General features: G+C 40.4%; 55 protein-coding genes and 1 pseudogene (2 of these 56 running past the window's edge). 27 read left to right on the forward strand and 29 right to left on the reverse strand.

The features are described from left to right. The 5 genes from IRQ78_RS12605 to apbC form a co-directional block, all read right to left on the reverse strand. Positions 1–1,440, reverse strand: partial view of an EAL domain-containing protein gene (locus tag IRQ78_RS12605; RefSeq protein ID WP_194442402.1) — the 5' portion only. It extends 1,056 nt beyond the left edge of the window; 1,440 of the gene's 2,496 nt are visible here — the first part of the coding sequence; the start codon lies at positions 1,438–1,440; its stop codon lies beyond the left edge, outside the window. Between the two features lie 132 nt (positions 1,441–1,572). After that, a complete protein-coding gene (gene dcd / locus IRQ78_RS12610; protein WP_138615771.1) occupies positions 1,573–2,160 on the reverse strand; it encodes a dCTP deaminase in 588 nt (195 codons plus the stop codon). A gap of 228 nt (positions 2,161–2,388) precedes the next feature. Further along, positions 2,389–5,340, reverse strand: a complete 2,952-nt coding sequence (locus IRQ78_RS12615) for a TonB-dependent receptor (protein ID WP_194442403.1) — start codon at positions 5,338–5,340, stop codon at positions 2,389–2,391. A gap of 78 nt (positions 5,341–5,418) precedes the next feature. Then, a complete protein-coding gene (locus tag IRQ78_RS12620; RefSeq protein WP_194442404.1) occupies positions 5,419–7,563 on the reverse strand; it encodes a glycoside hydrolase family 16 protein in 2,145 nt (714 codons plus the stop codon). A gap of 319 nt (positions 7,564–7,882) precedes the next feature. Beyond that, the gene (apbC, locus tag IRQ78_RS12625; RefSeq protein ID WP_194442405.1) at positions 7,883–8,962 is read right to left on the reverse strand and encodes an iron-sulfur cluster carrier protein ApbC; all 1,080 of its coding nucleotides are present in this window, start codon (positions 8,960–8,962) and stop codon (positions 7,883–7,885) included. Between the two features lie 178 nt (positions 8,963–9,140). Here apbC and metG point away from each other — a divergent pair, with 178 nt between their 5' ends. Beyond that, complete coding sequence (gene metG / locus IRQ78_RS12630) at positions 9,141–11,165, forward strand: methionine--tRNA ligase (RefSeq protein ID WP_194442406.1); 2,025 nt, start codon at positions 9,141–9,143, stop codon at positions 11,163–11,165. A 93-nt stretch (positions 11,166–11,258) separates the two neighbouring features. Here metG and IRQ78_RS12635 read toward each other — a convergent pair whose 3' ends face one another. After that, on the reverse strand, positions 11,259–12,074 hold the full coding sequence (locus tag IRQ78_RS12635; RefSeq protein ID WP_228482622.1) for a hypothetical protein: 816 nt from the start codon (positions 12,072–12,074) through the stop codon (positions 11,259–11,261). Between the two features lie 82 nt (positions 12,075–12,156). After that, positions 12,157–12,306: pseudogene (locus tag IRQ78_RS20610) on the reverse strand (signal peptidase I); the annotation flags it as partial. 237 nt (positions 12,307–12,543) lie between these two features. Between IRQ78_RS20610 and IRQ78_RS20755 the strand changes: the two are divergent. From IRQ78_RS20755 to IRQ78_RS12665, 7 genes are all read left to right on the forward strand, one after another. Continuing rightward, a complete protein-coding gene (locus tag IRQ78_RS20755) occupies positions 12,544–12,666 on the forward strand; it encodes a hypothetical protein (protein ID WP_267237901.1) in 123 nt (40 codons plus the stop codon). A 275-nt stretch (positions 12,667–12,941) separates the two neighbouring features. Beyond that, positions 12,942–13,931, forward strand: a complete 990-nt coding sequence (locus IRQ78_RS12640; protein WP_194442407.1) for a HEAT repeat domain-containing protein — start codon at positions 12,942–12,944, stop codon at positions 13,929–13,931. Further along, positions 13,915–14,823, forward strand: coding sequence for a transposase (locus tag IRQ78_RS12645; protein ID WP_194442408.1), 909 nt, complete (start codon positions 13,915–13,917; stop codon positions 14,821–14,823). The genes IRQ78_RS12640 and IRQ78_RS12645 overlap by 17 nt, the downstream gene beginning before the upstream one ends. Continuing rightward, positions 14,820–15,710, forward strand: a complete 891-nt coding sequence (locus IRQ78_RS12650) for an ABC transporter ATP-binding protein (RefSeq protein ID WP_194442409.1) — start codon at positions 14,820–14,822, stop codon at positions 15,708–15,710. The genes IRQ78_RS12645 and IRQ78_RS12650 overlap by 4 nt, the downstream gene beginning before the upstream one ends. Positions 15,711–15,726: 16 nt before the next feature. Next, positions 15,727–16,848, forward strand: coding sequence for an ABC transporter permease (locus tag IRQ78_RS12655; protein ID WP_194442410.1), 1,122 nt, complete (start codon positions 15,727–15,729; stop codon positions 16,846–16,848). Between the two features lie 383 nt (positions 16,849–17,231). Then, on the forward strand, positions 17,232–17,690 hold the full coding sequence (locus IRQ78_RS12660; RefSeq protein ID WP_194442411.1) for a hypothetical protein: 459 nt from the start codon (positions 17,232–17,234) through the stop codon (positions 17,688–17,690). Then, positions 17,691–17,897 carry a helix-turn-helix transcriptional regulator gene (locus IRQ78_RS12665; RefSeq protein WP_054552938.1) on the forward strand — a complete coding sequence of 69 codons (207 nt, stop codon included), beginning with the start codon at positions 17,691–17,693 and terminating at the stop codon, positions 17,895–17,897. It abuts the gene before it with no gap. A gap of 58 nt (positions 17,898–17,955) precedes the next feature. Here the strand turns inward: IRQ78_RS12665 and IRQ78_RS12670 are convergent, their stop codons facing one another. From IRQ78_RS12670 to aceK, 4 genes are read right to left on the reverse strand one after another with little or no spacing between them, the layout of a single operon-like run. Continuing rightward, positions 17,956–18,216 (reverse strand): DUF2999 family protein, encoded by a 261-nt coding sequence (locus tag IRQ78_RS12670; protein ID WP_054561248.1) that lies wholly within the window; start codon positions 18,214–18,216, stop codon positions 17,956–17,958. A gap of 53 nt (positions 18,217–18,269) precedes the next feature. Beyond that, the gene (locus tag IRQ78_RS12675; RefSeq protein WP_054552936.1) at positions 18,270–19,232 is read right to left on the reverse strand and encodes a zinc-binding dehydrogenase; all 963 of its coding nucleotides are present in this window, start codon (positions 19,230–19,232) and stop codon (positions 18,270–18,272) included. An 8-nt stretch (positions 19,233–19,240) separates the two neighbouring features. Next, positions 19,241–19,633 (reverse strand): hypothetical protein, encoded by a 393-nt coding sequence (locus IRQ78_RS12680; protein WP_054552935.1) that lies wholly within the window; start codon positions 19,631–19,633, stop codon positions 19,241–19,243. A 50-nt stretch (positions 19,634–19,683) separates the two neighbouring features. Continuing rightward, the gene (gene aceK / locus IRQ78_RS12685; RefSeq protein WP_194442412.1) at positions 19,684–21,513 is read right to left on the reverse strand and encodes a bifunctional isocitrate dehydrogenase kinase/phosphatase; all 1,830 of its coding nucleotides are present in this window, start codon (positions 21,511–21,513) and stop codon (positions 19,684–19,686) included. A 105-nt stretch (positions 21,514–21,618) separates the two neighbouring features. On the opposite strand from aceK, the gene IRQ78_RS12690 reads away from it, so the two are divergent. Continuing rightward, complete coding sequence (locus IRQ78_RS12690) at positions 21,619–22,566, forward strand: LysR family transcriptional regulator (RefSeq protein WP_194442413.1); 948 nt, start codon at positions 21,619–21,621, stop codon at positions 22,564–22,566. A 111-nt stretch (positions 22,567–22,677) separates the two neighbouring features. Further along, positions 22,678–23,121, forward strand: coding sequence for a hypothetical protein (locus IRQ78_RS12695; RefSeq protein WP_138602318.1), 444 nt, complete (start codon positions 22,678–22,680; stop codon positions 23,119–23,121). On the opposite strand, the gene icd is transcribed toward IRQ78_RS12695, so the two are convergent. From icd to IRQ78_RS12730, 7 genes are all read right to left on the reverse strand, one after another. Then, on the reverse strand, positions 23,118–24,392 hold the full coding sequence (icd, locus tag IRQ78_RS12700; protein ID WP_194442440.1) for an NADP-dependent isocitrate dehydrogenase: 1,275 nt from the start codon (positions 24,390–24,392) through the stop codon (positions 23,118–23,120). The genes IRQ78_RS12695 and icd overlap by 4 nt on opposite strands. 92 nt (positions 24,393–24,484) lie before the next feature. Beyond that, a complete protein-coding gene (locus tag IRQ78_RS12705) occupies positions 24,485–27,166 on the reverse strand; it encodes a 7TM diverse intracellular signaling domain-containing protein (RefSeq protein ID WP_194442414.1) in 2,682 nt (893 codons plus the stop codon). 37 nt (positions 27,167–27,203) lie between these two features. Beyond that, entirely contained in the window at positions 27,204–29,468 is a 2,265-nt protein-coding gene (locus tag IRQ78_RS12710; protein ID WP_194442415.1) for a TonB-dependent receptor, read from the reverse strand. Positions 29,469–29,610: 142 nt separating this feature from the next. Further along, positions 29,611–31,842: an NAD(P)-binding protein gene (locus IRQ78_RS12715; RefSeq protein ID WP_194442416.1), complete on the reverse strand. Its 2,232-nt coding sequence runs from the start codon at positions 31,840–31,842 to the stop codon at positions 29,611–29,613. A gap of 2 nt (positions 31,843–31,844) precedes the next feature. Next, positions 31,845–32,792, reverse strand: coding sequence for an acetoacetate decarboxylase (locus IRQ78_RS12720; protein ID WP_194442417.1), 948 nt, complete (start codon positions 32,790–32,792; stop codon positions 31,845–31,847). Positions 32,793–32,837: 45 nt separating this feature from the next. Further along, positions 32,838–33,413, reverse strand: coding sequence for an alpha/beta hydrolase family protein (locus tag IRQ78_RS12725; RefSeq protein WP_194442418.1), 576 nt, complete (start codon positions 33,411–33,413; stop codon positions 32,838–32,840). 445 nt (positions 33,414–33,858) lie between these two features. Further along, positions 33,859–34,005, reverse strand: a complete 147-nt coding sequence (locus IRQ78_RS12730; protein WP_171043800.1) for a hypothetical protein — start codon at positions 34,003–34,005, stop codon at positions 33,859–33,861. A 53-nt stretch (positions 34,006–34,058) separates the two neighbouring features. On the opposite strand from IRQ78_RS12730, the gene IRQ78_RS12735 reads away from it, so the two are divergent. Further along, positions 34,059–34,922: a TIGR02285 family protein gene (locus tag IRQ78_RS12735; RefSeq protein WP_194442419.1), complete on the forward strand. Its 864-nt coding sequence runs from the start codon at positions 34,059–34,061 to the stop codon at positions 34,920–34,922. Positions 34,923–34,983: 61 nt separating this feature from the next. On the opposite strand, the gene IRQ78_RS12740 is transcribed toward IRQ78_RS12735, so the two are convergent. The 6 genes from IRQ78_RS12740 to rnm all read right to left on the reverse strand — a co-directional run bounded on the left by IRQ78_RS12740 (position 34,984) and on the right by rnm (position 39,678). Next, on the reverse strand, positions 34,984–35,562 hold the full coding sequence (locus tag IRQ78_RS12740; RefSeq protein WP_054552925.1) for a YceI family protein: 579 nt from the start codon (positions 35,560–35,562) through the stop codon (positions 34,984–34,986). Position 35,563: 1 nt separating this feature from the next. Further along, positions 35,564–36,118, reverse strand: a complete 555-nt coding sequence (locus IRQ78_RS12745) for a cytochrome b (protein WP_138602332.1) — start codon at positions 36,116–36,118, stop codon at positions 35,564–35,566. A 319-nt stretch (positions 36,119–36,437) separates the two neighbouring features. Further along, complete coding sequence (locus IRQ78_RS12750) at positions 36,438–37,289, reverse strand: GNAT family N-acetyltransferase (protein ID WP_138619904.1); 852 nt, start codon at positions 37,287–37,289, stop codon at positions 36,438–36,440. A 74-nt stretch (positions 37,290–37,363) separates the two neighbouring features. Next, complete coding sequence (locus IRQ78_RS12755; protein WP_054552922.1) at positions 37,364–38,200, reverse strand: segregation and condensation protein A; 837 nt, start codon at positions 38,198–38,200, stop codon at positions 37,364–37,366. An 8-nt stretch (positions 38,201–38,208) separates the two neighbouring features. Further along, positions 38,209–38,829, reverse strand: coding sequence for an L-threonylcarbamoyladenylate synthase (locus IRQ78_RS12760; RefSeq protein ID WP_194442420.1), 621 nt, complete (start codon positions 38,827–38,829; stop codon positions 38,209–38,211). Between the two features lie 9 nt (positions 38,830–38,838). Continuing rightward, positions 38,839–39,678: an RNase RNM gene (gene rnm, locus IRQ78_RS12765; protein WP_194442421.1), complete on the reverse strand. Its 840-nt coding sequence runs from the start codon at positions 39,676–39,678 to the stop codon at positions 38,839–38,841. A 524-nt stretch (positions 39,679–40,202) separates the two neighbouring features. Between rnm and IRQ78_RS12770 the strand changes: the two genes are divergently transcribed. From IRQ78_RS12770 to trpA, 6 genes are read left to right on the forward strand one after another with little or no spacing between them, the layout of a single operon-like run. Continuing rightward, positions 40,203–41,771, forward strand: coding sequence for an anthranilate synthase component 1 (locus IRQ78_RS12770; protein WP_194442422.1), 1,569 nt, complete (start codon positions 40,203–40,205; stop codon positions 41,769–41,771). After that, positions 41,771–42,376 carry an aminodeoxychorismate/anthranilate synthase component II gene (locus IRQ78_RS12775; protein WP_194442423.1) on the forward strand — a complete coding sequence of 202 codons (606 nt, stop codon included), beginning with the start codon at positions 41,771–41,773 and terminating at the stop codon, positions 42,374–42,376. The genes IRQ78_RS12770 and IRQ78_RS12775 overlap by 1 nt, the downstream gene beginning before the upstream one ends. 9 nt (positions 42,377–42,385) lie before the next feature. Beyond that, entirely contained in the window at positions 42,386–43,405 is a 1,020-nt protein-coding gene (trpD, locus tag IRQ78_RS12780) for an anthranilate phosphoribosyltransferase (protein ID WP_194442424.1), read from the forward strand. Further along, positions 43,398–44,762: a bifunctional indole-3-glycerol-phosphate synthase TrpC/phosphoribosylanthranilate isomerase TrpF gene (gene trpCF / locus IRQ78_RS12785; RefSeq protein WP_138602344.1), complete on the forward strand. Its 1,365-nt coding sequence runs from the start codon at positions 43,398–43,400 to the stop codon at positions 44,760–44,762. Before trpD ends, trpCF begins: the two co-directional genes overlap by 8 nt. A gap of 7 nt (positions 44,763–44,769) precedes the next feature. Continuing rightward, positions 44,770–45,954, forward strand: coding sequence for a tryptophan synthase subunit beta (gene trpB, locus IRQ78_RS12790; RefSeq protein WP_194442425.1), 1,185 nt, complete (start codon positions 44,770–44,772; stop codon positions 45,952–45,954). Beyond that, positions 45,951–46,763 (forward strand): tryptophan synthase subunit alpha, encoded by an 813-nt coding sequence (gene trpA / locus IRQ78_RS12795; RefSeq protein WP_055021153.1) that lies wholly within the window; start codon positions 45,951–45,953, stop codon positions 46,761–46,763. The genes trpB and trpA overlap by 4 nt, the downstream gene beginning before the upstream one ends. A gap of 61 nt (positions 46,764–46,824) precedes the next feature. On the opposite strand, the gene IRQ78_RS12800 is transcribed toward trpA, so the two are convergent. Beyond that, positions 46,825–47,397 (reverse strand): type 1 glutamine amidotransferase domain-containing protein, encoded by a 573-nt coding sequence (locus tag IRQ78_RS12800; protein WP_194442426.1) that lies wholly within the window; start codon positions 47,395–47,397, stop codon positions 46,825–46,827. A gap of 137 nt (positions 47,398–47,534) precedes the next feature. Continuing rightward, complete coding sequence (locus tag IRQ78_RS12805; RefSeq protein ID WP_194442427.1) at positions 47,535–47,804, reverse strand: HU family DNA-binding protein; 270 nt, start codon at positions 47,802–47,804, stop codon at positions 47,535–47,537. A gap of 194 nt (positions 47,805–47,998) precedes the next feature. Between IRQ78_RS12805 and IRQ78_RS12810 the strand changes: the two genes are divergently transcribed. Together IRQ78_RS12810 and IRQ78_RS12815 are read left to right on the forward strand one after the other, a co-directional pair. Next, positions 47,999–48,586 carry an inner membrane-spanning protein YciB gene (locus IRQ78_RS12810; protein ID WP_054552912.1) on the forward strand — a complete coding sequence of 196 codons (588 nt, stop codon included), beginning with the start codon at positions 47,999–48,001 and terminating at the stop codon, positions 48,584–48,586. A gap of 58 nt (positions 48,587–48,644) precedes the next feature. Then, a complete protein-coding gene (locus IRQ78_RS12815; RefSeq protein WP_054552911.1) occupies positions 48,645–49,283 on the forward strand; it encodes a CPBP family glutamic-type intramembrane protease in 639 nt (212 codons plus the stop codon). A 55-nt stretch (positions 49,284–49,338) separates the two neighbouring features. Here IRQ78_RS12815 and IRQ78_RS12820 read toward each other — a convergent pair whose 3' ends face one another. Then, positions 49,339–50,763 carry a sodium-dependent transporter gene (locus IRQ78_RS12820; protein ID WP_054552910.1) on the reverse strand — a complete coding sequence of 475 codons (1,425 nt, stop codon included), beginning with the start codon at positions 50,761–50,763 and terminating at the stop codon, positions 49,339–49,341. A gap of 176 nt (positions 50,764–50,939) precedes the next feature. Here IRQ78_RS12820 and IRQ78_RS12825 point away from each other — a divergent pair, with 176 nt between their 5' ends. The 5 genes from IRQ78_RS12825 to IRQ78_RS12845 all read left to right on the forward strand — a co-directional run bounded on the left by IRQ78_RS12825 (position 50,940) and on the right by IRQ78_RS12845 (position 54,053). After that, on the forward strand, positions 50,940–51,239 hold the full coding sequence (locus IRQ78_RS12825) for a YciI family protein (RefSeq protein WP_054552909.1): 300 nt from the start codon (positions 50,940–50,942) through the stop codon (positions 51,237–51,239). A 151-nt stretch (positions 51,240–51,390) separates the two neighbouring features. Further along, the gene (locus IRQ78_RS12830) at positions 51,391–51,642 is read left to right on the forward strand and encodes a PepSY domain-containing protein (protein ID WP_054552908.1); all 252 of its coding nucleotides are present in this window, start codon (positions 51,391–51,393) and stop codon (positions 51,640–51,642) included. Between the two features lie 2 nt (positions 51,643–51,644). Beyond that, on the forward strand, positions 51,645–52,319 hold the full coding sequence (locus IRQ78_RS12835; RefSeq protein ID WP_054552907.1) for a response regulator transcription factor: 675 nt from the start codon (positions 51,645–51,647) through the stop codon (positions 52,317–52,319). Then, the gene (locus IRQ78_RS12840; protein ID WP_054552906.1) at positions 52,313–53,650 is read left to right on the forward strand and encodes an ATP-binding protein; all 1,338 of its coding nucleotides are present in this window, start codon (positions 52,313–52,315) and stop codon (positions 53,648–53,650) included. The genes IRQ78_RS12835 and IRQ78_RS12840 overlap by 7 nt, the downstream gene beginning before the upstream one ends. Then, the gene (locus IRQ78_RS12845; protein ID WP_054552905.1) at positions 53,637–54,053 is read left to right on the forward strand and encodes a hypothetical protein; all 417 of its coding nucleotides are present in this window, start codon (positions 53,637–53,639) and stop codon (positions 54,051–54,053) included. The genes IRQ78_RS12840 and IRQ78_RS12845 overlap by 14 nt, the downstream gene beginning before the upstream one ends. Before the next feature lie 210 nt (positions 54,054–54,263). Here IRQ78_RS12845 and IRQ78_RS12850 read toward each other — a convergent pair whose 3' ends face one another. Further along, positions 54,264–55,301 carry an AI-2E family transporter gene (locus tag IRQ78_RS12850; RefSeq protein ID WP_054553083.1) on the reverse strand — a complete coding sequence of 346 codons (1,038 nt, stop codon included), beginning with the start codon at positions 55,299–55,301 and terminating at the stop codon, positions 54,264–54,266. Between the two features lie 152 nt (positions 55,302–55,453). Here IRQ78_RS12850 and IRQ78_RS12855 point away from each other — a divergent pair, with 152 nt between their 5' ends. The 3 genes from IRQ78_RS12855 (at position 55,454) to IRQ78_RS12865 (ending at position 57,615) form a co-directional block, all read left to right on the forward strand. Beyond that, positions 55,454–56,044 (forward strand): hypothetical protein, encoded by a 591-nt coding sequence (locus IRQ78_RS12855; RefSeq protein WP_194442428.1) that lies wholly within the window; start codon positions 55,454–55,456, stop codon positions 56,042–56,044. A 63-nt stretch (positions 56,045–56,107) separates the two neighbouring features. Further along, positions 56,108–57,013 (forward strand): M14 family metallopeptidase, encoded by a 906-nt coding sequence (locus IRQ78_RS12860; protein WP_194442429.1) that lies wholly within the window; start codon positions 56,108–56,110, stop codon positions 57,011–57,013. Positions 57,014–57,198: 185 nt separating this feature from the next. Next, positions 57,199–57,615 carry a hypothetical protein gene (locus IRQ78_RS12865; RefSeq protein WP_054552903.1) on the forward strand — a complete coding sequence of 139 codons (417 nt, stop codon included), beginning with the start codon at positions 57,199–57,201 and terminating at the stop codon, positions 57,613–57,615. 37 nt (positions 57,616–57,652) lie between these two features. Here the strand turns inward: IRQ78_RS12865 and ccoG are convergent, their stop codons facing one another. After that, positions 57,653–57,671, reverse strand: partial view of a cytochrome c oxidase accessory protein CcoG gene (gene ccoG, locus IRQ78_RS12870; protein WP_194442430.1) — the 3' end only. The gene runs 1,364 nt beyond the window's last position; the window shows 19 of its 1,383 coding nt (coding positions 1,365–1,383); its start codon lies beyond the right edge, outside the window — the gene reads right to left on this strand; it ends in the stop codon at positions 57,653–57,655.

Consider the following 57,671-nt stretch of genomic DNA (forward strand, 5'->3'; position numbering starts at 1 on the left):
GATCAAACACCCAAATGTACTATCGTCAATATGAGCAAGCCATGTGCTTCTGGTGGCTTGAACTTCCAACTTTAATGTATTCATGGTCTGCATCTGAATGTTTAATATACTTAGTTTTTCATTGATACAAATATTAGCTTGCTCAAACCCAAAGGTAGAACGTGCATTTGAGAGTACATGAGGTTTAAATAATAAAACTGAAAAATGTTGCTTTTGCGACACTTTTTTCATCATTTGAGCGAGTAAAAATTGTTTATTTGGTAGCTTCGTATCCGCATCGTGCAGCATCGAATAACTAAATGCTGAAATTTGCTGACGGTCTTTTAATAACAGTACGGAGCAGATCGCCAATGATGTGAGCAATAAAATGGTGTTATGAATTCCATGGTAGCCAATACCAAATCCATTCCATAAAAACAGACTTAACACCTGAATAACAATAATTAGAAGCATAAAAATACGCAGATGAGTACGATTACCCTTACGCTTAATCAAACTATAAAATATTACAGAGGCAAAGCACAAAAAGCCCAAACAGCTGACTATAAATAACCACTGACGATTAAAATGAGGCAATAGTGATGACAATAAAGCTGCATTGAATAAACACAGCATCATTGCTTGCCAGGCCTTTTTAAACTTTGCTGTATAGGTATGGATCGCTAAAAAATGATATAAAAAATAGCTCACAAAACATAATGCGAACTCATTAACAGGCCATTTAGATTCCCAATTAAAACCACCAATTAGATAATTTATTAATCCGTTATCGATTAAAAACCCAATGGTGACCAATATAAAATAGGCATTTAGGACTAAGTATTTTGTTCGCTGGGATACAAAAAAGTAAACACCACAAACAAACATACACAAAATCAGCCCCCCTAAAATCGCACCGTAACTCAAAATAGTTTGATGTAAGTCAACTTCAAAACTTTTTGCTGTTTCGACACCTAGTTCTAATGTTAGAGATCTTTTGTGCACGAAGTTAACTAGCGCCCAGCGAGCTCCTTGGCTGTGCTCTATTAACCAATGAGGTCGCACATTCGATAAACTTTCTAGAGAAGCAAGCCGCTGATCATTGGTGGACTGATAATTTTCATCTAACAGATAAAACTTTGCCCACGTTAAGTTAGGCTCACTAAGATAAACAACATAGTTTTTATTTTCAGGCAATTGCTGTAAATCGATAATTAACCAATAAGAGGTTTGTGCTGCGAGGCGAACCGTATTGTTTTCTAAAGCATTTAAAAGCTCAGCATTTTGCAGTGATACTTCGAGTGTCTGACTAAGTTTGGCTAAAGGCTGTTCTGAATCAAGTACCCATACCGGTAAGTTATTGCTTGCAGCATTAATACTGGCACTATGAAGCAATACGCAGCCCAGTAAAACGAGCAAATTTTTTATAACCTGATGGATCAGCTTGCCAATAAAGTGCATTTTAGCTCCGTGCTTTAAACACCAGCTAAAAGTATGGGATGAATACGCTTAAATTGCCAATTTATGAGAATGCAAATAAGTAAAAAGTTTAACAAATAATGATATGTGGCCCAAAGACCACATGTTGAAGGATTATTTATTATCGTCACTAATGCGGCTTGCTACTGCCGTATTTTGATCTTTATATTTAGCATCTTTACGCGTGTTATAAGGGTTCTGTGCTGGGCTTGTCATGGTTTCAAAACTCATGGCACCAATTTTCATCATTGGACGAAGCGCAAGTGGCAGCTTGCCTGAGTTATAAAACTCTAAAACGATATTACCCGACCAACCTGGATCAATACGATGCGCTGTTACATGTACCATCAAACCAAGGCGTGCTAACGACGAGCGACCATCTAACCAACCAACAATATCTGCTGGTAAAGTAACTTTTTCATGAGTAATAGCCAATGCTAATTCACCTGGATGAAGGAAAAAAGCTTCTTCTTCATCAAGCACAATTTCATCACTCATGATTGATTCCATTGCCTTATTAAGCTGATCTTTAGGGCCACTTAAATCAACATACGCAGCAGTATGATCTTGGAAAACACGAAACTTATTGCCCAAACGCAGGTCAACCGTGACACCCGAGATCATTTCATTACTTGGTGCTGGCTCTATAACAATGCGGCCTTCGTCAATATATTGCTGAATATGGGTATCTGATAATCTCATTTATTATTCTACCTAAACAACTTAAACATTTGATTTAAAGTTGGAAAAAACGATAACTTTAACAAAAAACACAAACCTTTTGCGTCTACGAAAAGCTAATTATAGTGGACTTAGTGAGGCATATATTACACAAATCAACTGTGCGTTGCTTCAATAATTATTAATTAATTAAAATAGATAATAAAAAGCCGCTCAACGAGCGGCTTTTGTTCCTTTTGAGATCACATATTAAAAGCTATAACGGGCACCGATTGTGTAACGTGGTCCATATTGACGAGCAAATAAGAACTGCTCTTCGTAACGGCCATAGCCACGCTCAGTTTCGTTGTTAAGGTTTATACCTTCAAAGAAAACAGTCATGTTTTCGTTAATGTCGTAGTTAACACTCAAGTCCCACTGACCATATGTATCGCCAAATTGTGGCGGCGCATCAGATGAGCCTTGTGCTTGACCAACACCAATTAAGTAAGAGTCACGCCATGCGTAAGTCACTTTCACAGATAAACCATCTTTATCGTAAAAAGCTTGGAAGTTAGCTGAGTCACTTAAGCCAGATAAAGGAGCTTGTTGAGTCAAACTTGCTACATCAAATTCAACATCACCATCAACAAACGTAGCATTAACCCCTAAACCAAAGCCGCTTTCACCAAATAAGTGTTGAACAGCTAGTTCAAAGCCATCAACTGATTTACTATCCGTGTTTTGTGGTTGAGAAATATTCCATACCATCAGTGGATCAGAACTCGTTGGTTCAATAGCACCATCCGCATTACCATAACCTAATGCCAGCATTTCATTGAACACAGCGTCACTTGTAGCTTGCTCACCACGAGCTTCTACAGATGCCACAGCTTCAAGGTAACGAGGACCATTTAAGATATCGTATAAACCATCAATGGTTGTTTCAGTTATTTGCGTTTGAATAAAGTTATCTACGTCTTTTTTGAAGTAACCAACCGACGCGTAGCTACCTTCGCCGTAGTAGTACTCAAGTGATAAATCGAGGTTAGTTGATTCAAATGGCAATAGATCAGTATTACCTTGGCTACCTGTACGCGAACCTGGTTTCGGGCTACCCGTTAAGCTACGGCCACCAGCCAAATTACCCAGCGGCGCACGTGCCATGGTTTTACCCCATGAAACACGACCAACAAGCTCGTCTGTAATTTCAACTTTTACGTCGATGTTCGGCAACCAGATATCATAGTTACCTTCTTCTTGATAAAAGTTATCTGTACCGCCAGTTTCGTACTGCATGATCCACTCAGATGCACTCACCCAGTTAACTTGGCTTTCAACACGTTGACGAACCGTACTGGTCACATCCGTTTCTTCATAACGAAGACCTGCGTTAATCTGTACGAAGTAATCAGATAATTCAAACTCCCATAAGCTGTTCACATAGAAGCTTTGCGTTTTCTCTTCTGCGTAGCTTTCACTGTCGATACCATCAAAGAATGGATCAATTGAGTATTGATTATCACCCAATAAGTCTTCATTCAAATAAGCAAGTTGACGCGCTAACGCTTCTTCAAAGCTATAGGTGTAATAGTAATTTGGTTCAAGGGCACTACCACCACCAGAGAATTGATCTAGCATGTCGCCTGTATCATTATAAGTGAACATGCCATCAGGGAAGATTTCGGTGAATGATGGGTTAAAACCAGGGCCGCCACGTAAGCCACTCCATGCAGTAAAACCGCCCATAGTTTGCTTAGTATTGGCAGCACCGAATTTCACTTTAACAAGTGGAATTTCAAAGCTTTCATTAAACCAGGTTGCATGAAGCTGAGCTTGCTCAACATTAGACTCACCAGGCGAGTAAATAAACTGACTGAAGTTTGAATCAATCTCACTTGGATCAAGCACCGTAGTGCCATTGTTCCAATTAACGTAGGCATGCGGAACTTCACCAGTGCGATAATCATATACTTTGCTCTGTAACTGATCTGAGCCAAGAATGATTTGACCATCAGAACCTAAGCCATCATCTGCGCCGTTATCTGTTTCGTTTTTCGAATCGTGATAATCGAACTCAACTTCCCACTCATCGTTAATTTGCCACTCTAGGTTTAAACCAATTGAACGTGCTTTAACTTCAGTAGTGCCACGGCTTGCTGTGAATGAACCATCATTACCACTGATATCGGCATAAATCGCTGTACCATTTTCATCAAGCTCATAGCTGTTAATGTTACTGCCAAACTCATTCCAAATACCCCAACCCACGGTATTCACACCGGTGATTGCACGACTCGCCGTGTAATCAACCGTTGCAGTGAAGCTTTCAATTGGCGAGTACTGTAAAGTTAATTGGCCATTAGTGCGCTCACGTTCAACATCAGCAATGCTGTAGTTCATGTCTTTCGGAAAGAAATGATTACCGACACGGTTGCCTTCGCTATCGACTGCACGAGGGTCAATGTAGTCAGCTTCATCAAGGGTCGGTAAATCAACATTGGCTTGCCAACCTTGAATATTGGCGTTTTGCTGTTGAAAATCACGTTCTTGATGTGAGAATGATGCCGCAAAACCAAATGTATCATCAACATAAGTATTGCTGTACATTGCAGAAAACTCTGGGGTTACATCATCACCGGCCTCATTAGATGAATCGTGAATAGCCTTAATAGACGAGCTAAATTTCTCGCCAGGGCTATTTAATGGGCGCGTAGTAATAATATTTACCGTAGCACCTAGACCACCACTTGGTACATCTGCTTGCCCTGATTTCGCTACTTCAAGTGCACTGACACCGTCAGCGGCAATATTCTCAAGGGCGTAAGAACGGGTGTAACCCGTACCTGGCATTTGACGGCCATTCAGCATTACGAGGTTAAACTCAGGACCAAAACCACGTACCGTAATTTCGCTACCTTCGCCGTTAGAACGACTCACTGATACACCGGTAATACGTTGTAATGATTCAGCTAAGTTAGTATCTGGGAATTTACCCATCTCTTCTGCTGAAATCGCATCTACAACACCTGTTGCATCACGTTTCATATCCATGGCGCGGATCATACTGCCACGAATACCTTTAATTTCGATAACTTCAATATCGTTATCAGCTTTCTCTTGTTCATCTTGTGCATAAGCAGACATAGTGCCCAGCCCTGCAGTTAAGATCATCGCAACTGACGCTGCAAGAGGTGTTTTAATAAATTTTGTGCTTTTCATGATTTACCTGCTTTTGCAATATGTTGTCATGGATACTGAGTGCCGTATTCAGCACCCATCACTTGTTGCCAATGTTAATTACGGGTTTGAAATAACTGCATTATCAATACGGAACACAGCTCCCTCACCTTGACTCCACGCAGGAAATACCATGATGACATCAATTGAACTTATGTCTAAACCGGCTTGTAACAATGAATTGACCGTAAAAGTATAGGTTTGCCACTCACCTGCAACAGGGTCAACACCTTCTATGCTGGTATTAAGGTTAACTTCAACTGCAGTACCACCATTATCAGGGCCACCACTAGATTCTACTTTAACAAACCAAGCTGCATCCGGTGTTGATGATAAAGAGGTGATCTTCATCTCAAATTGCAATACACCCTCATCAATTAAAGATGATGCATCAAATTGACTGCCACTGCCGCCTGATGTAGTACGGTTGTTAAAGCCAACAACGGTTGGTTTTGGTCCAATCGAAAATTCAGCAGTCAAACCATGTTGCTCATCATCGACGGCCTCAATAGGTGCTAAATCACCACAACAGTTCCAAAGTGGCCAATCAAGATTCATCTCGTCAGCAAAAAGAGTTAATGTTGCAGGAGGTGCATCATTTGTGATCTCTACATTATCCACACGATAAACAGCACCATCACCTTGACCCCACGCAGGGAAAATCATGATCACATCAATCAGCGATACATTTAAACCCGCATCAGCTAATGTTTGCAGTGGGAAAGTATAAGTTTGCCATTCACCAGCAACTGGGCTAACACCTTCAGTGCTAGCACTTAGGTTTAGTTCAACGGCTGTCTTGCCTTCATCACTTTCAATTTTGAAAAGCCAAGGTGCATCTGGAGTAGAAGGTAATGAAGTCACTTGCATATCAAAACGCACAAAACCATCTTCTAACATAGCGCTGGCGTCATAAGGAGACGCTTCACCATTTTCATCGGTAATAAAGAGATCACGGCTAATAAAGCCATTTACTGTAGGCTTTGCACCTACAACAAACTCAACTACATTACCACGCTCTGCATCTTCAACAAGCGCAGGTGTTGATTCACCGCAACAATCCCATGCAGGCCAGTTAGGGTTAAAGCTACTATCAAAAATAGTAAGCGGCGTTACCGTGCCATCACTTGGTGGTGTTGGAGCCGGAGCTTTGCCTTGCACAAGTGCATCGTCTAAGTTGTCGTAACCCGGGCGCACGGTTTCACAACCTTTACCTGTATCAGGGTCTTGCGCACACTCATAAACACGAACATAATCCACTTCAAAAGTTTGACCATTTTCGAATACAGTTGCATCAATACCGGTTGCATTAACGTTTTCAGGCCAATCACCACCCACTGCGAAGTTCAGGATTAAATAAAATTCTTGATCGTAAGGAGATGCATCCCAGAAAGTTGTTAACTCTCCGGTTGTTTGATCAAAGTACTCTGAATACCAGCCTCTGTGCTTAAGTGCAATCTCATTGCCCTCCGCATCATAAAGCACTTCTGATTGGCGCTGTGTAGCATATAAATAATCATCTACGTACCAACGAATTTCCCCCTCTTGCCACTCGATAGCATAAGTATGAAAGTCATCAGCAGGATTAGAATCTTGCGCGAAGGTATAAGCTTTGCCACTGCTATCATTATTTGGCCACTCTTGGCCGTAATGTAACGTGCCGTAGATATTTGACTCTACACCGTCATCGGTTGGTACTTTTAAATTAACCGACTCAACAATGTCGATTTCTCCTGAACGAGGCCATCCACCATAAACTTCATCGGTAGGCATCATCCAAAACGCAGGCCAAGAACCTTGCCCACTAGGCAGCTTTGCTCGTACTTCAAAGCGACCATATTTAAAATCAGCTTTGTAACGAGTATTAATACGCGCAGAGGTATAAGGCTTATCAGCACCGTCTTCTGCAGGCAATGCAACGATATTAAGAATACCGTCTGCAATAAAGGCGTTTTCTTCACTGTCGGTATAACATTGTTTTTCGTTATTACCGCCACCCACACAGTTTATTTCGAAACTCCATTTTTTGTCATCGATAGCATCGCCATCAAAATTATCTTCCCAAACCATCACCCAGTCTGAAACAGGCTCAGTTGGGTTGACAGTATCAATTTTCGTATCTGTGGCAGAGCCGCCGCAGCCAGCTAATGTCGCTACTGAAAGCGCCATTGTAAGTTGTGTTAAGTGTGTTTTGAATCTGTTCATTGCATTGAACCCTAACATTATGTGTTTGTTAGTACTCAACTGATTTATATGAATATTATTCTAACCAGTCAATTGTAAGCGCTTACATTTAAAGGCAAATAAAAAGCCCCGTAAATGTAAGCGCTTTCATTAGACTATGACAAGGTTATTAAAACGTCAATAAAATATTAACACTTGTGGCGATTTTGTTTTTAGATATATTTAACGAAAATGTAGGCTACATAAGGCTAAAAGAGGGGTTTAAGAGCAAAGTTAATGATAAAGAACCACCCAAGATTTTGTTAATAAGAAAAATCCATTAACAAAATCTTTGCAACAATCAATCTTCAGTAATGACTATTTCAACTGCGCTTGTGTGCGCCTGTTGATAATACAAGCTACTGGCAAGTACACGGGCAGCGGTTTTGTAGGTTTCGCTTATTTGAGCCGCGTTGTCTTTGGCAATTAAATCGCCCTGCTCCGAGCTTTCACGAATTTCAATGGCCAGTGGAATATTTGCCAGCACAGGCACACCATGACGATGTGCTAATTTTACGGCACCATCTTTACCGAATACATGATTAGGCTCACCACAATGACCACATAAGAAGTAGCTCATGTTTTCAATTAAGCCAAGCACAGGCACGTTCACTTTATTGAACATGGCAATGCCCTTTTGTGCATCGGCTAGGGCTAAATCTTGAGGCGTGGTGATGATCACCGCACCACTGGCTGGCACTTTTTGGCTCATGGTTAATTGAATATCACCCGTGCCTGGAGGCATATCAACGATGAGATAATCAAGCTCTCCCCAAGCGGTTTCGTTCATTAATTGATTAAGTGCACCTGATGCCATTGGTCCGCGCCAAACGGTTGCATCATCGCTTGGTACTAAAAAGCCAATCGATTGCGCTTTGAGGTTATGCGCCTCAAAAGGAAGTAAGTTTTTATTATCGGCTGTTTTCGGCTCAGCCCCTTGTAGGCCAAGAAGCAGTGGAATAGATGGGCCATAAATATCGGCATCGAGAATACCCACTATGGCACCCTCTTGCTCTAAAGCCGAGGCAAGATTCACTGCTGTGGTTGACTTTCCAACGCCCCCCTTTCCTGAAGCAACGAGCACAATATGTTTGATTTGCTTAAAACTAAATGTGCTTGGTAATTTCACTTTAGCGCTAATTGACACAGGCACTGATAGTTTATCGGCGACAAATTTTTCAATGTCGTTGATTTCGCCCAAGCCTGCAAAAGGGAGGTTTAATTTGACTTGCCAGCTTTTATCGCTGTTTTGATTAAGCTCTTCGAGCCAATCTTGCTCAATACCAATGGCAAATGCGCTACTACGATAAGCGGCTAAGGCAGCAATGATAGGTGCTTTTTCAGCCGATTTACTTGAGAATAGTTTTGACAGTCCAAACATAGCAATAAATTAGCGTTTCTTTGATGAAAAGTGCTGCGGAATTATGTAACATTCAAGGCATTAAAACCAGACAATTAGATAATATCATTGCTTTAGGTTGCATATAAGCAACTCACAATGAATTAAATAATGATATTCGAGCATATTTGCATCGAACTAATCTCAACTCGGAATGATTATGGCACAGCGAAAGATCCTGATTACTAGCGCATTACCTTATGCCAATGGCCCGACTCACTTAGGTCATTTACTAGAATATATCCAAACTGATATTTGGGCGCGTTTCCAAAAACAACAAGGTCATGAAACTTATTACGTTTGCGCGGATGATGCTCACGGCACACCAATTATGCTTAATGCGCAAAAGCAAGGGATCTCGCCAGAAGAGATGGTTAAAAACGTGAGTGTTGAACGTCAACGTGACTTTGCTGATTTCAACATTGAGTTTGATAACTATCACAGCACGCACAGTGAAGAAAACCGTCATTTCAGCGAGTTAATCTACAACCGTTTAAATGAAGCAGGTCACATTAAAAAGCATACTATTTCTCAACTTTTCGACCCAGAGAAAGGTATCTTCTTACCAGATCGTTTTGTAACAGGTACTTGCCCAACGTGTAAGTCAGAAGATCAAAACGGTGACAGCTGTGATTCTTGTGGTGCAACTTACAGCCCAACTGAGCTTATTAACCCACGCTCTGTAATGTCGGGTGCTGAGCCAATTTTAAAAGATTCTGAGCATTACTTCTTCGACCTACCTGCTTTTGAAGACATGCTTAAAGAGTGGTTACACTCAGGCACGATTCAACAAGAAATGGCGAACAAGCTTGATGAATGGTTTGCAGATGGCCTACAGCAGTGGGATATCAGCCGTGACGCACCTTACTTTGGTTTTGAAATCCCTGGTGCACCGGGTAAATATTTCTACGTGTGGCTCGATGCACCAATCGGCTACATGGCAAGCTTTAAAAACCTGTGTGATAAAAAAGGGATTGATTTTGATACATTCTGGCGCGAAGACTCAGATGCAGAGCTTTACCACTTCATTGGTAAAGATATCATCTATTTCCACAGCTTATTCTGGCCTGCAATGTTAGATGGCGCAAAATTCAGAAAGCCAACAAATGTATTTGCCCATGGTTTTGTAACTGTGAATGGCGCGAAGATGTCTAAATCAAAAGGCACTTTTGTTAAGGCGCGCACTTACCTTGATAACCTAGATCCTGAGTATCTTCGTTATTACTACGCAGCAAAACTAAACAACGGCATCACTGACCTTGATTTAAACCTTGAAGACTTTGCACTACGTGTAAACTCAGACTTAGTAGGTAAAGTGGTTAATATCGCAAGTCGTTGTGCAAGCTTCATCACCAAGAAGTTTGACGGCAAGCTTAGCGACACCGTAATGGACGAAGCGCTATTAGGTGAGTTCCAAGCGGCTTCTGCAAGCATTGCAAATCACTACGAAAACCGTGATTACAGCCGTGCAATTCGTGAAATCATGGCCCTTGCTGATAAAGCAAACCAATTCATCGACGCTAAAGCGCCATGGGTGTTAATTAAAGACGAAACAAAACAACAAGAAGCACACGATGTATGCTCACTTGGTTTAAATATGTTCCGTGTACTTATCACCTACTTAAAACCTGTTCTACCTGGTATGGCTGCAAACGTTGAAGCCTTCTTAAACGACGGTTTAACATGGCAAGGCGCGCAAACAGCGCTGGTTGGTCACGCAATTAATAAGTTCAAACCGTTAATGCAACGTGTTGAAATGGATAAAGTAAACAAAATGATTGAAGAGTCAAAAGAAAGTCTAGTTGCTGAAAAAGACAAGATTGATCCAAATAGCCCACTAGCAAAAGAACCTATCAGCCCAGAAATCGAATTTGATGATTTTGCGAAAGTTGATTTACGCGTAGCAAAAATTGCTAAAGCAGAACACGTTGAAGGCGCAGATAAGTTATTAAAACTAACTTTAGATTTAGGTGGCGAAACGCGCCAAGTATTCGCAGGTATTAAATCGGCGTATGCACCAGAAGACATCGAAGGCAAGCTAACGGTAATGGTAGCAAACCTTAAGCCTCGTAAGATGCGTTTTGGTATGTCTGAGGGCATGGTATTAGCAGCAGGCCCTGGCGGTAAAGAAATTTATATTCTTAACCCTGATGAAGGCTCAGAGCCTGGCATGCGTGTAATGTAATTACACAATTGCTAGTTAATATAAAGAACCGTTGTGTTTCAGACACAACGGTTTTTTTGTATTTAATGAATGCTTTAGATTAATGTTGTTAGCTTAATAGCTGGGGCATGCAGGATATTCAGTCAGTACTTGAGTAATTATTTGCCCAAACTGCTGGTGTTGTTGTTCGGTAATCGCAAAAGCAGCGTTGTAAGCTAGGGTATCTGCAAGCTCACCTGTTATAACTTCATAAAAAGTCATCGCGGTCAGTAAGTGCCCTGCATCTGAAGCATGATTTCCATCTGCGCTGTAAAAATTAAGCTCGGGTAATGCGGCGATTGCTTTGTCCCAAACTAAGCCGATTGGTGCAACACAGCTTGCCTCTTTTTCGCTAATCGACAAATGCAATTGATAAACAAGCTCCCCTTCTTTGCTATCACCTCTTTGCGGATGCTCAGGAAACAAAATAGGTGTAATTTCCAGCTCTTTTGCACTGGCAATTAATCGCTCAGCCTCATTTGTAGAATAATTAACAGAGCCAGACTGAGAATACTTTTGACCTTGAAAAATAGCATGGCTCCAATTGGCTTGCTGTAGCTTTTCAACATTGCCCGATGTGTTCACTATTTCATCTAAAAAACGACCACTGACGGTAAGCGTTGAAACTTGAGCGTTGGTTAACTCACTGGAAATAAGCTGTTCAAGCAAATCCCCTAATCTAGCACTATGGCTATTGCCATAAATAATAATTTTATAGTCAGCACTACCACTGTTATCGACAAGCTCAACACCTGTATCCGGTGTTGAGCTGTTAGTGTCATCAACTTTTGTAGATTCGTTTTTTGAGCTCGAACCACATGCAACTAGGCTAATTGAAAAGACGAGTAATAAATAGCATCTAATTAATCTCGCAAACTTATCATTTATCATACTTTACCTTTTGGCTTATTATTTTTATGTCGTTAATATTGAAACATAAAATTATAAATTGCCAATTTTGTACGATTTTTATCTAGGGTTCTAAGTACAAATCATGCAGGAGTCGCTCTTTTCGAGGTAAGTAATAATCATCATAATCAAATGACACTATGACTCTTTTAGCTTTGCCTAATAACTCACTGCGAGGCACTAGCCCAATCACTCGTGAGTCAGTTTTACCCTCCATATCAAAGTTTTACTCCTGAATACCAAGATAATAAAAACATAAGTTAATAAAATAAAAACAAACCAATTAAAAAGTTTTACACTATTTAAAAACAAGAAATAAGTATGGTTTTATTATTTAAATTTGACAAACACAAAAACAGGAACTTAAATAAAATTGCTGAATAATTATTTTATAAAAATAAAATAATGTCAGTTTATAATTTAAACCAAAAGAAGAGTATAAGGAGTTACCATGAAAAAAGAATTATTATTACTTAATAACGAGCCCTCAAATGCGACTAAAATTGACGGCGTTTTAGAGCCAGTAACGATCATAGTAGCGATCGTTGTGGGTGCAGGGCCAAAAATAAAATAAGTGATTTTATAGACTAAAAAGGAGATTAAAATGTTTAGCATACCTACTTTAAGAGAAGAAGCCGGACTATCGCATTGCACTGGCTATACTGAAGTTGGAGGAGTACCATGTGCAGGCCTTGGAATAGCTATTGGAGTTTGGATAAATAAAGTCTAAACAGAAATTGCTCTACTAAAATTGAATGAAGTAAAATTTAGTAGAGCAATAAACATTTAATAAAGTTAATGATAATAAATTTCAAATAAAAATAAATAATATAATTTCAAGGATAGAAAATGAAAAATCTATATAAATACAGAGATTTAATTTCTGACCCTAACAACAGGGAAGTGTTAATTTCATTCTTAAATGAATACAGCCATTTCTCCGATGAAGTAAGAGCTTCAACACTTTTACCCTCTTTAAGAGACCTTGACAAAGAAATTAAAAAAACAAATAAAAATTTTAGATATATATATACTCATTACATCGAAAAAATTAAAAAAAATGAACTTCATAAACTGGTTAGCAGAATAAACATTGAGATTTCATCACTAACTAAAATCGAAGCATTTTCTCCACCTTTACGTTCAAATCATGATGGAACAACGACAGGGTTCATGCTATTCAACGGAGATGAAATAGAGGTAATAATTTTTTCATTAGATAAGTTCAACCTTAAAGCGCATAAACTTAAAAAAGGAGTTAAAGGAATATCAATCCATCCAACTGACAGTGTAATATTATGTTTAAAAGGAAGTGGAAAATATAAAAAGTATACACTAAATGAAAAGTTTAATGATGAAGTTGGTGCTCCTGAAAAATTTGAAGGTAAAGTAATTGAAAGGGAGTACAAAACCGGGGAGGTAATTGAAATAAATAAAGGTAAAGATGGTTTAACATTCTCTAATTGTAACACTTCCTCATTATTTATGAGCATCACCAACAAGAAAAAAACCATGCTAGTTAAACCACAATACTGCGTTAAAACTAATGAAATTTTAGGTGTTGTGCATGCTGACAATAATACTTCGCGAATTCAAGTAGCTTCAATAATATTAAGAATGCTAAAATTTAAAAATACCACAAAAATATTAACCCCCCTCCTTGATAGTGAAAATCTTTATATTAGATGGCAGGCTGCAAGAGAGATATTTTTAATAAATAAAGAAGAGGCAGAAGAAATATTTAAAGAATTCCTCAATGATCCAAGCCCACAAATAAGAGATGCAGCAACTAAGTGTTTATCTGAATTTTATGGAGATGATTATGCCTATAAAAATTAAGTGCGATGATAATGAGAAAATAGACTTGAGTGATTTCATTGAGTGCCTGAGCAAAAAAAAATTAGATGCATCAAATGAAAACTCATTAATATCTATAGCTCCAGATTTAAAAAAACTTTCTAATAATAAATTGTTTTTAGCTGAATTTATTGCTGAAGGTTTAAAAAACTATAAGCATTATCAAGAAGAAAATACATATTCATCTCAAGTAATAATGCTACATCCACCAACGCCTGGTACTAACTATTTTGTAAGGGCAAACATATGGCCATCGAAGGATGACTATCTTACACAAATAAATGGTGAAGATGCATTTTTCTATCATAAGCCGCATGATCACAACTTCAATTTTTTAACAATTGGTTACTTAGGTAGTGGGTATTGGAGTGATTATTATGAATATGAATATTCGGATGTGATTGGATACCCTGGTGAGAATGTTGAACTTAAGTTTACAGAGCGTACAAACTTAAGCGAAGGGAAAATCATGCTATATCGAGCACACAAAGATGTTCACAATCAACTTCCTGCAGATGAATATTCCATTTCCATAAACGTAATGGAGAACTCTTTAATAAACCCATTACTTGATCAATATTCATTTGATATAGAAAAAGGAACAATAAAATCCATAATAAACAATAATGGAACAAAATCATTGTTTGACATTTCTGTACTTATGGGTGATGAGAATAGTATCGATATTATTGAGCACATCGCAAAAAACCACATTGTAGACAGAGTTAGATTAAATGCCATACATGCTATCGGAAAATCATTTAACTCAATTAATGAACTATTATCTTACTATAAAAAAAACCTCAACACCCCTTCAAAATTCATACAAAAAAATATAGCTATAAAAATAAAAGAACTGGAGAAGTTATTATGAAAAAGTCAAGACTTGAGTTAAAAAATTTAAGAAAAAGTTATAATAAAAAAAATGTTTTAAACAATATAAATTTAAAAATAGAAAATGAGGAAGGGGCAATAATTGGAATAGTTGGGGTTAATGGTGCTGGAAAGTCAACTTTATTAAGAGTAATCGCTAAAATTGATGGTGAATACGATGGTCATTTAATGCTATCTATAAATGGACAACAAGTAAAATCAAAATTTGAGGTTGGTTTTTTACCTGAAGAAAGAAGTTTACCATCAGTTGGTAAGGTCTATGAAGTAATTAAGCTTTGGACTGAGTTAAGAGGTAATAAAGGCATTGAAAGTAAAGAGTTGATAGAAAAATGGTTAGTTAAAGTAAAACTTCTAGATTACAAAAATACCAGAATAAAGGAACTGTCTAAAGGCAATAAACAAAAATTGCAGCTTGCGTGTTGTTTATTACATGAACCTTCATTGATTGTTTTTGATGAGCCATTTTCAGGGCTTGATCCAAGTAACCAGGAGTTGGTAATAAACTTAATAGAAGAAAGGCGTAAAAACGGCGCACTTATAATTATAAGTGCCCATCAGTTAGAGCTAGTAGAGAGAATATGTAGTGAAATTTACCTTATGAAAGAAGGAGAGTTAGAGTTTTTCAATATTACTAATGATACTAATGAGCAGCGTTTATCAGTTCGATTACGTGAAGATACTACTGAGTTAAGTTTTTTACAGCGCTTTCCAATGAGGAATAATGTTTATAATTTAATTGAGAGTAAATTAAGTTATGAAGAAAAGTCCCAACTATTCGACTCTTGGTGTAAGCAAAAAATTCAGGTCTATTATGGTGATTTCATGAATTTAAGAGAGCAATATATTAACGCCACTTCAAACTCTTAAAATAAGGACTTTAGTCATGGATAGAGCAATAGCATTAGCAAAGTTTGAGTTTATGTCAAACCTTAATATTAAGGCGGATATTATTAGTGTTTTCATAATTGCTATAGTACTATTTTTAAGGGTATGGACTGTAGATTCAATTCAAGATAAAACACCTATAAGGGTTGGAATTCTTATAAAAAACCAAAATCAAGCAGAGTTGTTGTTAGTTTCGAAATCGCATCAAATAAGAGACTTAGTACATTCAAGCAATGAAAGTTACTTAAAAGAGCTTTTGAAATCAAAAAAAATAGATGCCTACATCACACAGTGCATAGATTGTGAAGAGCTAACATTAAACGTATTCTCACTCTCTGAAGTTGATGCAAAAAACTTCATTACACATATTGCTTCGCTTTTATCAGATCATTTCATCCCCAATCAATTTTCACTATCCAGTGAAGAATATAAGCAAATAAAGTCTGGTTTCAAAATAGAGTACTTCAATGATTTAGGTCGCGATTTTTCAAACATGAAAGTAATGACTACGGTGTTTATGTTTCTTGTTTGTATAAGCGTTTTGAGTGCATTCTCCCTGCTACTACAAGCTATAACTATGGAGAAAGAAGAAAAAATTACTGAAATGTATATGTCTACATTAAAAGTAAATGAATGGATAGATGGAAAAGTCCTAGCTGCTTTGGGGATTGCAGTTAAAGGTCTAATACTCTATTTTAGCTTTGCAGTAATAGCCCTTGATTTTACTGAAACAATTAAGTTTACTCAAGAAGAGCTTCTTATATTTATTACTGACAAGGCTCTTCCTTTATTTATATCATTTTCATTGGGCTTTATATTCTGGTGCTACATGTATGCATTAATTAGTGTTTTAATTGATAAGTCGTCAATTTCAATAAAAAATGCAGCGGTCTTATTTCCAATGGCAGCTTTCGGTATCATTTACTCGATTTCAGACTATGTAGCAAGTGTTTATTATATCATTTTTACCTTTTTTCCTCTAACTTACATATTTGCTCTACCAAGTAAAATCATGTCCAGTGACTTTAATTGGTACTATTTACTTGCAGCTAGTACTGTACAGTTAATATCGATTTTTTGGGTAAGAAAGATAACTTACAGGAGATTAAAGTTTATTTGATTTAAGTTCGAGTGTTCCGCGACATTTCAGCTGAACACTCTTTTTAAATAACTTCCATAATTAAATACTAGTTAGTTAAAATTACTTATTCAGTTTAACTCACTGACTCTCATAGGACATATACCAAGTATTATCATTTCCTTATATATTATATGATTAAGTGAATAATTTTGTCAGAGACCATGTCTCAAGTTCATATTCGTTCCTTATTTATTGTTTGTGTCATTAGGAGTCTGAGCGGTACAAATTAGTTCTTAACTAAATGTAACGAAATGCGTCAATGATAAAAATACCATACATTATGTTAAAAATATTTGACACAGCAAGTAATGAGTAGTTTACTTAACACCAAGTCAAATATTTTTTACATAGGGTGGAAGAAAATGAGCTACAAAGAAATGACAATTTGGGGCACCTTGGTGGTAACCATAGGCCTTTTAAGCTATTACCTGTTAGGTATTAATTCACTACAAGCCGTGGGGGCTCTAAGCCAAGAGACCATGGTGTCTTATTTGTATAAGGTTGTTGTAGTTGCGGTGATCTTAGAGATCATTATGCAATCTGTGCTTGCTGGTATTAAACACAAAGAAGCAGACTTAGGAGATGATGAGCGCGACAAGCTCATTGAGCTAAAAAGCACCAAGCTTGGTCACTGGTTTTGCTCTGCAACTATCTTAATATGTGTATTTTTAGCGACGCAAATTGAGCGCGTATCTGGACGCATGCTGTTACCTGAGGTCTCAGATCTATATAATATTATGCACTTTCTTATTATTGGTTTTTTAGTCAGTGAAATTATTACTATTGCCAGCAAAGCGTATTTATATCGAAGAGACAGCTAGATGACAAAACAGCTCAGTAATACCATTCGGGAACTTCGATTTCATCACAATGAAATGACTCAGCAAGCATTGGCAGAGGCTGTTGGAGTTTCAAGGCAAACCATAGTAGCGATTGAAAAAGGTAAATACTCACCGTCGCTCGAGGTGGCTTTTAAGATTGCTCAATTGTTTGATAAAAAACTGGACGATGTGTTTTCGTATCAATAGGACCAACAAAAAAGGTTAGCCAAAGAGCTAACCTTTTTTAAATTCGTATCATTTAATTTTATGACTGCTGATTTTTGAACTGCGCTTTGGCTTGTTCAACTTCATCATCACTGATACCCACTGATTCAGCCGCTTCTTTAATAAGGTGTGGCTGTGTCATCACTAATGCCATCAATTGTTGAAGCTTTTCTGGTGGGATACCTAACTGTTGGACCAGACCCATTGCCATCATTGGGTTTTCCATAAACGCTTGAAACAGCTCACGCACTTTCTCGTCACTTACATTGTGCTCTTTGAGCATTGCAATAATAGGGTTCATATTAACCTTTACTTTTAACTACTAATAAAACCAATAATATGGGCAAATTGATGTTATTCAACTAACATCACCACTTTTCCCGAGTTTTCGTTGTTATCTAAAATACGGTGAGCCTCATTCGCTTCTTGCCAATTTAAGGTTTTATAGATATTGCAATCGAACAACCCGTTGGCCAAGTCATCATAAAAACGCGAAATAAACTGCTCTTTTAAATCACGTTTAAATTCAATTGAACGGTTACGCAAAGTTGATGCATGAAAGGAAATACGTTTGCTAAGCAGCCTTGCAAAGTCAACCTCAGCAAAGCGCGCATCTAAAAAGGCTAACATCACAATTTGGCAATCTATTGCTGCAACGGCAGCATTTTTATTTAAATAGCGTCCTGAGACAGGATCAACAATGGTATTGGCCTGTAAATTATTGGCTTTGAAGTACTCTACAAAATCAGTGGTTTTATAATTAATGGTGTGGTCTGCGCCAAGCTGTTTGGCATGTTCGCACTTTTCATCGCTACCTGCAGTTATCACTACTTGAGCACCCGCGCGTTTTGCCATTTGAATTGCCGCCCCACCGACACCACTGGCTCCCGCATGGATCAGTGCCGTTTGCCCCGCTTTGAGCTGACCAAATTGAAATAAGGCAGAAAAAGCCGTTAAATAAACTTCGCTGATAGCAGCGCCCTCTGCCATTGTCATTTCATCTGGTAACGGCATCACTTGTGCAGCATCAACGGCAACATACTCGCTGTAAGCACCGCCCGCGCATAAGGTAAAAACACGTTTATTCAGCCAGTCACCGGATACTGCACTACCTTGCTCAACAATGGTACCAGCGCATTCTAGCCCTAAAATTTCACTGTCACCTTTGGGCGCAGGATATTTACCTTGTCGCTGTAAACAATCTGCCCGATTAACGCCAATTGCTGCAACAGCAATAAGAACTTCGTTATCTTTTAGTACTGGTTTTTCTGTTTGCGCAAAATGTAACTGTGAATCTTCGTGCTTAATATAACGCATATCACCTTCTATTTAATTCGTTGCCAGATCTCAGCTTCGACTAATTTGCCATTTTCATACAAGGTGTGATGCCACAAGTCACCTTCTAGTTTGTAATCAAATGCCATGGTCTTACCAAGTAGTGAAGGTACATTACCATAGGAAAAAGTTTCGATAAATTGCTGGTCTTGCAAAACATATTTGCCGCCACCAGCATAATGAAAGTTGCCTTGCTTTTGAGTGATATAGCTAAAATGACTAGGTGTAATCAGTTTAACTGAGGATATTTCTGGCGCTTTTGCCGTCACATAGCCGTCATTGGTTGCATATTTGCCTTCAACAAATTGCCAGCTACCTAATAACGGATTGGCGCTTACCATAGAAGAAATAAATAAACTCGATAATAACAGTGTGTTTTTCATAGTGCGTTCCTTAGCTTTTTTGAACAGCATACGCTAACACTATGTTCCTATTAAACAGTTATAGATTGAGATTTTTTCATTTGAGCTCTCATCGACGAAAAGCGCCAAGACTGCTTATAAGGATAAACATCAAGCAATTGCCCATCGTTTATCGCAGTTTGTAATTGCTGCCACATCGTGGCAGTGAAAATATCTTGATGCGCAGCATTGAAATGATCAAACGCCCGCTTATTGGCGCTAAAAAATACTTTAAACTGGCTCGGAAATACGTCATTTTCTGCGATATCAAAGTAACTTTCGCTACTGAGTTCATCTAATGAATCCTCGGTTTTGGGCAGCTCTCGAAATTGGCACTCTGTCATCGGGCAAATTTCATCGTAGTCGTAGAACACCACTCTTCCCCAACGAGTTACACCAAAGTTTTTCATCAGCATATCACCGGGGAAGATATTGGCCCCCGCAAGCTCTTTTATTGCTTTACCGTAATCAACCATCACTTGCTGCAGTTTACGCTCATCACAGTCGTTGATGTACAAATTAAGCGGTGTCATTTTGCGCTCTACATACACATGGCGCAAAATAAGTGCATTACCCGAAATCACAAGGCTGTCACCAATTTGCTGCTGCATTATTTGTATAAGCTCATCACTAAATCGGCTTAAATCAAACGCTAAATAACGAAATTCATGGGTATCGACTAGCCGGCCTACTCGGTCGGCTTGTTTCACAAAGTCGTACTTGGCCATTACTTGTTGTTTGGTGGCCGTTTTTGGCGCACTAAATTTATCCTTTATTACCTTGTAGACATAATCTGAGCCTGGGGTGGTAAATACCAGCATCACCATGCCCGGCGTCCCCGGCGCAAGTGTGTATTTATCGTCAACGGGGCTATTACGGGTGGTATCAACTTTATAACGATAAAACTCGGTTTTTGCGTGTTTGATAAAGCCTATAGCATTAAACAGCTCAAAACGTTGCTTATGAGGCATTAAGACACTGAGGTAATCTACGTAACGAGCGGGTTGGTCAGTGTCGACCATAAAATAAGTACGCGCAAAGCCAAACAACAAGCTGAGTTGATCAGCTCCCATCATCACAGCATCAATGTGAAGACCTTTTTCACTGTTTAATAGCGCAATCGCAAATGGCATGTTATCGCCATTTTTAGCAATACAACGACCTATGATGTAGCATGCTTTATTTCTAAAAAACAATGAATTAGCGTATTCAATATAGCCATCGTTGAGAGCAAGCAGCTCATAAACTTGTGGGCATTGTTGTTTCGCTCCAGCAATCAAGGTACGCTGTAACATGGCAACATCATCTGTAAAATCAGCGTATTGTGAGCGAAACACATGGCGTTTAATCAAGCTACTAATCGCACTTTCAAAGCCATTTTGCAGGGAAATGCGGCTAACCAATGAATCAAAGGGTCTTGGCCCCAGTTGATATCGTGCTTTTAGTACAAACAAGTGTACATTGCGGATTTTTCGTGAGTCCCAAATTGCACCGAAGGTTGAGTTAAAAAAGGTATGAGCAATGGGCTGGTTTTCATGGCTTTGCACCATTTCTGCGTATATTTGTTTGGCTAATAACCAAAGCGCTGGGTCGTCTACTTCGCTATAAGCAATAATTTTTACCGCTTGGCTTACCTTTTTTACTTGCCCTTCGTAAACTTGCAATCGCGATTTCATAGCCCCTTGAACTTGATGCCACTGGCGCTGCTCAAAACGACTTTGTGCACCGAGAGTTATATTTAAAAACTCTGCAAACATAGCCTCAAAGCCAGCATACACCGCACGGGCAAGCTTAGTCGCTACGACCTGATTTAACTGTTCGCTGTGTGATTTAACAGCCAAATGTGAACTTTGCTGTGGCATTATTTTTATCGCTTATGCTGATTATTTTAGTCGCCTTGTTTACACACAATAGCAAGCGCGCTTTAATTTAGGTAATTAATAAAGATAATAAATAAGATTGATCAAATGAATATTAGGCACGTCGACCTCAACCTATTAGTGTATTTAAATGTTCTCATTGACGAACAAAGTGTGTCTAAAGCCGCCAATAAGCTAGCTTTGACTCAACCTGCAATGAGTAATGCCCTTAAGCGTTTGCGAGATTTGTTTGATGATCCATTGTTAGTGAGAGCCGCTGGCACAATGACGCCAACAGCAAAAGCGCTCAGCCTTAAACCAGAGATAGAATCACTGTTAAAAATGGCCGAAGAAATTACTCAGCCAAGTGAAGTATTCGACCCGAGTACCGCGAATATAACGTTTCGGATCATGGCAAACGACTACCTTGAATCAACGCTTATTGCGCCGTTTATCACCCAGCAGCTAGCAAAGAACCCGGGGCTTAATTTTGATATTTTGAGCCCAAGTGATGTTAACCTTCAAGATATGGAAAAAGGCACCATCGACCTTGCCATTAACCGCTTTAACGGCCTGCCCCGCTCATTCCACCAAGCCAGTGTGTGGCGAGACAATTACTGCTGCTTAACACACCTAGGCAACCCTTACTTACAACAGCAAAACCTCGAAGGCTACCTTGCACAAGAGCACATTTGGGTAAATCGGGCTGGTTGGGGCGTAGAAGCCGCAGTAACGAATAAATCAGGCAGCCAAAAACTCGGCTGGGTCGATGAGGCATTATGGCAATTAGAACAAACCCGCAATATTCGCGTATTTACCCGCCATTACATGGTGGCAAGTTTGCTGTGCCAATCACCAAAACTTATCGCTACATTACCTCGTCGCCAAGCTATGTTATTAGCAAAACACACAGATTTGGTAATAAGTCCAGTGCCATTTCAAATCGTGCCTATTGAAGTAAAAATGTTATGGAGCCCTTTGCTACATCACGCAAACCCGCACCAATGGCTGCGCAGAGAGCTACTCGCCTTTGCCAGTACTGTGGCTGATCGCTAAAAACACCATAATATTGATAAAATCAATATCAGTTATTGAAAACAACAATTTCATTAATAATGAGTGAAGGGCTAGAGTGAAGTTAAGCACATAAACAAAGAGAAAATGATTATGGAAACTTCAGCGCAATTCACTCAACAGGACGGCCTTTACATCAATGGTCAATTACATTCATTCATCGAGCAGCAGCTTTGTAAAAAAAGCGATTTAGCTTGCGAAGAAATTTACCAAACACTGGCAACCATGGTTGATGAGTTTGGTTGCCAATGTCGTAAAACCAAACATCAAGATGATGATGTTTTACAAGCAGACACACTGTTAAAAGCATATAGCACAGTACGTACTCACCCTCATTGCCATGTTGATGCACAAACAACAACTGCGGTGCTCGATGAATACTGCTGCCAAGTACCAGCTATTTTAGTGGTTGCGTTAATGGATACATTAACAGGCATGACAAGCAATGAGCCAGGTGCAGAGCACATTTATCAACGTGCAGCACAGTTAACAGGTAAACCATGTGTCTACGCAGTTAAAAGCGCCAATGCCGCTTAATATGGTTCATTATTTGAGTTACTTATTCGCGCGATGATGCTTGTTGCAAAATCACTGCAACTAAGCATCGTCGCATCGGCTACTAAGTTAGCCAAATCAAACGTCATTTCATTTGCTGTAAGCGTCTCTTCTAGGGCTTTCTCTATTTTATTCGCCGCTTCGTGCCAACCCATAAAACGTAGCATCATGACCGCGCTTAAAATACTGCTTGTTGGATTTGCACTGTCTTCCCCGGCGATGCGATTAAATGTACCATGAGTCGGTTCAAAAAAGGCCACTTCATTATTTAAGTTTGCCGCAGGCATAATACCTACCCCACCAACTTGTGCGGTTAGCATATCAGCTAAGTAATCGCCGTTTTGATTGGTTGTTACCACCACATCAAATTGCTCTGGGGTGAGCAGCGCTTGTTGTAGCATGTTATCAGCAATCACTTCTTTAATGATTAAATCATCTTGTTCGTCTCGTTTGATCACCAACCAACGACCATTTTCATGCGCTTCAGCGTTGAACTCTTGCTCTGCAAGGGCAAATGCCCAACGTTTAAAGGCTCCATCGGTAAATTTAAGTACATTGCCTTTGTGCACCACCGTCAGTGATTCACTGTGCTCTTTAAGGGCAAAGTTAAGGGCGTAACGCATTAGTCGCTCTGCCGCCTCTTTCGAGCTATTTTTAATACCAATGCCACATTGGTTATCAAAACGAAGTCGGGTGACACCCATTTCTTGGCATAAGAAATCAAGCATACGTTCGTTGTCAATACTGCCAGCCTGCCACTCAATGCCCGAGTAAACGTCTTCAGAGCTGTCGCGTATTACTGTGATTTGGGTTTTTTCAGGCTCTTTTAAAGGAGAAGGTAAATGCGGGTAACTGCGAATGGGCCGCATGTTAACGAATAAGTCCATCTCATGACGAAGAGCCACATTTAAAGAGCGAAAACCACCGCCAAGGGGGGTTGTTAGCGGCCCTTTTATGGCAATTTTATACTGTCTAACGGCATGTAGGGTTTCTTGCGGGAACCAGTCGCCGTCGTATAATGCTGCCGCTTTTTCGCCATTGAACACTTCCATCCAATGTATTTGTTTATCACCTTGATAAGCATGACTCACCGCAGCATCGACAATATCTCGCATCACCGGGCTAATATCTTGACCCACACCATCGCCTTCAATATAAGCAATAACCGGGTTATCAGGAATATGCCATTGGCCCTTACTATCAATCGTAATTTGCGCGCCGCTCGAGGGAACTGAAATATGTTGATACTGCATCATGCCTTCTCAGCAAAGAGTTTTAACAATATTAATATCAAGAAATAGCTAATTTGTCTGTGCTTACAAATAAATAGCCGCTATTCAAACAATCAATGGGTTACCTTGGTAAATTCATTTTCCATCGCATTAAATAATGAGCCAATTAACTGGGTATCCAAGGTTACAGTATCCTCTTTTAAGGCCGTATCGACAGCCACTGCTTTTACATACAGCATTTCACACTCAAACATATTAGCTGCACCTTTGAGCATATGCACATTTTTGCTGAACCCTTCTAAATCCATTTTTTTATATTGTTCTAGCATTTCTTTGTACTGTGTCTCTAACCCTTTTATATAATCATTTTTTAATGCCTGAAACTCTTTTTCAGGCAACTTTATATCTGCTAACTCATCGCATTCTAAATAACTGGCAATTTTATGACTAAAGGCATTTCTATCGATTGGTTTTGCAATCAAATCATTAAAGCCCTGCTTCATATAACGCGTCACTTCATGCTTCATAGTATTCGCTGTTAGCGCAATGATAGGCACGCTTACTCCGGTTGCTTGCATCATTTTTAAAGCTTCTTGGCCGTCCATAATCGGCATTTGAATATCGAGCAAAATAAGGTCAAAGCTGTCTTCGAGGGTTGCTTGTACTGCGTCTTTACCATTTTCAACGGTGGTCACTGTCAGCCCCATACGCTCTAATATTCGCGCAATTAAACGTCGGTTGTCTGGGTGGTCTTCGGCAAGTAATACCCTGCCCTTTAGGTTCTCTGGCGCATCAAGCTTACTAAACGGTGAGGTTTCAACAAGTTTAACTTCGCTCATATCATTGAGCCAACGAGTGTTGTCTGTGGTGTACACCGACATAGTGAAAATAAACTCACTGCCAGAGCCGACATTACTTTTAACGCTGATATCCCCATCCAATTTCTGCGCAAGGCTCTTTGAAATATTAAGACCAAGACCCGTGCCACCATACTGCCTAGAAATACTCGAATCAGCTTGATAAAAAGCACTAAATAACAACTGCTGCTCTTTTTCAGTCATACCAATGCCAGTATCTTTTACACTAATTGACAACTTATCGTTGTGACAGCTCACAGTTAAGGTTATACGCCCCACTTGCGTGAACTTAAGGGCATTGGTTGTTAAGTTTAATAAGATTTGCCTTAATCGACTCGGATCGGTAATCAAGTAGTCTGGTAATGGGAACTGATAATCGACACTGAACTTTAAGCCCTTATCGCGAATTTGCTTGCCAATGAGCGACTCTATATTGGCAATCGTGGCAAACAAGTCCGTTTCGACTAAATCAATTTCGAGCTTGTTAGCTTCAATCTTCGACATATCGAGGATATCGTTAATTAATCCAAGAACATGACGACTATTTTGCAAAATAACCCCAATTCCATGGTTGCGCTCATGGGGCTTAATATCCCCGAGCATAATGCCATCTGCATAACCAATGATTGACGTCATTGGGGTGCGAATTTCATGACTGATATTCGCTAAGAAACGGCTTTTAGCCTCATTTGCATCGCGAAGCTCTGAGGCGAGTTCTTCAAGCTCCAACGTTCTTAAATGGACTTTTTCTTCTAGATTTTTGTTGAGCTCTACGTTGTCATCGTGAAGCAGTCTAAACTTATCGGCCACAGCAAACGCAAGCAACATAGCGTCCATAGCGGTGCCTATCAAACCCAATAAATATAAATTAATGGAGGTTGCTGGCAGCAAGCCTAAATTAGTTAAATTACCTACCATATTCGGTAGCATCATGGCTATGTAAGCAAGCACAAAATATCGCGCTGGCTTAAAGCCAATAAGCATACAGCGAATACCTATATATAAGCCTAAACATAAAGCAATGCCCGTCACTAACGTTGACCAATAAAAACCAAAGCTTGGCCATAAAATACAAAACGGTATACCCAAGGTCGCGATCACACCCACCATCAATGATAATTGCGCCAGTTTTGGAAATGTCTCTTTGAGTTTAAGCAAGTTGTTGTAAAACAGAATATTGGTTAATGGCGTGAGCGCAAAGCCAAGCCAATGAAGGTGAGGATTATAGTAACCAAATAGCTGATCCGAAATATGGAAAAAGTGGCTCCAAGCAAACACCCAAGATGCAGTAAATAATGCATAGTAAAGATGTGTCACATCACGGGAAACCAAATAAATTAATAAGTTATATAAGCCAAGCGCAATACCCACCCCAAAGCAGAGCATCATGACCATATTTTCAACGGTTATATTCTGAAAATAATCTTGGTATGGCGTTAATACTAGCTTTGCAGGGGTATAAAAGTAGTCACTTTCAAAATAAGTAATAAGCGTATAGCGCTTGCCTTTCTCAAGAGACAAACGATTACCATAGTGGAATGCAAACTGATTTGGCTCTTTACCACCCGTTACAAAGTGCTGTATGGGGGCTGTTGGATCAGTGATATCGTAAATGCGGCTTTCTATTTTTGAAACCAAGGTGTTATACGGATAAAGCACTAAATCTTCGATATCACTTTGATTTTCAATTTCAACAATTAACCAATAACTACCACCAACCGAGCTTATTCGAGATTGTGGCTTTTTGCTGGCTCGCCAAGTATCAATTTCAGCCACCGATTGCGGGAACATATTATCGTTCGCCGTAAACACATCACCGACATCATGAAGATTTTGATCAGCCACAGCATCGGTGTAGACAAACGTCTCTTGTGCATTAGCCGAAACACTTAATAACAACAAAAACAGCAGAGTACTAAAATACAGCTTAAACCGCATTCACAAAACCCCTGTACCAGTGTGGAGATGGCAACGACTAGAATTGCAGTGAAACATCAAAGCCATAGCGACGCCCTTCCCCTTTAAAGTCTTCAAGCATGCCTAGGAACGAGCTTAAATCGAACTTTAACTGACTGTATTCAGTATCAAATAAATTTTTGCCCCATAAAGTAAATGACCAATTTTCAACATCGTATTTTAGATGCGCATTAACAATGCTAAAACCGTCTTGGCGGGCATATGGGTTCATGTTCTGGTCAAAATAAAACTCAGACTGATAATCGTAAATAATGTTGGCCGATAACGGATACGACGCCAAGCTGGTGTCGTATTTTAACCCCGCTGATACATTCCATTTAGAAGTAAATGGTAGTTGGTTATCGGTAATACTATTACCAAGTGGATCAACGTATTCTTCAAATTCAGCATGAGGGATATAGCCTACTGAAAGTAGCATAGCTAGTTGTTTAGTTGCTTGGTAATTAATTTCAGTTTCAAGGCCGTAAATAGTTGAATCAGCCACATTTTCAAGTAATTGCACTGGGGGCATTTGCGGTGTTTCTGACGCTTGGTTCATAAACACTTGTTGGTCGTTATAATCATAATAAAACGCCGCCCAATTCATTCTAAGTTGCTTCCCAGGCCAGAACGACTTTAAGCCAATTTCATGGGCATTTAAGCGCTCTTTGCCATAGTTTGCCAAGATTGCTTGTTCTTCGGATGACAAAAAGCCGCCATTGTAGCCACCACTTTTACTACCATTAGCAAAACGATAAAAAAGATTGCTTGTATCTGAATAGCGATAATTAACGGCAAATTGCCCGGTAAAACCGTTATCCGATTGCTCATCGGTAACGCGATAAAATGGTACCACTACCCCATCTAAGTCGTTTACATCAACCACCGCATTTAAGGTGGCGATTGAGTCATACTCAAGTGACTCATAGTCATATCTAAGACCGGCTGTAATCATCCATTTATCTGCGACAGGCACTTCAATTTGGCTAAATACAGCCAAATTTTGCATCTTGATTTCGTTATCGTAGATAAAGGTCGCGGTTAAATTTGTCGGTAAAACACCCCGGAAATCACGCAAAATATCATTTAAATTATCTTGCTCAATTGTCTCATCGGCAAAATAAATACCACTGGTGAGTGTGTAATCAGCAAGTTCGTTTAATAACCTGAATTCTTGGCTGAATAGTTGGGTATCTAACCCTAATACCCCTTCGCACAAACGAGCTGGGGAGCCATCGCAGTTAAAAGCGTGGCTTCTTTCTAAATCGTTAAAGCTCGACAGTGAAGTAAATGTACTTTGCTCGTTTAAATGCCAATTCAGTTCAGCAATAAAACCGTAGCCATCGGATTTATGAGGTGAGTCGTTATTGACGCTCACCGCAAAGAAGTCATCACTGCCATCATTAAAACCAAAGTTATCAAAACAGCGTGTTGAGCCCGCATCTGCTGGTGAACACAGCTCACCCGTTAAAGGGTTTGCGACAATACCAATACTACCAACTGGCTGGGCAATACCATCCCAATCTTCAATATGCGCTTGCAGGTAAAGATCAACCTCATCCCACTCAGACAAAAAAGACACACGGGCATTTTTTTGCTCCATGCCTGCTGTTGGCGAGTCTGCATAAGTGTTTTTTGTTGAGTATTCGTAGTCTTGATAGTTAACCGCAATTCGTAATGCACTGGAACCTGATAGTTGCTGGTTCCACATACCATCAACGCTGGTGGCATTATTGTTGGCAACACCTAATGTCAACGAGCCATAGCTATCAAACTCAGGGCGATTTGAGCGTATAAGTATTGCACCACCGGTAGAATTACGACCAAACAAGGTACCCTGCGGGCCGCGTAAAATATCGAGCTGTTCAATATCGTACAAGTTAACGATTTGATTATTAGCAGACCCCACCGCAACGCCATCAAGATACATAGCAACAGGTGAAGTATTCGCCGTATTGTAATCAAGTAACCCCACCCCACGGATACTCACAGCGGGAGGCGTCCCTTCTGCGGCGTTTTGGGTGATTTTAACATTTGGCGCAAACAAGCCAATTTCAGTTGAATCTTTAAAATGCTGAGCTTTTAAAATTTCGCCATCCACTTGGCTTACCGCTACACTCACATCTTCAATTGCTTGCGGACGCTTTTGTGCATAAACGCTAATAACTTCCATGTCTTTTTCAGTCTCAGCTCCTTGTGCAACAGCGCTTGCCATTACACATGCTGCCAAGCAGGTGCTCGACATCATCATAAATTTAGGATCATTCAGAAAGGGTCGCTTCATTGGCTTTTAGACCTTAAAAGAGGGAAACTTGTTAAATTGTTGTAATTTAGTGGTAAGTATAGACCAAACAATAGATTAAAGTCGCATATAAATCATGAAAATTCATGACTTATACGCATACTTATTTATAACTTTGCTCACCCTAACTTTTTTCGAATGCATGCTCTCCGCTAATTTCGCTTGGCCAACCACATATTGCCCGCGCTGTTTGCATACCGGCCATTACAGCAGCCTCAACACAGCCAGCATTAACACCGGTTTTTATCCAATCGCCAGTGATGCGCAAATTGACAAACTGACTGCCATCAGTAGCTAGGCGGTATTTACTTGTATCAACCACAGATAAGACGTAGCGCTCACTGGGATCAACATTAACGCGCCAGTATTGTTGCTCGAGAGCAGGTAAAATGCTGTGCGGATCACTGTAAAAAACCTGCCAATCAAATTTGTTATCAATATAGGCTTGAGGCCAAAGTGGCCGCATATCTGCACTAAACAAATTATGCATATTTGATTTTACTTCGGCTTTCATTTGCTCTGGGAATTGATAAGCACTGGCAGGTGGATAGTTTTCGCAGCTAAATGCACTGCAAAAATAGGCAATGTTCACGGGCGCATTTTCACTTGGCCAATCTTCTTTATCGAGCAAGTTGCCCATTGCCGCCCAGGTATCAAACGGCTCAACAAAGCCACTTAAAATAGGTCCTTCATGAGCGGCATTGGTTTGCGTAAAGCCAAGTTGTTGGTCGGTTTTATTCAACCATACTTGGCAAGCCTGAGTCGCTACACTTTGTACTTTTGTAGCTTGTTGAGAGAGCGCGTAATCTACAGCTAAAAGTTCAGGGGCCACGTGTTCAAGTGAGGCAACCGATACACCTAAAATAAGTGTGTCAAAATCAATACCATGGCGAAGTGTCACTGTTGGCAATGGGGTACCAAAGTGCTCTTGATACACCTCAGGCCAATTACTCCAAAATGACTCTAAATTGATTTGATATTCTTGTATTAAGTGCGCTTGTTCAGAGCTGATTTGCTCATACAGAGGCTCACTTGGCCAGCATGGTAGCTGCTTAACATCGATGAGCGGATCATAGTCTTGGCCAACTAAACTCACCTGTTGACAAAGCTCAATTTCACTTACCAGCTGTTCACCTTGGTCAGTTTGCCCTGCAGCTAAGTTAGTTAACTGATGAAAAAACTTAAACTTAACGCCGCGCTGCTTTAAAAGTTCATAAATTGGCCCAAAAATGACATCGCCCATCCCAGCTTGCATTTTCCACATCACGCCGCCTTTATAGCAAAGACCTATACGTAACATGGCAAGGGCGGCAACGCCTGCTTCAACATTGGGTTTATTAAAGTCACCTTTAGGGTATGCGAACACCAAATCATAAAAGCCACGCACTGGCGCAGAATCGACACTGTAAGTTTTGTTAGCACCATTTTTTTCGAGCCACTGACGAAAGTCGTAGCAATTAATGACACCAAAACCGTCGCGATATACTTTGTCTTTAATCAACCCGGTGAGCATTGCAATCGCAAGATCGGCACAAATATAAAGTCTGCGCAGCTCTGGGTTGTCATCGAGCAAATCAATAACTTGGTCTTTAAACCAACGTTTTAACTTTCTGACGATATACCAAATCACCAGTCGATCGGCCTGTTTATCTGTATGAGTGGCCTGCTTTTCGGTGAACTGCAGCAAATGAGTTATCAATGTTCGTGGGTTCGAGGCAATTTCAGTTGCGCCTGCTTCAATATCATCAATAAACTGCTTTGCGCCATTTAAATGGGTATCAATGTCTGCTTTGATTTCTTGGTACATGTGGTTGAGTAACGATTGATCCCGTGACTTTTTTGTCACTAAAGTGGTTTTAGCATCTTGCTGCTGACAAACATGCTCAATGCCTTCGGTCCATTTTTTTAGCCATGCTAATGTTATGGTGACAAAGTCCCACACTGTTATATCTAGGCTGCCATCAGCGGGGTTCCCTTCAACGGTAGGAAAATCTATCGGCCAAGTTTGCCATTCGTTATCAATAAACTCTTGTAAAGCAATAAAACTGTGTGGTTTTAATGCCTGCTGCCAAGTAGCCAATGAACAACTAGCTGGTCGATTGAGTGCGTTATACACCCCTTCTAAGGTGCGAAAGCTATTTACGTAGGCACCAAACCAAACATGTAAACCATGTTCTTCAATTCGCTGTCCAAAATGGGCGTTTCGGCCACTCGCCCCTTTACCACCAAGGCGCCACCCCTGTTGATAAATGGTAATCTCGCGCTGGCTTTGCCAATTAGCTTGCTCGGTTAAATACACTGCCGCGGTCATCGCTGCAACACCGCCACCGACAATGGTAATTTTTTCTTTTTCCATGGTTACCCCTGTACCGGTAACAGTTGTGTTGCGCCAAGCTGGTCAAAGTCCATATTGACGTAAAAGGGTAAATGAACCGCTTGTTTGCCAAGTGCAATGCCAAACATGTCATTCAGAGGAAAGCTCGCAAGGGCTTTTACATCCAAACTAAAATCATTGTGTAAAAGTTTTAATTGGTGAATTTTTTTGATTAACGATGGTGAGTGAACCACGCTTTGATAAACGGCTTTATTTCCTTGACCATCGGGAAATTGTTTAAACAAAATCTGATCCATCTGCGGATGAATAAACCCGTCTAATAATTGTTTAAGAAGTGATAAATCAATGCCTTGAATTTGCGCATCAAATAAATCTGTCACGTGTTTAGAAAAATGCGATAAGTTATCGAGTAGGTTTTCCTTGGTGCTTGCCTGCGTTTGCTCAATGGTTAATAGCTCATGCATCGCTAATTTAGAGTCTGGGTTAAACACATCAAAACATTCTAAAGAAATGCTAAAGGCGCCCGCATCACTCACAGTCGCAGGCATTTGATATTCACAGAGGTATTTATTATAACCCCAGGCTTCTCGGCCATTAATTAAAGCATAAATGTTATTGACGCTAATAAATGCCGGATACCAATATAAATGACTAATGTCACCACCTTGCATTTTTGCGACTGGGAGCCAAATAATAATATCGGTTTCTTGCATCCAGCCATGATCTGAAAAAGGTGGCGTTAACGAAGAGATTTTTTCGATATCAGTGAAGGTAAGTAAACACGTGCTCCCTAACACATTAAACGAGGTTGATTCGGTTGCTAGTAAATTTAAAGTTGCATCAACATACTGCTGCATTTTTTGCTCACACCCTGCAACAAAAAATCCGTACATTTGCGCATTGATCATTCGACAAGGTGGTTTAGCAACCGGGTTAGATAAGAAATGGCTGTAATTTGCTTGGTCCGTCATAGTTATTACTTATATTATTGTTTAGTAATGACTATAGACTAGTTTTTAATGGTTGGTGGTAACTTCTAGATGACAACTTTCTTTTAACAGTTGTTCTGTAAATTGCTGATAGCCAAACTGATTAAAATTTTCAGATAACGGATTCATAAAACCATGACCAAAGTCGGCTATTTCACAGCTCACCTTTGCTTTGCTTTTTAATGAAACAACCACAGGCTTAATATCAAAATGCTCTTCACTGTGAGGAAAAATAAATCGACAAGGGACGTTAGCCTCAAGCTCAAGATGATATCTGACTTGGGATGGATAAAAGGCAATAATTTTTTTAATGAATGAATTTTTTAACTCTGCTTGAGCTCGCCAAACGGCAGCCGCGCCTGCACTAAATGCAATAATCGTGGTTGGCTGACGAATAGCAGCCATTTTTAAATGTACTTTTTCAAAATAACTATCATGGCCGCATTGTGTTAAGAAATGCTGGTATTGAAACTGCTCATTTATAGGGAGCTGAATTTCTCCTTGGTAAGGGTCGCAAAGACTCACCTTACCGCGAAGCTGCTGGGCAAGCAGCGATAAATGCGCTGTTTTACCAAATATATCTGACACCAAAAGGTAATTCATATGCATACTTCTTATTGTTATTTTGTGCCTAATCACAATACGCCCGTTTCTATTAAACATCCAGAAATTATTTTTGATGTTTAAAAAATAAACCTTGCGCTTAGTTAATTCTTACAGTAATCTACTTGTCTGGTTTTTAGAAACCACGCGGTTAACCCCTTACCTTGATCCAGTAATTCCCGCATATTCGTATAAATACTTGCAACTCGTTTGCTAAATGACATTTTGATGAATTTTCAAATCATCACCAAACTGTCACAAACTTAGTCAACACTGTTAGCAAGACAACAAATGTCGGTCTGTATTTTTTAAATGCCTATTAAAGCTCTACAGACACAGACAAAAGAAAGAGTGAGTTTTATTATGTCATATAAATACAACGGATCTTTGATCCAGATCGCACACCCAGTGCAATCAATCTCGGTAAATAAACAGCGTGTAATTTTTAGTGACACGCAAGGCTTAAAAAACGCCATCTTCCAAAAGGCCAGTGATGCACGCCAATTTGTGAAGTGGCTAAAAGCCAACTAAACCCTACCGATAAACGCCAGCCAATACGCTGGCGTTTTAGTTTTTCATCACCAGCCTGCATATAGCTAAATTCCTGCTACACTTATATTTTAAGCCCACAAATAGGTAGTAAAAATGCGTTTTACGTGCTCTATTTTACTATTACTTTTCTGCCTCCCCGTTGCTGCAACTAAGCAACCGAAGTCAATCGAATGGATCATGGTTGATTTTGCTCCCTACTACATCATGAATGACAAATATGAAGGAACTGGTCGTGACGAAAGTGTGATCAAATTACTAGAGCAATTTCTGCCAGAGGTTTCATTTAAACGCACCCTATTGCCAGCCAGTCGCGCCGTGCATGAACTATCAAACCCACACAACAATTACTGTATGCTGTCGTTATATCAAAGCGAGCACCGTAAGCAGCATATTCAGTTTACAGAGCACACTTCAACAGTGGGTTTATCACCCTCCATTGCCATACGTAAAGAGTTAGCCACAAAACTTAAGTTAGACGTCACAAAACCCGTGTCTTTAAAATCGTTATTAAACGAAAAACACTTGGCATTAGGGGTATCAATGAGCCGCTCGTTTGGCGCCGATATAGATAGAGTGATTAACGAAAGCCATGACGCTAATATTATCTCACGCCCCGGCAGAGATACACTCGCAAGCTTAACTTATATGCTGCATAAGAAGCGCATTGATATATTACTTGGCTACCCTAGCGAACATTACTATTTGGCGCACTCAATGGGCTTTAAAGATGAATTGACCCAACTGACACTCACCGAAGCACCGGCATTAAGCGTTGGTTATATAGGTTGTACAAATAACAAACAAGGCAAAGAAACGGTAAAACTACTAGATGAAACCCTTGAAAAAATAGCTCACACAAACGCTTTTCATGATGTTTTAGTTCGCTGGCTACCTGATAATTTACAGCCCATTTTAGAAAAAAGGTTAAAAGATAGAAACGAAAGTGCCGCTCATTGAGCGGCACTTTTAATTTCCTAATCCACATAGTTATGCGAATTGGCAGTCGTATTAATGGTGCTTACTTACGCACACCTTCAATGAATAAACCGATATCAACATGCGTAGAAGCAGGGCCTAGATTGTAGTCGATACCATAGTCAGCTAGTTTAAGGCTTGTTTCACCTTCAAAACCAACACGGTATCCACCCCATGGATCTTTACCTTCACCAATTTTATCAATTTCAAAAGTAATGGTTTTAGTCACACCATTTAAGGTGAATTCACCTGTTACATCTGCTTCATCACCGTCTTCATCAAACTTGATTGAGGTGCTTTTGAATGTTGCCGTTGGGTATTTATCAACATTTAAGAAGTCTTTTCCGCGTAAGTGCTTGTCACGCTCAGCATGATTTGAGTCGATGCTTTTAGTATCAATCGTTACATTGATTTTAGATGCATTAGGCGCTTTATCGTCATAACTAAAGTCACCTGAAAAAGTATTAAAACGACCATGTAACCAGCTGTAACCTAAATGCTTAATTTTAAAAGTGACAAATGCGTGCGCACCATCTGTATCAATAACGTAGTCAGCTGCATTTGCGTTTGCTGTTGAGAAAAGTGCAGCACTTAGTGCTGTGCCTAATAGTAATTTTTTCATTTTAATCATCCTTCAATGGTTTGATCATTCTAATTAAGGTTTTATCTTTATCGATAAAATGATGTTTTAGTGCCCCTAAAGCATGTAAAACAACCACAGCTATTAGCCCATACGCGGCATAAAAGTGAATTTTACCTGCAATATCTTCTTGGTTCGCGACCGACTCTGGTAATGCCGGTACAGCAAATAAATTAAATACTTCAATTGCACGACCATCAGCCGTAGAAATTAAATAGCCTGATGTCACAATGACGACTAAAGCTAAATAAATTAGTTTATGGGCTGAGTGTGCAACTCGATTCATTGCTTTTGAACTGCCTGCAACAGGCTCAGGTTGGGTGCCTAACAAGCGCCAACCAAATCGAAACAGCAATAATGCCGCTAAGGTAATACCAACGCTTTTATGCAAGTCCAAAGAGCCTTTGTACCAAGCGTCGTAATAGGTTAGCTCAACCATATATACGCCTAAGCCAAACAAACCAAACACCCCAAGTGCCATTAACCAGTGCACTAAGATGGCCACCCAGCCATAACTTGACTTTGAATTCTTTAACATACTCATTTCCCATGAGAATCGTGAAACTAGGTACAGCTTAGCTTAGGATTTATATAATGAAAATAGCGTAAAACGAACAGCTTCTGTGCGTATATGCACACCTAGGCAAAGGAGAAAGGTGAAAGTAGTAAGGGGAAAGTGGAAAGGAAAAAGACAGAAGGTGCTAGGTGCTAGGTGCTAGGTGCTAGGTGCTAGGTGCTAGGTGCTAGGTGCTAGGTGCTAGCAATATTATGAATACTCGTTGATAAAAGCATCTAATTCTTAACGTAATAAATTTTGAGTTTTACGCACAACCGTTTAATCACTCAACCCAATAAACTCAGCCTATTTCAAAAGAAGTGACGCCAAAAATACGGTTTAATGGCAAGTTCGGACATTCACCGGTGTACATTCTGGCGGTTTCAAATGACACTTGCATGTTGTATTTCTGTGCTAAAGCAACAGCAGCTTGATTGATTTCTGGTGTATCAAGGAAAATAGCGTCAGAGGCACCCACTTTAGATTTTAAAGCGAGGAACAAAGATTCAGCCAATTCTGGTGAGTCGGCAAATAGAGGGCCGACTTTAAAGCCGTTCTGGCACTTGCGAATTACGCCGTATCCTGCCAGTTCCCCATTGTTCATTACGCCCAAAGCGTCGCATTGGGGTTGACTTAACCATGCTTTAGTAAAGTTTGCTCTATTTACCGGGAAAAAAGCCTGTTCGTATGCGTCAATAATTTCGAATGGCACAGTATTAAGATCAACAATGTCAGCATTTTGCGGTAAATTACCACCGCCTACTCCTGCAAAACGGATATTGCGATAAGCCAGATTAAAACCAGATTTTTTGTAGTTCTCTTGCTGCTCCACCACACCATCAAGGCCAATATTCAACCCTTCAAGGCGCTTTAACGCGACATTCCAAATTTGCATTCCGTAGCCTTTGCCTCGGTAATCAGGTTTAACAATGTAAAAGCCGATAAAGCCAAATGCATCGTGATAATTAATGGCAGAAATTGTAGCAATAGGTTCATCATCTAGAAAACCGACAAGAAATCCTTCAGGATCAGCAGCAAAATAACACTCTGCATCATTAAGGCCCGGATTCCAGCCTTCTGCTGCAGCCCAATCAATCATGAGTTCGACTTCCTTCTTGGTCATGGTTTTGATTGTAAAATGTTTACTTTGCATCTGCTTTCCTTATATTTTTCAGTCTACTCTGACAGCTAACTTAAAACTTACTGCTTAAAACCATTAACTTCTAGCTATTCGCTTTCTTCCACCAAACCAACATAAATCTGGCTATTGGCATCTACCTGAAAGCAGCTGATCAGGTTTTCTTTCACCAGCTCTAACATGGCGATAAAGCTTACTACAACACCACTTCTGCCCTCTTCTACCGTAAAAAGAGTGCTAAAAGGCAGCTGTGATTGAGCCTCTGAGAGTTTATCTAAGATTAAGCTCATCCGTTCACGGGTTGATAAAGCCTCTGCGGTAATATGATGGTGTTCAAATGTTTTAGCTCGGGCCATAACGTCGCTTAGCGCAACTAACAAGTCTTTCATGTCAACGTCAGGTAACAGTACCTCACGCTCACTGAATTCTGGCACCAGTGCTTCGGCAACAAAAATATCGCGGCCTTCGCGAGGGATCTCATCAAGATTTTCTGCGGCTTTTTTAAATTGTTCGTATTCTTGTAAACGTCTTACAAGCTCAGCTCGTGGGTCTTCTTCCTCTTCAAGCTCTTCATGTTTTGGTAATAATAATCGTGATTTAATTTGTGCTAATAGCGCCGCCATCACAAGGTATTCACCTGCCAGCTCAAGCTGAAACTCGCTCATCATTTCAACATAACTCACGTATTGCTCAGTAATACTAAAAATAGAGAGCTCTAGCACATCGAGTTTATGTTTTTTGATTAAGTACAGAAGTAAATCGAGAGGACCTTCAAAGGTTTCTAAAATGATCTCTAATGCATCGGGGGGAATATATAAATCTTCAGGTTTATCAACCACCGCTTTACCATGCAAAAAAGCCAGTGGCAGCTTTTGCTGTACTGGCTCTTGTAAATTATCTGGCGCGTCAAGCTCTGGGCTAGTCAATGAAGTCTCTACTCAAATGGTTTAGTATCACCACAACCCACACGTAAGATTTCGATATCATCATCCGACAAGTCAATTACTGTGGTTGCCTGTTCAGGAAGATAACCACCATGAATAATTAAATCAACTTGCTTTTCAATGCGATCGCGAATTTCATCAGGATCTGCCTCGGTATATGGCTCACCCGGTAAAATTAAAGAGCACGACATTAACGGCTCACCTAATTCAGCCAATAAAGCACAGGTGATTGGGTGTTCGATAACACGAATACCAATGGTTTTTTTCTTTTCGTTTAATAAACGCTTTGGTACTTCTTTAGTGCCTTTAAAGATGAACGTATAAGGCCCAGGGGTGTTATTTTTAATCAATCTGAATAACTGATTATCAACGCGAGCATAGGTAGATAGCTCAGATAAGTCGCGGCAGACCAAAGTAAAGTTATGGTGTTTTTCAATGCCACGAATACGTTCGATACGCTCTTTTGCTTGCTTATTACCAATGCTACAGCCAAGTGCGTAACCCGAATCGGTTGGGTATACAATAACACCGCCTTGCTTAATAATATCAACCGCTTGGCTGATTAAGCGTGGTTGCGGATTATCTGGATGAATATGAAAAAACTGACTCATTACACGCTCCTATTGCCCTTCCCATGCATGCCAAACCCCTTGGCAATCTTTTGGTAAGTATAAATTTTTACCTAACTCCAACCAACTTGTCGGAAAATGAAAATCTGACCCTTGCGACGCAAGTAAACCATATTCACGGCAAAGTTCACCTAAAAACTGGCGCTCACTGGGTGCTTGCTGTGGTTGTGCAACTTCCATCGCATCGCCACCGGCATCTTTAAATTCAATAATTAATTTCCGTAGCCACTTATTCGACATTTGATAACGCCCAGGGTGTGCTAGAACGGCAACCCCACCGGCTTGATGAATGGCAGCAATTGCAGTTTGCATATCGCACCAACTACTTGGTACATAACCTGTTTTTCCTCGCCCTAAGTACTTTTTAAATACCCCAGGAAAGTTTTTAGCTACACCACGTTCAATCAGTGCACGGGCAAAATGCGCCCGTGTGATCTGGGCGTTTTCAGCAAATGTCCTTGCTTGGTCATAAATGCCTTCAAAACCATTTTTCGCAAGGCGACGACCTATCTCTAAAGCGCGCTCTTCACGCTTGGCTTGTTGAGATTGTAATAATGACAACAGTGCGTCATTTTCGTCATCAACATTTAAGCCAACAATATGAATTTCAAAGCTTTCCCATTTTGTTGATACTTCAACGCCAGCAATTAATTTAAGCGGTAAATTATCATTTGTAATGACTTGGCGAGCAGGTTTTATCGCACTTAACGTGTCGTGATCGGTAATTGCAAACACATCTATGTTTTTCTCAACCGCGCGGTGTAACAATTGCTCGACTGATAGCTGACCATCTGAGTATGTGGTGTGGCTATGTAAATCGTATTTTATCAAAGGGAAAGACTGCTTTACGTAAGTTCTTGAATCAATGATGTGAGTATAACAAAAATTTACTGCGAGGGCGTGATTATCTTTTTAGGTTAGACATATATACCCACATAAATGGGCAATTGCGATGGGTAAATGCCGAACACGTATTAATATGTAAATTAATGCTTGACAGTATCGGCTCAGGTACGCTTTACTGTATGCACTTTCAGACACGTTAAATAAGCAATAACAATGAACAAAACAATTCAAATCACAATTTGGTGGTGGCACTCGTAACTAGCGGGTGACGAATTGTTGTGTCTAACGATTTCAAAACCCGCTCAAGTAGCGGGTTTTTTTATATCTAAATTTTAAGGTTTTATAATGAATTACATAGCAACTCTTACACATCATTGGTGGTGGCGCCTGGCTTAGCGGGACGGTAAGGGTCTATCTAATTTATAGGCATCTTTATACGAACCCCGCCAAGCATCGCTTCGCGGGGTTTTGTTTTTTAAAGAGTTTTTGGGAATGAGGGAGAATGAGGTTTGATTTTTAGTCATATAACAACGACACCGGGTGAAGTAACCAGTATCACTCAAGTGCGCGACTACATCAGTAGCCCACTTGCGTTATACAGTTTACTCGATAAGCCTAATTCACTGCTGTTAGAGTCTGCTGAAATTGATTCTAAAGACAGTGTAAAAAGTCTAATTTTGGTTGACTCAGCGCTACGTATTGTTTGCCAAGGCAAACAGGTCACACTCACTGCACAGTCAAATAATGGCAAGCAATTACTGCCTTATTTACAAGCTCATGTGCAAAACTGCTCTGCAGAGCTTGTAGAAGATACATTAACGTTAACCTACAACGAGGTCGCAAGCGATATTGATGAAGCCAGTAAATTAGTAGCAGATAATGCATTTAGTGCGCTACGTAGCTGCATTAACAGTATTAAAAGCACCACAGACAACCCATTCTCTGTGTTCTTAGGCGGTGTGTTTGCCTACGACATGGTTGCTAATTTCGAAACCCTTTCTGATGTGCCTGACGGCGAAAACAGCTGCCCTGATTATGTTTTCTACCTCGCCGAAACGTTAGTTGTCATCGACCATCAAGCAAAAACAACCGAGCTAATTGGCAATGTATTTAACGGCCCTGAAGTTCATGCTAATTGCTTTGAGGTTGGTCAACAGTTAGAGCGTTTAAATGCCGTATGTGACAATGCACAAAGCTACCAAGGGCAAAAGCAAACAGGCTCAAACCCAATTTCTGTTGATGTTAGCGACGAGCAATACTGCGAACATGTCATCAAGTTAAAAAATAACATCGTTGATGGCGATATATTCCAAGTTGTGCCATCACGTACTTTTTCTCTCGCCTGCCCTGACTCACTTCATGCTTACAGCCAATTAAAACTACAAAACCCAAGCCCATATATGTTTTACATGCGCGATGAAGAGTTCGTGTTATTCGGCGCATCACCCGAGTCAGCCCTCAAATATTGCGCAGAGAGTAAACAAGTTGAGGTATACCCTATTGCCGGCACTCGCCCTCGTGGCAAGTTTGCTAATGGGCAAATTAATCCAGACCTAGACAGCCGCATTGAGCTTGAACTTCGCAACGACCAAAAAGAACGTGCCGAGCACCTTATGTTAGTTGATTTAGCAAGAAATGATGTAGCCCGTATTAGCGTACCAGGCACACGTCACGCTAAAGAGTTATTAAAAGTAGACCGCTACTCACAAGTGATGCATTTAGTTTCACGCGTGGTGGGTACTTTAAAACCTGAACTCGATGCGCTACATGCTTACCAAGCTTGTATGAACATGGGCACCTTAGTGGGTGCACCTAAAGTACGCGCTGCTGAGTTAGTTCGTCAAACCGAACAAAAACGCCGCGGCAGCTATGGAGGTGCAGTGGGTTATTTAACGGGCGATGGCGCCATGGATAGCTGCATTGTTATTCGCTCTGCCTTTGTTAAAAACGGCACGGCCTACGTGCAAGCAGGTGCAGGTGTGGTGTTTGATTCAGATCCACAATCAGAGGCCAATGAAACCCGCGCAAAAGCACAAGCTGTGATCACTGCGATTCAATCGACTTACGAGGCACAATAATGACGACAACATCAGCCTATAAAATCTACTTTTTAGATAACTTTGATTCATTTAGTTATAACTTAGTCGATGAACTTTCTATGTTAGGGTGCCAGTTAGTGGTATACCGTAATAACATCAGTGCACAAAGCATCTTTGACAAAATGAGCCAAGAGACAGTGCCTGTATTATTAGTACTTTCACCTGGCCCTGGCGCACCATCTGATGCGGGTTGTTTAATGGAGCTCATTGAACTGTGTAAAGGTCGCTTCCCTATGCTGGGTATCTGTTTAGGGCAGCAAGCACTAACACAAAGCTACGGTGGGGTTATTGGTCATGCAGGCGAAACTGTGCACGGCAAGTCATCAATTATTTCGTTGACTGAGCACCCAGTATTCGCGGGTATGGGCGATAAAATGCCGGTTGCTCGTTATCATTCATTAATGGCAACCAAAGTCCCTGATGACGTTGAAGTAATTGCTTGTTATGAAAATATTCCGATGGCAATTTACCATCAACAAGATAATGCCCTTGGCTATCAGTTTCATCCTGAATCAATTTTAACGCCAAATGGCGCATTGCTATTACAACAAAGCATTGAATTTTTAACCGCACGCGTGCAGTAGAGGAATAACATGGAAGCAACAACTCAAACCCAGTTAAACCAATTATTAGCAAAGCAAGATTTATCATTTTCGCAAGCAACTCAATTGTTTGGCGCCATCATGAATGGCCAGCTTAATGATATTGAATTAACGGCTGCACTTATCGCCCTAAAACTAAAAGGCGAAACAAGTGATGAAATTGCCGGTGCTGCGGCATCAATGCGCGCCAATGCAGTGCCATTTCAAACCAGCAAAACCTTACTTGCTGATAGCTGTGGTACCGGTGGCGATGGCTCAAACACAATTAATATTAGTACCACGGCTGCTATTGTTGCTGCCGCTGCGGGCATCAACATGGTCAAACATGGTAATCGCAGTGTGTCGAGTAACTCGGGCTCTGCAGATTTACTCAAAGCCTTGGGTATCAATATCGATATGAGCCCTGAGCAAGCTGCCCATTGTTTAGACAATACCGGCTTTACATTTTTATTTGCACCGCATTATCACAGTGGTGTACGCCATGCGATGGGCGTGCGTACGGCCCTTAAAAGCCGCACAATTTTTAATATTTTAGGGCCACTGGCCAACCCTGCTGCCCCTGAGGTGCAATTGCTTGGTGTTTATGACCCTTCGCTGTGTTTACCAATGGCCGAAACCCTAAAAACCCTTGGCACAAAACGCGCTATGGTGGTTCACGGTGCAGGCACTGATGAAATTGCCTTACACGGAACAACCAAAGTGGTTGAACTTAATAACGGTGAACTGAGTGAATACACGCTAACAGCGAGCGATTTTGGTCTTGCAAACTATTCACTTGAACAACTAGCAGGCCAAGGCCCAGAATATAACGCAAAAGCAAGCTTAGCGATTTTACAAGGTCAAGGTGAAATGGCGCATAACGCAGCCATTATAGCCAACGTTGCCGCTCTTCTTTATTTAACCGATAAAGCAGGTGATTTAAAAGCAGCCGCAGATCAAGTAAGCAATTTATTAGCATCAGGCAAAGCGATGGACACATTGAACGCAATTATTGAGGTAAGTCATGGCTAACGTGTTAGACAAAATTGTTGCCGACAAACGTATTGAATTAGAACAAAGAAAAGCACAGCGCCCGCTTGAGTCATTCATTAGCGAGGTTGTGCCAACCAAGCGAGACTTTGAAGGCGCATTAGCAGCAACCGGTACACAGTTTATTTTAGAATGTAAAAAGGCCTCACCGTCAAAAGGACTTATTCGCGAACCATTTAATTTAGACGAAATTACATCGGTTTATAAAAAGTACGCAACCTGTATGAGCGTACTAACGGATGAAAAATATTTCCAAGGTAGCTATCAGTACCTTGAGTATGTGCGCAGCCAAGTTGAACAGCCGCTTATTTGTAAAGACTTCTTTATTGATGAGTACCAAGTATATTTAGCACGCTTATCTGGTGGTGATGCCATTTTATTAATGCTCTCTGTCCTTGATGACGAGCAATATTTAGCGCTTCACAAGGTGGCTGACTCTTTAAACATGTCAGTACTCACTGAAGTCAGTAATGAGCAAGAAGTAAGCCGTGCTCTTGCACTTAATGCCAGCCTAATTGGTATTAATAACCGCGACCTTCGTGATTTAAGTACTGATCTTGCAACAACTGAGCGTTTACGTCAGCTTATCCCAAATGACAAAGTGGTAATTTCAGAGTCAGGCATTTATACCCATAAAGATGTAAAACGCCTTGCACCATTGTGCGATGGCTTTTTAATTGGCAGCTCATTAATGGCTGAGCGCGACTTAGAAGCCGCATGCCGTAAAGTCATTTTAGGTGAGAACAAAGTGTGCGGTTTAACCCGTTCACAAGATGCGATAGCAGCCTACGCCAGTGGTGCTGTGTATGGTGGCTTAATTTTTTATCCTAAGTCACCGCGTTATGTCGATATCGACTGTGCCAAGCAAGTTACGCAAAGTGCCCCGCTCGCGTATGTGGGTGTGTTTGTCAATGCACCTCTAGAACAAGTGGTCGATTATGCACAAAGCTTAAAATTAGCTGCAGTGCAATTACATGGTGACGAGAATAGCGAGTATATTCAAAGTCTCAGAAAGCAATTACCGCTTGGCTGTGAAATTTGGAAAGCCCAAGCCGTTAAAGGCGAATTACCCAAACCGCTTGAAGGGGTTGACCGCCATTTGTACGACACTTACAGCAAAAGCCAAAAAGGCGGCACAGGCGAAGCATTTGATTGGTCTGTGCTTGAGACGGCAACCGTGCCGTTTATGTTAGCCGGGGGTTTAAACCCAGAAAATATTCACGCAGCGCTTTATCGCGGTGCTAATGGTCTTGACCTAAATTCTGGCGTTGAAGCGTCAGCGGGTAAAAAGTGCCAAACAAAATTACAAAATGCGTTTTCGCATATCAGAAATTATTGAGGTTAGAATGCAAAATCCAGCTTATTTCGGTGAATTCGGTGGTATGTTTGTACCACAGCTGCTTGTGCCAGCACTCAAGCAACTAGAAGCAGAGTTTAATAAATCGCAAAACGATCCAGCTTTTCAGGCTGAGTTTGAAAAACTATTAAATGAATACGCAGGCCGCCCTACGCCATTAACACTGACACGTAACTTAGTTAAAAACCCTAAGGTAAAACTGTATTTAAAGCGTGAAGATTTACTGCACGGCGGTGCACACAAAACCAATCAAGTACTTGGTCAAGCACTCCTTACCAAACGCATGGGTAAAAAAGAAGTGATTGCAGAAACAGGTGCCGGCCAACACGGTGTTGCAACAGCCCTAGCCTGTGCCTTACTTGGCTTAAAGTGCCGTATTTACATGGGTGCAAAAGACGTTGAACGTCAACAACCAAATGTATTTCGTATGAAATTAATGGGCGCAGAGGTTATTCCTGTCACAGCGGGCTCTGGCACCTTAAAAGATGCCGTAAACGAAGCCCTGCGTGACTGGTCAGCAAATTACAAAGATGCTCACTATCTACTAGGCACTGCAGCAGGCCCTCACCCATTCCCAACCATGGTGCGAGAGTTCCAAAAAATGATTGGTGAAGAAGCAAAACAACAAGTACTGAAAGCTGAAGGCCGCTTACCGGATGCTGTGCTTGCTTGCGTGGGTGGTGGCTCTAACGCCATTGGTATGTTCACAGACTTTATTGATGAGCCAAGCGTAAAATTAATTGGTGTAGAGCCTGCTGGTAAAGGCTTAGATACCCACCAGCATGGTGCAACCTTATGTAAAGGCACAAAAGGCATTTTACACGGTACCTATACCTATATTATGCAAGATGATGATGGTCAAATTGAAGAGTCTTACTCTGTATCAGCAGGTCTTGATTACCCAGCTGTTGGTCCACAGCATGCGCACTTACATGAAACTGGCCGTGCAGAGTACGTAGGTATTACCGATACTGAAGCGCTTGAAGCATTCCAACTACTGGCTAAAAACGAAGGGATTATTCCAGCGCTTGAATCAAGCCATGCTCTCGCATATGCCCTTAAATATGCCGAGCAACAAACCAAAGACACCATTTTAGTGGTTAACCTAAGCGGTCGAGGCGATAAAGATTTAGCTCACGTACACAGTGTTTTATCAGAAGGAGGCGCACTATGAGCCAGACTAACCGTTACGGACAACTGTTCGCCACATTAAATGAAACAAACCAAGGTGCTTTTGTACCCTTTGTTACGATTGGCGATCCTAATAAAGCACTGAGCGTAGAAATCATCAAAAGCTTAATTGATGGCGGCGCTGATGCCCTTGAGCTAGGTATTCCATTTTCAGATCCGATTGCAGATGGCCCAGTGATCCAAGCTGCCAACATTCGTGCTCTTGATGAAAACATTAATACCCAAGATTGCTTTGATATTATTAAACAAGTGCGCCAGTACAATGCCGATATTCCAATTGGCCTGTTATTGTATTCAAACTTAGTGTTTAAACGTGGCATTGAGAAGTTCTATCAAGATGCTAAAGAAGCCGGTGTCGATTCAATTTTAGTGGCTGACGTGCCGCTACATGAGTCAAAGCTATTTCGCCAAACAGCGATGAAAAATGGTATTGACCCAATTTTTATTGCTACACCGAATGCTGATGATGACACGTTACGAGAGTGTGCGTCATATGGCCGCGGTTACACATACCTTCTTTCACGCGCAGGTGTGACAGGCACAGAAACCAAGGCACAAATGCCAGCAGATTCATTAGTTAAAAAACTAAAAGATTACCATGCTGCACCGGCATTATTAGGCTTTGGTGTATCAACACCGGAAGATGTTAAATCAGCACTTGAGTCAGGGGCCGCTGGTGCGATTTCAGGCTCTGCGGTTGTTAAAATTATCGAGGCAAACCTTGATGATCAAGCAGCAATGCTAACTGGTTTAAAAGAGTTTGTAGCTAGTATGAAAGCAGCTACAAAGTAAGTTTGTTTTTATTACTAAAAAAGGGCCATGTAGGCCCTTTTTTGTGCTTAACAATTTATGATTAATGATGGCGATGCTCGCCCTCTTTAATTTCTTCTATGAATTTTCGATTAAAAGCCTCTAAGTCGGCTGGGCTTCGGCTTGTAACTATGCCCTCATCAACACACACCTCTTGATCAACCCAATTAGCTCCTGCATTGATTAAATCAGTTTTAATACTTGGGTATGAGGTTACTTTGCGATCACGTAGTTTATTAATTTCGGCTAATAACCATGGGCCGTGGCAAATCGCGGCGATGGGCTTGTTTTTACCGGCACTGAAAAAACCATCAACAAAGGCTTTTGCTTCGCTATCTTGACGTAACGTATCTGGGTTGAATAAGCCACCAGGCAGAAGTAACGCGTCATACTCTGCAGAGTCTGCTTCGCTGACTACACGGTCAACACTGACTCGCTCACCCCATTGGTTTTCATCCCATGCGGTGATATCGCCACGCTCAAGTGACACAACTTCGACAAGTGCACCCGCTTCTAATAATGCGCTTCGTGGTGACAATAGCTCGCTTTGCTCAAAACCATTGGTTGCAAGAATAGCAACCTTTTTACCATTCAGTTGGCTATTTAAATTTGACATGTTATCTCCTTATTTAGGTAAACCCAAATGATTAACAGCATACAACATGCCAAACTTAATAGATTGAAAATATTGAATAAATTTTCAGGTGTTCTATTTATGCTCTGTAAATACTACAACAGCTTTGCAAATCCTGCTTATAAACCGTCTTTGAGTGCTTTAGCAGGTTTAAAAACTGGCTTGTTAGCGCCTTCTATTTCAATTTCTTCACCGGTTTGTGGGTTGCGCCCTTTACGTGCAGGGTAATAACTTAGGGTAAACGTCCCAAAGCCATTAATTTGCACTTGGTCACCCTCAGAAAGAGACTTTTCAATAGCATTTAACATGCTCGTTAAGGCAGCTTGTGTGTCTTTTTTTGTTAATTCACTGTGGGCAGCCATTTGCGATACTAACGCGGCTTTATTCATAAAAAGTGCTCCAAAAAACGCCGCTTAATCATCTGAGGTTAAGCGGAAAAAGATAAGGTAAAACAACCTAAACGCAGGTTTAGGCCAGATTGGCTCGGGAGGCTAAGCTTTCAGGGCTGCTAAGTCAACCTTGTATCTTGCACGATAACTTGATACAACCCAGTATCTTTTTAAATTAGAGCATTTATAAATTTATGCATGCGATTATTGAATACATCCCGCTGATCCTGTTTTTTGCGGTTTTCAAGTTAGTTGATATTTATTGGGCAACAGCCTTGCTGATGCTAACCACCTTAATTCAAGTTGCTTACTGTTATTTTAAAGATGGTAAAGTGCCAACCCGTCACTGGGTGTTTTTTGCCATTGCAGTTGTGCTGGGTACGCTCACCTTAGTGTTCCACGATGAGCAGTTTGTGAAATGGAAAGCCACCATTGTGTATGCCATTTTCAGTGTTACTTTGTTAGTAAGCCGCTATATTCTTGGCAAAAACCTAGTGAAAAAAGCACTTAGCTCGATTTTAGAAAATGCCTCTGAGAGTAAACAAGAAATCAACGTACCTGAAGCGCTCTGGAATAAGCTTAACCTATTTTGGGTTGCGGTGACTGCAGGTATCTCGGCGCTGAATATCTACATTGCCTATAACTTCTCGCTCGATTTTTGGGTTAACTTTAAAGTGTTTGGCTTAATGGGCATTACCTTTGTTTGCGTGTTAGCAACGATCATCACCCTATTCAAATACTTACCAGAAGATGACGAAGAGAAAGATCCAAAGCAATCTTAATGTCATAAATCTGTCGTCTTAGCTTGTTAGCGTAAGCAAAAAACACGCTGAGACGACATTGAACGCTAACCAATACCGCTGGCTTGAATTTACCCTCATATTTGTTTCTTTGCCGCTATTAGGCTTCTTTCTTCGTGCCTACCTCGCTAACTGGCTTATTCCTGCCCTTATTATTTTAATGGCCGTGTGCGGCATGTTGCTTTTATCTGATCCCCATTTTAAACGCTTTCGTTTAACAAGCCTTGGGCAATTTAGTGCGGTAAAACGTCGCTTATTTAGTTTCTTCTTTTTAGGGGCGCTATTCTCTGGAATGTTTTACGGGATCATGAATCAAGAAAACTGGTTTTCACTGCCACGAAACTCGTTTAACGATTGGCTAATGTTGTTATTGCTCTACCCTATTTTATCGGTGATGCCGCAAGAGCTGATTTTTAGAACCTACTTTTTCCATCGCTACAAACGCATTATGCCAAGTAAAACGGTGCGTATTATTGTCAGCGCATCAGTGTTTGCATTGGCGCATATTGTCTATGCGAATGTATTGGCCGTACTGTTGGCTTTTTTAGGGGGGCTGCTGTTTTCTTATACTTACGCGCAAAGCCGCTCAACCTTCGTATGTGTGATTGAACACAGCTTATGGGGACTTTGGATGTTTACCCTTGGCTTGGGTGATGTGCTCGATGCGGGGGCCTTTTAATTTAATAGGCATAAAAAAGCCGCGCAAAGTGCGCGGCTAAGTATTGAACTGGTCTTTAAAATCCGAAAATACTAAATGCAAAAAACTTAGTCGCCACCGTATTTACAAAGATTAGTAATAAAATGGCAGGGATAAACGTTGATAGTGAGAAGTTCACATACTTCTCTGTGAAGCTGCCAATATAGCCTTCACAGCCTTGGCTTAACTCTGCCGACAAGTTTGCTTTTTTCCAACGATACATAACGAATAAACACACCATTAAACCGTTAAGCGGTAAAATTGTGTCGTAAAACACATCATAAACAATATCAAATAAGCTCTTATCTGCACCGCCATAGCTAACAAACTTTGTAAGCGAGTCAACCATACCAAATGACATTGTACACAGCACAGTTAAAACACCTGTAGATAAAGTTAAGATAGCCAGTGCTTTTTTACGGCTAATACCTTTGCGGTCGCTTAAAGTCGCTGTTGGCACCTCTACAATTGATACAAGTGACGTAATTGCAGCAAAAAAGACAAGTAAGAAGAATACAAACGCAACAATTGATGCACCCACGTAGCCAATATCAGCTTGTAACGCTAATAAAATTTTTGGTAGGTAAACAAAAATCATCGATACTGACGAATCTGATAAATTACTAGGGTCAGTATCTGGGTTAAAACTGAAAATAGCTGGAAGCACCATTAGACCAGCAATAAATGCCACCATCGAGTCAGTAACTGCAACCATTTTTGCACTACCAACAATGTCATCTTTCTTAGAAATATACGATGCATAGGTCATTAAGATACCCATACCCAGTGACAACGAGAAAAACGCTTGAGCTAATGCACCATTTAATACGCTGGCATCCATTTTTGAAAAGTCAGGAACAACATAGTACTTAACACCGGCCATTGCGTTATCAAGAGTTAGTACGTATACAACCAACGCGGTGAGTAGTACAAATAAAGCTGGCATCATAAACTTAGCCGCTTTTTCAATACCTTCTTTAACACCGCCCACTAAAATCAAGTTAACGATGATGGCAACCACGGCCATATAACCAAACACGGTGTAGCTATTGATAAAGGTGCCAAAATTATCCGGCTGCGCCAAGGCATCTAGATTACCAAAAGCGGTTTGCGATAAATAACCGAAAATCCATACCGTGATCACCATGTAAAAAACAGCAATCATAAATGGCGTTAATACAGCTAAAAAGCCAGCAAAGTTCCATTTTGGATCATTACCCGCTAAAAATTTGTATGAACCTAGTGGATCTTTTTGCGCTTTACGACCCATGGCCATTTCAGCCATCATCACTGGCAAACAGATAAAAATGACAAACAATGCATAGACTAAAAGGAAAGCACCACCGCCGTTTTTTGTGGCTGAAACAGGAAAACCTACTAAGTTTCCGATACCTACAGCAGAACCGGCTGCCGCTAAAATAAAACCGAGGCGGGAGCTAAAATGCTCGCGTTTTTCGCTCATTTAAAAACCTTATTATTATTTTCTCAACCCAGCGACTCTACCAGTGTTACACCGCGTATTTCAAGCTTTATAAGTTAAAGTTATATGGGTTTGTGTAAAGATTATTACGCGAATAATCTCTCGTCTATTGCTAAGAATATGCTACTATTTTTTAAAAATAACATTGAGAACACACCATGCTGTATATGATTTATTCAACTGATGTTGAAAATAGTTTAGAAGCTCGCAAATCTGCACGTCCTGCTCACTTAGCACGCCTTCAAGAATTAGACGATCAAAACCGTTTATTTACGGCAGGCCCATTGCCAGCCATTGACAGTGAAGATCCGGCTGACGCTGGTTTTACTGGTTCATTAGTGGTTGCTGAGTTTGAGTCATTAGAAGCAGCACGTGAATGGGCAGCAAACGATCCGTATATTGCGGCGGGTGTTTACGACAACTCAGTGGTAAAACCATTTAAGAAAGTATTTGGTTAACCTCTGAACTTAACTGAACCAATAATTCAGTGTTTGTTCACGGCTTATTAACTAAGATTTGGCTATTGAATTACAGAATTTAACGTAATTACTTGAATTTTAGTTAATTGGTTAATTAAACTAAATGGGTCTGGTTTAGGAGTTCCCCGTCATGCGCATATTATTAGCCTTCAGTTTTAGTCTTTTATTTGCATTATCAAGCTTTCATGCTGATGCCAATAAGAAACAAGCCCAAGAGGTGACTAAAAAGCAGGCTGTGACGATCGCCAAAAAGTCTGAAGACGGCCGAACCCTAAAAATCACAGAGCAAGATAAAGTATTTACCGTAAGAATTTTAAAAACGAACGGCCACGTGGTTGATGTCCATGTGAACAAAAAGACTGGCGAAGTGAAAAAGGATTAAGAATGCGAATTTTAGTTATTGAAGATGATTTACACTTAGCAGATAACCTTCGTAATGCCCTAGAAAAAGAGCGTTACAGCGTTGACCTTTGTCACGATGGTGAAGCTGGTTTATTCCATATTACCGAATACCCGCTAGATATGGCGGTAGTCGATTTAGGCTTACCTAAAGTTGATGGTATTGAACTAATTACCAAAGCACGCGCACAAGGTATTACCATTCCTATTTTGATTTTAACGGCACGTGACCGTTGGCAAGATAAAGTAGAAGGCTTAGATGCAGGTGCAGATGACTACCTAACTAAACCTTTCCACGTTGAAGAGCTAATTGCCCGCTGTAATGCGCTTATCCGCCGTAGCGCCGGTAAAGCAAACCCAGAAATGACAGCTGGCCCTATTAAAATTCATACTCGCTCACAGCAAGTATGGGTTAACGATAAAGAACTTAGCTTAACGGCATACGAATACAAAGTTTTAGAATACCTAATGGTTAATCCACAAAAGGTAATTTCTAAATCTGAACTAACTGAGCACATTTACGACCAAGACTTTGACCTTGATTCAAACGTAATCGAAGTTTTCGTATTGCGTTTACGTAAGAAGCTTGACCCTGATGGTACCCTTAACCCTGTTGAAACATTACGCGGCCGTGGTTATAGGCTAAAAAGTCAGTGGTAGCATCGCAAATACCGCTTAAAGTAAGGCAAGGATTTATCCTTGTCTTTGTTTTATTAGTCGCCCTACCAATTCTGTTTTTCTCAATTGGTAAGGCTTACTACGCCTCTTTGGTCGAAGCGACCGAAAAAACCCTCGAAGCTCACTTATATTCATTAATTTCTGAAGTTGATTTCACTGAACGTGGCATTGTTATGCCAAGCACCATCTTAACGCCAGAGCTAAATCGATTAAACTCAGATACCTACGCGATGGTTTATCGCGGTGACTTACCAGTTTGGTATTCTGAATCGGCTACTAATATCAACTTTATTCCTGATAACTTTGAAGCCCCAGCTGGCTCTGCGGATTTTCGTCGGGTTGAATACAACAATACCGTATATTGGCAATTAACCCTTACCGTTATTTTAGAAAACATTGATCAATCTGAGCATGCACGTTTTATCCTATTAAAGCGTAATGATGCCCTACTGAGGTTGATGGATGGCTTTAAGCAGACACTCGTAAATTGGATGTATGTCATGGGAGTGTCCATTGCTGCACTCATGGCGATTGGTTTTGTTTGGAGTGCAAGACCACTGCAACGACTCGATAAAGAAATTAAAGCCATTGAGTCGGGTGATAACCAACAAATTAAAGGTCTTTACCCGGTTGAACTACAAACTATTAAAGCCGATTTAAACTTATTGCTTGAATCGCAGCAACGCCAAAAAGAGCGTTACCGTGCTTCGTTGAGCGACCTTGCTCATGCATTAAAAACGCCTTTGGCAGTGCTTAAATCAAGCCCTTTAGCCAATGATGCGGATGCACAAGAGCAGCTAGACCGAATTAATGTGATGATCGAACACCAGTTAAAGCGCGCTGCAACAGGTGCGTCTGACACATGGAAGAAACAAACTCATATCAAGCCTGTTATTGACTCAATTATAAGCGCGATGAGCAAGGTTTATCGCGACAAAGATATTATATTTACATCAGAGGTTAGTGAAAAAGACTATTTCTTGGGTGATAAAACAGATTTGATGGAACTACTTGGTAATTTAATCGATAATGCCTGTAAAGCTTGCCGTTCACAGGTCGATATAAAGGTTAAGCAGAACAAAAAGTTAACCCTCAGTATAAGTGATGATGGCCCAGGTGTCCCTGAGCACAAGCGTGAATCATTACTGACTCGCGGTACCAGACTCGATACCTATGAAAGTGGCCACGGTGTCGGCATGGCTATCGTGTCGGATTTAGTCAACTCGTATAATGGCACCTTAACCATTAAAGATGCAGAGAAACTAGCCGGTGCTGAGTTTATATTAGAGTTTAATTACCATGATAAAAAATAAAACATCAACACTCGTTAAGGGCAGCTTTCTAGCTTTAATTGCGAGTGCATCGCATGCTCAAGCAGAGCAAACGTGTGAGCTTGCTAGCAACAATACCGATGACACCAAACGCTATATTCAATGTCTTGATCAAGTTATCGCCGATCTGCAGCGTGACCAAAAGATGTGGATTAATAAGCTCACTATGGATCTTGAGAAAATCAAAGAGGATAGCGGTAACAGCCAATTGCTACCGATTTTTAATCGCAGCATCAAGAACCAAGAGCGTTATTTAGAAGACAGCTGTCGTTGGCGTTATCTACAAAAAATGCCAAATAGTACGAAAGCCGCTATTGCCTACAAGCAATGTGAAATTGAGATCCTAAAAAACCATGTGCAGGTTTTACAGCGACCTCTAAAGTAATAGCAACTCACAGATTTTCATGGACAAAAAGGCGCTTAAGCGCCTTTTTATACCAATTCGCTTAATTAAGTGGTCTATTTTGAGGCAAGAAAACCTCGTTGATAGCAAGGCAAAAATTTCGTTATTTAGTTGTTCTAAATAAGAAATTTTTAACGCAGATAGCGACAGGTTTAATCCCTCAAAATGATTAAGTATTAATGCGGATTGGTATTACTCTTCAAGTTTTAGCTCTTCGCCATTGCCAAGCAAGGTAGCTAACCATCGCCCTTCTTGACTAGTCTCTAAGGCTATTTTAACTATCATGGTTAATGGGACTGACAACAACATGCCCACGGTCCCCATCAGCCAGCCCCAGAATATTAACGATAAAAACACCACCAGCGTCGATAAACCCAACCCTTTACCCATAAAGCGCGGTTCAACAATGTTACCCATGACGGTGTTAATAACCAAATATCCGCCAGCAATAAACCCTGCAACCAGTGGGCCTTGAGTTATCAAAGCAAGTAACACAGGAGGCACGGCAGCAATGATAGAGCCTATGTTTGGAATGTAATTAAGCATGAACGCCACTACACCCCAAAGTACAAAGTAATCAACATCAAGTGCCCACAGCATAAAGCCTGCAAGCATACCTGTGCCTAAGCTAACCAGCGTTTTAATAGCCAGGTAAGAATTAATTGAATCTAAAAAGCGATCAACCTGCTGCATTTTCATTTCAGGATCATCAAGTGCTAAATGCACTTTTTTACTCAGCATAGGTCCTTCAAACAACATGAATACCACGGTTAGGATGATCAAAAACAGATTCGCCATCACGCCACCGAGGCCTGTGAGCATGTTGGTTGCAACATCAATCATTTTGCCCGGATCGAATAAAGAAATAATCTGTTCTTTATCAATCAGGATGTTATAACTCGCTGCAACATTAACCACCCAGACAAATTCTTCTTTTAGTTGTGCTTTGTACTCAGGCAGCTTTTCAGAGAAATCGGTCATCGATTGCCCAACCAACCCGGCAAGGCTTATCCCTACACCGACAATCATCAACATCACAAATACAACAGCAATGCCTTTAGGGATACCGTATTTGGCAAAGAAACGAATTAAGGGATTACAAATAATGGCAATAAAGGCTGCCAATACAAATGGGATAACAATCACACTTGCAGCTTTAATACCCGCTAAAACAACGACTAAAGCAGCAAATATCACTAAACTTTTATTTACACCAGTCAGGCTCGACAAAATAAAATCCTTGTTAGTTTTTTTATCAGTGTAAGTGAAATACGTCGCAAAATAAATCACAAAGCTGCTGGCACAATTAATGCTCTTTATACGTGCATAATTTGAACAATTTATGATACATATAACTAAGCGTGCTTTAAAAGGAGCTTTATATGGCACATTTATCCGAACAAGAACTCACTTTTTTCAACCGTTTATTCGATGCAGAACGGACTGATAGCGATCCAACCGATACAAGAATGTCTGTTAGGCTTAATTTGCCTGATAAATTAAATGGTTTACTTACCAATGCCAAACTGACACTACTGGCTGAAGTAGGGATTTATCAGTTGTGGTTTCCGCTTGAATTTACCAAGGACGAGAATGGCCAACTGATCCCTGTACTTAGCGCACCAGAAGTAATAGATACCAAAGGCATTGAGCGCAGCTGGCGTACGCCTGATCTCGAAATACACACAGAACAATTTCAGATACTGTCTTTATCAAGTACGGGCGTGTTACTCAAGCCAAAGCGTCAAACTCCTATTCTCAATAAAGAAATACTGTTGGCATTTAATTTACCGAGTGAAGAACAGGTTATTCTTAGCGTAAAGCCAATAAGAACGACCAGCAAAGGAATTGCCGGAAAAATAGTGAAAGTGTGTCAGGGTGAAGATGCACTTCGTAATTACTTATTTGAGACCCATAAGCACCATCATGCAAAGCTATACGAGCAAGGTAACTTTACTACTGAGCTTATCTAGTTGCAGCAGCTTAACAGCTTAGATAAGCTTGGCGTTTTGCAGCAAGTCACAACAAGGTATTTTATGAGTTACCCTATAGGAACCCCTGGTAAGCCGTGGAACAAAGAAGATAAGAAAGCATGGTTTGAATTACAGTCAGTAAAGCGTAGCTATTTAGATGATGTTGTATCGCAACTAGACTCTTTAACAAGCGATTTCAATATTGAGCAATATGGCGCATTAAGTTACGACAGCGACAAATACCCTCTTTACATTTTAAAGAGCAAACAATGGCAAGCTGATAAACCTGTTGTGCTGGTTACCGGTGGTGTTCATGGTTATGAAACAAGTGGCGTGCATGGTGCTTTAGCGTTTGCTAAGAGAAGTGCCAAAGACTACTTTGCTGATTTTAATATTTTACTGGCTCCGTGTATCAGCCCTTGGGGATATGAAACGATTAACCGCTGGAATCCAAATGCCACGGATCCAAATCGCTCTTTCTATGCAGGTAGCCCCGCTGAAGAGTCTGCAGCAATTATGCAATATTTAGCCGATAACACTATTTCACCTTATGTGCATATTGACCTACATGAAACGACAGACACTGATAATAGTGAGTTTCGCCCTGCTCTAGCTGCTCGTGATGCAACGACCCACGATAACTGGAATATCCCAGATGGCTTTTATCTTGTCGCTGATAGTGAGCGTCCGCATGATGCATTTCAGGCAGCGATTATAAAATCAGTTGGAAAAGTAACCCACATCGCACCAAGTGATGAGAATAACCAATTGATTGGCGTACCACAAACCCAATTCGGTGTAATTAATTACCAAGCGAAAAAGCTTGGTTTATGTATGGGTTTAACTGATGCAGAATTTGTCACAACAACAGAGGTTTACCCTGATAGTCCACAAGCAAATGATGACATTTGTATTGATGCACAAGTAGCCTCAATTACCGGTGCTCTAAATTATATTGTTAACAAATAGTTAGCTATAATTTAAAAAGGGAGTGGATTATTTATTCACTCCAATGCAAAATAATTAGATAGGATTCACATAAAAATAAAATTAATGAAAAAGTTATGTTTTTTGAAATTTGTATACTAAATAACTAGACACATACATAGAATTGTATAAAATTCGCGCTCTTTTTAAGTTCAAAAGGAAGCAAATTGGAATTTAAGAATCACTATGGCAGTGTCAGGATTATTACTGAAGGTCCAATTGTTATTGGGCAGTTTTCTGGCAATATTAACGCTCGTTTAGTCAATGACTTTGCAATCAATTTAAAAAAGCATATTACTGCTTTCGCTGGAAAGCCGTGGGCGTATATTAGTCATTCTACCCATTTACTTGCTACCACCCCTGATGCAGAACGTGGTTTTACTCAATTATTCCGTGCCCTGCAAGGCACTAACTGTATAGCAACCGCTTATATGTTTAGCTCGTCTATTGTGCTTAATCAAATGAAACGCATCATTGCACAAGCACAATCTCCAATTCAAATAATGGACTGTTTATTTGATGATTTAGACAGCGCTAAAGCTTATGTGCTAAAGCAGCTAGAATTTGCAGAAATGGCTTGTTAAAAACAAGCCATTTTCGTTTCTATAGCCGTGATTGAGGTTAATCTCGGTAAAACTTA

It is taken from the genome of Pseudoalteromonas simplex (assembly GCF_015278155.1).
Classification (GTDB): Bacteria; Pseudomonadota; Gammaproteobacteria; order Enterobacterales; family Alteromonadaceae; genus Pseudoalteromonas; species Pseudoalteromonas simplex.

What these genes read in the sequence shown, in the direction of transcription:
- dcd (WP_138615771.1), bottom strand. Translation starts at nt 2,160, where the DNA reads ATGAGATTATCAGATACCCATATTCAGCAATATATTGACGAAGGCCGC.
- IRQ78_RS12615 (WP_194442403.1), bottom strand. Translation starts at nt 5,340, where the DNA reads ATGAAAAGCACAAAATTTATTAAAACACCTCTTGCAGCGTCAGTTGCG.
- IRQ78_RS12620 (WP_194442404.1), bottom strand. Translation starts at nt 7,563, where the DNA reads ATGAACAGATTCAAAACACACTTAACACAACTTACAATGGCGCTTTCA.
- apbC (WP_194442405.1), bottom strand. Translation starts at nt 8,962, where the DNA reads ATGTTTGGACTGTCAAAACTATTCTCAAGTAAATCGGCTGAAAAAGCA.
- metG (WP_194442406.1), top strand. Translation starts at nt 9,141, where the DNA reads ATGGCACAGCGAAAGATCCTGATTACTAGCGCATTACCTTATGCCAAT.
- IRQ78_RS12635 (WP_228482622.1), bottom strand. Translation starts at nt 12,074, where the DNA reads ATGATAAATGATAAGTTTGCGAGATTAATTAGATGCTATTTATTACTC.
- IRQ78_RS20755 (WP_267237901.1), top strand. Translation starts at nt 12,544, where the DNA reads ATGAAAAAAGAATTATTATTACTTAATAACGAGCCCTCAAATGCGACT.
- IRQ78_RS12640 (WP_194442407.1), top strand. Translation starts at nt 12,942, where the DNA reads ATGAAAAATCTATATAAATACAGAGATTTAATTTCTGACCCTAACAAC.
- IRQ78_RS12645 (WP_194442408.1), top strand. Translation starts at nt 13,915, where the DNA reads ATGCCTATAAAAATTAAGTGCGATGATAATGAGAAAATAGACTTGAGT.
- IRQ78_RS12650 (WP_194442409.1), top strand. Translation starts at nt 14,820, where the DNA reads ATGAAAAAGTCAAGACTTGAGTTAAAAAATTTAAGAAAAAGTTATAAT.
- IRQ78_RS12655 (WP_194442410.1), top strand. Translation starts at nt 15,727, where the DNA reads ATGGATAGAGCAATAGCATTAGCAAAGTTTGAGTTTATGTCAAACCTT.
- IRQ78_RS12660 (WP_194442411.1), top strand. Translation starts at nt 17,232, where the DNA reads ATGAGCTACAAAGAAATGACAATTTGGGGCACCTTGGTGGTAACCATA.
- IRQ78_RS12665 (WP_054552938.1), top strand. Translation starts at nt 17,691, where the DNA reads ATGACAAAACAGCTCAGTAATACCATTCGGGAACTTCGATTTCATCAC.
- IRQ78_RS12670 (WP_054561248.1), bottom strand. Translation starts at nt 18,216, where the DNA reads ATGAACCCTATTATTGCAATGCTCAAAGAGCACAATGTAAGTGACGAG.
- IRQ78_RS12675 (WP_054552936.1), bottom strand. Translation starts at nt 19,232, where the DNA reads ATGCGTTATATTAAGCACGAAGATTCACAGTTACATTTTGCGCAAACA.
- IRQ78_RS12680 (WP_054552935.1), bottom strand. Translation starts at nt 19,633, where the DNA reads ATGAAAAACACACTGTTATTATCGAGTTTATTTATTTCTTCTATGGTA.
- aceK (WP_194442412.1), bottom strand. Translation starts at nt 21,513, where the DNA reads ATGCCACAGCAAAGTTCACATTTGGCTGTTAAATCACACAGCGAACAG.
- IRQ78_RS12690 (WP_194442413.1), top strand. Translation starts at nt 21,619, where the DNA reads ATGAATATTAGGCACGTCGACCTCAACCTATTAGTGTATTTAAATGTT.
- IRQ78_RS12695 (WP_138602318.1), top strand. Translation starts at nt 22,678, where the DNA reads ATGGAAACTTCAGCGCAATTCACTCAACAGGACGGCCTTTACATCAAT.
- icd (WP_194442440.1), bottom strand. Translation starts at nt 24,392, where the DNA reads ATGCAGTATCAACATATTTCAGTTCCCTCGAGCGGCGCGCAAATTACG.
- IRQ78_RS12705 (WP_194442414.1), bottom strand. Translation starts at nt 27,166, where the DNA reads ATGCGGTTTAAGCTGTATTTTAGTACTCTGCTGTTTTTGTTGTTATTA.
- IRQ78_RS12710 (WP_194442415.1), bottom strand. Translation starts at nt 29,468, where the DNA reads ATGAAGCGACCCTTTCTGAATGATCCTAAATTTATGATGATGTCGAGC.
- IRQ78_RS12715 (WP_194442416.1), bottom strand. Translation starts at nt 31,842, where the DNA reads ATGGAAAAAGAAAAAATTACCATTGTCGGTGGCGGTGTTGCAGCGATG.
- IRQ78_RS12720 (WP_194442417.1), bottom strand. Translation starts at nt 32,792, where the DNA reads ATGACGGACCAAGCAAATTACAGCCATTTCTTATCTAACCCGGTTGCT.
- IRQ78_RS12725 (WP_194442418.1), bottom strand. Translation starts at nt 33,413, where the DNA reads ATGAATTACCTTTTGGTGTCAGATATATTTGGTAAAACAGCGCATTTA.
- IRQ78_RS12730 (WP_171043800.1), bottom strand. Translation starts at nt 34,005, where the DNA reads ATGCAGGCTGGTGATGAAAAACTAAAACGCCAGCGTATTGGCTGGCGT.
- IRQ78_RS12735 (WP_194442419.1), top strand. Translation starts at nt 34,059, where the DNA reads ATGCGTTTTACGTGCTCTATTTTACTATTACTTTTCTGCCTCCCCGTT.
- IRQ78_RS12740 (WP_054552925.1), bottom strand. Translation starts at nt 35,562, where the DNA reads ATGAAAAAATTACTATTAGGCACAGCACTAAGTGCTGCACTTTTCTCA.
- IRQ78_RS12745 (WP_138602332.1), bottom strand. Translation starts at nt 36,118, where the DNA reads ATGTTAAAGAATTCAAAGTCAAGTTATGGCTGGGTGGCCATCTTAGTG.
- IRQ78_RS12750 (WP_138619904.1), bottom strand. Translation starts at nt 37,289, where the DNA reads ATGCAAAGTAAACATTTTACAATCAAAACCATGACCAAGAAGGAAGTC.
- IRQ78_RS12760 (WP_194442420.1), bottom strand. Translation starts at nt 38,829, where the DNA reads ATGAGTCAGTTTTTTCATATTCATCCAGATAATCCGCAACCACGCTTA.
- IRQ78_RS12775 (WP_194442423.1), top strand. Translation starts at nt 41,771, where the DNA reads ATGACGACAACATCAGCCTATAAAATCTACTTTTTAGATAACTTTGAT.
- trpD (WP_194442424.1), top strand. Translation starts at nt 42,386, where the DNA reads ATGGAAGCAACAACTCAAACCCAGTTAAACCAATTATTAGCAAAGCAA.
- trpCF (WP_138602344.1), top strand. Translation starts at nt 43,398, where the DNA reads ATGGCTAACGTGTTAGACAAAATTGTTGCCGACAAACGTATTGAATTA.
- trpB (WP_194442425.1), top strand. Translation starts at nt 44,770, where the DNA reads ATGCAAAATCCAGCTTATTTCGGTGAATTCGGTGGTATGTTTGTACCA.
- trpA (WP_055021153.1), top strand. Translation starts at nt 45,951, where the DNA reads ATGAGCCAGACTAACCGTTACGGACAACTGTTCGCCACATTAAATGAA.
- IRQ78_RS12800 (WP_194442426.1), bottom strand. Translation starts at nt 47,397, where the DNA reads ATGTCAAATTTAAATAGCCAACTGAATGGTAAAAAGGTTGCTATTCTT.
- IRQ78_RS12805 (WP_194442427.1), bottom strand. Translation starts at nt 47,804, where the DNA reads ATGAATAAAGCCGCGTTAGTATCGCAAATGGCTGCCCACAGTGAATTA.
- IRQ78_RS12810 (WP_054552912.1), top strand. Translation starts at nt 47,999, where the DNA reads ATGCATGCGATTATTGAATACATCCCGCTGATCCTGTTTTTTGCGGTT.
- IRQ78_RS12820 (WP_054552910.1), bottom strand. Translation starts at nt 50,763, where the DNA reads ATGAGCGAAAAACGCGAGCATTTTAGCTCCCGCCTCGGTTTTATTTTA.
- IRQ78_RS12825 (WP_054552909.1), top strand. Translation starts at nt 50,940, where the DNA reads ATGCTGTATATGATTTATTCAACTGATGTTGAAAATAGTTTAGAAGCT.
- IRQ78_RS12830 (WP_054552908.1), top strand. Translation starts at nt 51,391, where the DNA reads ATGCGCATATTATTAGCCTTCAGTTTTAGTCTTTTATTTGCATTATCA.
- IRQ78_RS12835 (WP_054552907.1), top strand. Translation starts at nt 51,645, where the DNA reads ATGCGAATTTTAGTTATTGAAGATGATTTACACTTAGCAGATAACCTT.
- IRQ78_RS12845 (WP_054552905.1), top strand. Translation starts at nt 53,637, where the DNA reads ATGATAAAAAATAAAACATCAACACTCGTTAAGGGCAGCTTTCTAGCT.
- IRQ78_RS12855 (WP_194442428.1), top strand. Translation starts at nt 55,454, where the DNA reads ATGGCACATTTATCCGAACAAGAACTCACTTTTTTCAACCGTTTATTC.
- IRQ78_RS12860 (WP_194442429.1), top strand. Translation starts at nt 56,108, where the DNA reads ATGAGTTACCCTATAGGAACCCCTGGTAAGCCGTGGAACAAAGAAGAT.